This window comes from Rhodococcus sp. IEGM 27 (genome assembly GCF_033142305.1).
GTDB lineage: Bacteria > Actinomycetota > Actinomycetes > Mycobacteriales > Mycobacteriaceae > Rhodococcus_F > Rhodococcus_F oxybenzonivorans.
Genome location: NZ_JAWLSG010000008.1, coordinates 1 through 57,341 on the forward strand (window position 1 = coordinate 1; position 57,341 = coordinate 57,341).

General features: G+C 66.1%; 55 protein-coding genes and 1 pseudogene (1 of these 56 running past the window's edge). 35 read left to right on the top strand and 21 right to left on the bottom strand.

The window, feature by feature from the left end; genetic code table 11:
* The 3 genes from R4P95_RS24610 to R4P95_RS24620 form a co-directional block, all read left to right on the top strand.
* Positions 1 to 282, top strand: a 282-nt coding sequence (locus tag R4P95_RS24610) for a carboxyl transferase domain-containing protein (RefSeq protein ID WP_317746872.1), incomplete at its 5' end; no start/stop codon positions are given.
* A complete protein-coding gene (locus R4P95_RS24615; protein ID WP_213577267.1) occupies positions 279 to 635 on the top strand; it encodes an acyl-CoA carboxylase subunit epsilon in 357 nt (118 codons plus the stop codon). The genes R4P95_RS24610 and R4P95_RS24615, both read left to right, overlap by 4 nt.
* A gap of 34 nt (positions 636 to 669) precedes the next feature.
* Complete coding sequence (locus R4P95_RS24620; RefSeq protein WP_213577266.1) at positions 670 to 1,314, top strand: Maf family protein; 645 nt, start codon at positions 670 to 672, stop codon at positions 1,312 to 1,314.
* Here R4P95_RS24620 and R4P95_RS24625 read toward each other — a convergent pair.
* On the bottom strand, positions 1,234 to 3,018 hold the full coding sequence (locus R4P95_RS24625; protein WP_317746873.1) for an MFS transporter: 1,785 nt from the start codon (positions 3,016 to 3,018) through the stop codon (positions 1,234 to 1,236). The genes R4P95_RS24620 and R4P95_RS24625 overlap by 81 nt on opposite strands.
* A 319-nt stretch (positions 3,019 to 3,337) precedes the next feature.
* On the opposite strand from R4P95_RS24625, the gene R4P95_RS24630 reads away from it, so the two are divergent.
* From R4P95_RS24630 to R4P95_RS24675, 10 genes are all read left to right on the top strand, one after another.
* Positions 3,338 to 4,786, top strand: coding sequence for a condensation domain-containing protein (locus tag R4P95_RS24630; protein ID WP_249354531.1), 1,449 nt, complete (start codon positions 3,338 to 3,340; stop codon positions 4,784 to 4,786).
* Positions 4,786 to 6,228 (top strand): condensation domain-containing protein, encoded by a 1,443-nt coding sequence (locus R4P95_RS24635; RefSeq protein ID WP_213577263.1) that lies wholly within the window; start codon positions 4,786 to 4,788, stop codon positions 6,226 to 6,228. Before R4P95_RS24630 ends, R4P95_RS24635 begins: the two co-directional genes overlap by 1 nt.
* 36 nt (positions 6,229 to 6,264) lie before the next feature.
* The gene (locus R4P95_RS24640; RefSeq protein ID WP_213577262.1) at positions 6,265 to 6,723 is read left to right on the top strand and encodes a hypothetical protein; all 459 of its coding nucleotides are present in this window, start codon (positions 6,265 to 6,267) and stop codon (positions 6,721 to 6,723) included.
* Positions 6,724 to 6,780: 57 nt separating this feature from the next.
* On the top strand, positions 6,781 to 7,680 hold the full coding sequence (locus R4P95_RS24645; protein WP_213577261.1) for a sulfurtransferase: 900 nt from the start codon (positions 6,781 to 6,783) through the stop codon (positions 7,678 to 7,680).
* The gene (locus R4P95_RS24650) at positions 7,677 to 8,093 is read left to right on the top strand and encodes a SufE family protein (protein WP_109331326.1); all 417 of its coding nucleotides are present in this window, start codon (positions 7,677 to 7,679) and stop codon (positions 8,091 to 8,093) included. Before R4P95_RS24645 ends, R4P95_RS24650 begins: the two co-directional genes overlap by 4 nt.
* Positions 8,094 to 8,114: 21 nt before the next feature.
* Complete coding sequence (locus tag R4P95_RS24655) at positions 8,115 to 9,491, top strand: condensation domain-containing protein (RefSeq protein ID WP_213577260.1); 1,377 nt, start codon at positions 8,115 to 8,117, stop codon at positions 9,489 to 9,491.
* Between the two features lie 131 nt (positions 9,492 to 9,622).
* On the top strand, positions 9,623 to 11,413 hold the full coding sequence (locus R4P95_RS24660) for an acetyl/propionyl/methylcrotonyl-CoA carboxylase subunit alpha (protein WP_317746874.1): 1,791 nt from the start codon (positions 9,623 to 9,625) through the stop codon (positions 11,411 to 11,413).
* Positions 11,414 to 11,429: 16 nt separating this feature from the next.
* On the top strand, positions 11,430 to 11,825 hold the full coding sequence (locus tag R4P95_RS24665; protein WP_213577258.1) for a DUF1707 domain-containing protein: 396 nt from the start codon (positions 11,430 to 11,432) through the stop codon (positions 11,823 to 11,825).
* A gap of 1 nt (position 11,826) precedes the next feature.
* Entirely contained in the window at positions 11,827 to 12,165 is a 339-nt protein-coding gene (locus tag R4P95_RS24670; RefSeq protein ID WP_213577257.1) for a hypothetical protein, read from the top strand.
* A 2-nt stretch (positions 12,166 to 12,167) separates the two neighbouring features.
* Positions 12,168 to 12,500, top strand: coding sequence for a VanZ family protein (locus R4P95_RS24675; RefSeq protein WP_317746953.1), 333 nt, complete (start codon positions 12,168 to 12,170; stop codon positions 12,498 to 12,500).
* Here the strand turns inward: R4P95_RS24675 and R4P95_RS24680 are convergent.
* The 3 genes from R4P95_RS24680 to R4P95_RS24690 form a co-directional block, all read right to left on the bottom strand.
* Positions 12,464 to 13,252 (bottom strand): tyrosine-protein phosphatase, encoded by a 789-nt coding sequence (locus R4P95_RS24680; RefSeq protein WP_213577256.1) that lies wholly within the window; start codon positions 13,250 to 13,252, stop codon positions 12,464 to 12,466. The two genes, R4P95_RS24675 and R4P95_RS24680, sit on opposite strands and share 37 nt — an antisense overlap.
* Positions 13,249 to 14,592 (bottom strand): L-lysine 6-transaminase, encoded by a 1,344-nt coding sequence (lat, locus tag R4P95_RS24685; protein ID WP_317746875.1) that lies wholly within the window; start codon positions 14,590 to 14,592, stop codon positions 13,249 to 13,251. The genes R4P95_RS24680 and lat overlap by 4 nt, the downstream gene beginning before the upstream one ends.
* Positions 14,593 to 14,657: 65 nt before the next feature.
* A complete protein-coding gene (locus R4P95_RS24690; protein WP_109331368.1) occupies positions 14,658 to 15,122 on the bottom strand; it encodes an Lrp/AsnC family transcriptional regulator in 465 nt (154 codons plus the stop codon).
* A 30-nt stretch (positions 15,123 to 15,152) separates the two neighbouring features.
* On the opposite strand from R4P95_RS24690, the gene R4P95_RS24695 reads away from it, so the two are divergent.
* The 4 genes from R4P95_RS24695 to R4P95_RS24710 all read left to right on the top strand — a co-directional run bounded on the left by R4P95_RS24695 (position 15,153) and on the right by R4P95_RS24710 (position 19,160).
* Entirely contained in the window at positions 15,153 to 16,379 is a 1,227-nt protein-coding gene (locus R4P95_RS24695) for a 2-oxoadipate dioxygenase/decarboxylase family protein (protein WP_317746876.1), read from the top strand.
* Positions 16,376 to 17,893, top strand: a complete 1,518-nt coding sequence (locus R4P95_RS24700; protein ID WP_213577253.1) for an aldehyde dehydrogenase family protein — start codon at positions 16,376 to 16,378, stop codon at positions 17,891 to 17,893. Before R4P95_RS24695 ends, R4P95_RS24700 begins: the two co-directional genes overlap by 4 nt.
* Before the next feature lie 30 nt (positions 17,894 to 17,923).
* Positions 17,924 to 18,928: an acyl-CoA dehydrogenase family protein gene (locus tag R4P95_RS24705; RefSeq protein WP_317746877.1), complete on the top strand. Its 1,005-nt coding sequence runs from the start codon at positions 17,924 to 17,926 to the stop codon at positions 18,926 to 18,928.
* Positions 18,929 to 19,016: 88 nt separating this feature from the next.
* Positions 19,017 to 19,160 (top strand): hypothetical protein, encoded by a 144-nt coding sequence (locus R4P95_RS24710; protein ID WP_213577251.1) that lies wholly within the window; start codon positions 19,017 to 19,019, stop codon positions 19,158 to 19,160.
* 27 nt (positions 19,161 to 19,187) lie between these two features.
* Here the strand turns inward: R4P95_RS24710 and R4P95_RS24715 are convergent, their stop codons facing one another.
* A complete protein-coding gene (locus R4P95_RS24715) occupies positions 19,188 to 20,645 on the bottom strand; it encodes an HNH endonuclease signature motif containing protein (protein WP_317746878.1) in 1,458 nt (485 codons plus the stop codon).
* A 112-nt stretch (positions 20,646 to 20,757) separates the two neighbouring features.
* On the opposite strand from R4P95_RS24715, the gene R4P95_RS24720 reads away from it, so the two are divergent.
* A complete protein-coding gene (locus R4P95_RS24720) occupies positions 20,758 to 25,266 on the top strand; it encodes an ATP-dependent helicase (protein ID WP_317746879.1) in 4,509 nt (1,502 codons plus the stop codon).
* 1 nt (position 25,267) lies between these two features.
* Complete coding sequence (locus R4P95_RS24725) at positions 25,268 to 26,017, top strand: DNA-formamidopyrimidine glycosylase family protein (RefSeq protein ID WP_317746880.1); 750 nt, start codon at positions 25,268 to 25,270, stop codon at positions 26,015 to 26,017.
* On the opposite strand, the gene R4P95_RS24730 is transcribed toward R4P95_RS24725, so the two are convergent.
* Together R4P95_RS24730 and R4P95_RS24735 are read right to left on the bottom strand one after the other, a co-directional pair.
* A complete protein-coding gene (locus tag R4P95_RS24730) occupies positions 26,014 to 26,745 on the bottom strand; it encodes a DUF1353 domain-containing protein (protein ID WP_317746881.1) in 732 nt (243 codons plus the stop codon). The genes R4P95_RS24725 and R4P95_RS24730 overlap by 4 nt on opposite strands.
* Positions 26,746 to 26,752: 7 nt before the next feature.
* Complete coding sequence (locus tag R4P95_RS24735) at positions 26,753 to 27,331, bottom strand: TetR/AcrR family transcriptional regulator (protein WP_317746882.1); 579 nt, start codon at positions 27,329 to 27,331, stop codon at positions 26,753 to 26,755.
* 53 nt (positions 27,332 to 27,384) lie between these two features.
* Here R4P95_RS24735 and R4P95_RS24740 point away from each other — a divergent pair, with 53 nt between their 5' ends.
* Positions 27,385 to 28,344, top strand: coding sequence for an oxygenase MpaB family protein (locus tag R4P95_RS24740; protein ID WP_317746883.1), 960 nt, complete (start codon positions 27,385 to 27,387; stop codon positions 28,342 to 28,344).
* A gap of 41 nt (positions 28,345 to 28,385) precedes the next feature.
* Positions 28,386 to 28,922, top strand: a complete 537-nt coding sequence (locus tag R4P95_RS24745; protein ID WP_317746884.1) for a hypothetical protein — start codon at positions 28,386 to 28,388, stop codon at positions 28,920 to 28,922.
* Here R4P95_RS24745 and glpD read toward each other — a convergent pair.
* Positions 28,900 to 30,642, bottom strand: coding sequence for a glycerol-3-phosphate dehydrogenase (glpD, locus tag R4P95_RS24750; RefSeq protein ID WP_213577244.1), 1,743 nt, complete (start codon positions 30,640 to 30,642; stop codon positions 28,900 to 28,902). The two genes, R4P95_RS24745 and glpD, sit on opposite strands and share 23 nt — an antisense overlap.
* 50 nt (positions 30,643 to 30,692) lie before the next feature.
* On the opposite strand from glpD, the gene glpK reads away from it, so the two are divergent.
* Entirely contained in the window at positions 30,693 to 32,186 is a 1,494-nt protein-coding gene (gene glpK, locus R4P95_RS24755; protein WP_317746885.1) for a glycerol kinase GlpK, read from the top strand.
* Here the strand turns inward: glpK and R4P95_RS24760 are convergent.
* From R4P95_RS24760 to R4P95_RS24770, 3 genes are all read right to left on the bottom strand, one after another.
* Complete coding sequence (locus tag R4P95_RS24760) at positions 32,171 to 33,355, bottom strand: PLP-dependent aminotransferase family protein (protein WP_317746886.1); 1,185 nt, start codon at positions 33,353 to 33,355, stop codon at positions 32,171 to 32,173. The genes glpK and R4P95_RS24760 overlap by 16 nt on opposite strands.
* Positions 33,356 to 33,522: 167 nt before the next feature.
* Positions 33,523 to 34,926 (bottom strand): NAD(P)H-quinone dehydrogenase, encoded by a 1,404-nt coding sequence (locus R4P95_RS24765; RefSeq protein ID WP_317746887.1) that lies wholly within the window; start codon positions 34,924 to 34,926, stop codon positions 33,523 to 33,525.
* Between the two features lie 157 nt (positions 34,927 to 35,083).
* Entirely contained in the window at positions 35,084 to 35,980 is an 897-nt protein-coding gene (locus R4P95_RS24770) for an SDR family oxidoreductase (protein ID WP_317746888.1), read from the bottom strand.
* 180 nt (positions 35,981 to 36,160) lie between these two features.
* On the opposite strand from R4P95_RS24770, the gene R4P95_RS24775 reads away from it, so the two are divergent.
* Positions 36,161 to 36,622, top strand: a complete 462-nt coding sequence (locus tag R4P95_RS24775) for a gamma-glutamylcyclotransferase (RefSeq protein WP_213577239.1) — start codon at positions 36,161 to 36,163, stop codon at positions 36,620 to 36,622.
* 15 nt (positions 36,623 to 36,637) lie between these two features.
* Here R4P95_RS24775 and R4P95_RS24780 read toward each other — a convergent pair whose 3' ends face one another.
* Genes R4P95_RS24780 through R4P95_RS24790 form a run of 3 tightly spaced genes read right to left on the bottom strand, consistent with a single transcriptional unit; the run spans position 36,638 to position 39,657 of the window.
* Complete coding sequence (locus R4P95_RS24780) at positions 36,638 to 37,789, bottom strand: M20 family metallopeptidase (protein ID WP_159925785.1); 1,152 nt, start codon at positions 37,787 to 37,789, stop codon at positions 36,638 to 36,640.
* Entirely contained in the window at positions 37,786 to 38,946 is a 1,161-nt protein-coding gene (locus tag R4P95_RS24785; RefSeq protein WP_208961227.1) for a M20 family metallopeptidase, read from the bottom strand. Before R4P95_RS24785 ends, R4P95_RS24780 begins: the two co-directional genes overlap by 4 nt.
* A gap of 12 nt (positions 38,947 to 38,958) precedes the next feature.
* On the bottom strand, positions 38,959 to 39,657 hold the full coding sequence (locus R4P95_RS24790) for an enoyl-CoA hydratase/isomerase family protein (RefSeq protein WP_213577238.1): 699 nt from the start codon (positions 39,655 to 39,657) through the stop codon (positions 38,959 to 38,961).
* A 20-nt stretch (positions 39,658 to 39,677) separates the two neighbouring features.
* Between R4P95_RS24790 and R4P95_RS24795 the strand changes: the two genes are divergently transcribed.
* Together R4P95_RS24795 and R4P95_RS24800 are read left to right on the top strand one after the other, a co-directional pair.
* Positions 39,678 to 40,460, top strand: coding sequence for a purine-nucleoside phosphorylase (locus R4P95_RS24795; RefSeq protein ID WP_213577237.1), 783 nt, complete (start codon positions 39,678 to 39,680; stop codon positions 40,458 to 40,460).
* The gene (locus R4P95_RS24800) at positions 40,457 to 42,046 is read left to right on the top strand and encodes a phospho-sugar mutase (RefSeq protein WP_213577236.1); all 1,590 of its coding nucleotides are present in this window, start codon (positions 40,457 to 40,459) and stop codon (positions 42,044 to 42,046) included. The genes R4P95_RS24795 and R4P95_RS24800 overlap by 4 nt, the downstream gene beginning before the upstream one ends.
* Position 42,047: 1 nt before the next feature.
* On the opposite strand, the gene upp is transcribed toward R4P95_RS24800, so the two are convergent.
* Entirely contained in the window at positions 42,048 to 42,671 is a 624-nt protein-coding gene (upp, locus tag R4P95_RS24805) for a uracil phosphoribosyltransferase (protein WP_213577235.1), read from the bottom strand.
* 190 nt (positions 42,672 to 42,861) lie between these two features.
* Here upp and R4P95_RS24810 point away from each other — a divergent pair, with 190 nt between their 5' ends.
* The 5 genes from R4P95_RS24810 to R4P95_RS24830 are packed head-to-tail and all read left to right on the top strand — an operon-like array spanning position 42,862 to position 46,320.
* A complete protein-coding gene (locus tag R4P95_RS24810; protein ID WP_317746889.1) occupies positions 42,862 to 43,185 on the top strand; it encodes a type VII secretion target in 324 nt (107 codons plus the stop codon).
* A gap of 2 nt (positions 43,186 to 43,187) precedes the next feature.
* Positions 43,188 to 44,375, top strand: coding sequence for a C40 family peptidase (locus R4P95_RS24815; protein ID WP_213577233.1), 1,188 nt, complete (start codon positions 43,188 to 43,190; stop codon positions 44,373 to 44,375).
* A gap of 8 nt (positions 44,376 to 44,383) precedes the next feature.
* Positions 44,384 to 44,728 (top strand): hypothetical protein, encoded by a 345-nt coding sequence (locus R4P95_RS24820; protein WP_109335214.1) that lies wholly within the window; start codon positions 44,384 to 44,386, stop codon positions 44,726 to 44,728.
* The gene (locus tag R4P95_RS24825) at positions 44,725 to 45,030 is read left to right on the top strand and encodes a YbaB/EbfC family nucleoid-associated protein (RefSeq protein ID WP_317746890.1); all 306 of its coding nucleotides are present in this window, start codon (positions 44,725 to 44,727) and stop codon (positions 45,028 to 45,030) included. Before R4P95_RS24820 ends, R4P95_RS24825 begins: the two co-directional genes overlap by 4 nt.
* 48 nt (positions 45,031 to 45,078) lie before the next feature.
* Positions 45,079 to 46,320 carry a primosomal protein gene (locus R4P95_RS24830; RefSeq protein WP_213577230.1) on the top strand — a complete coding sequence of 414 codons (1,242 nt, stop codon included), beginning with the start codon at positions 45,079 to 45,081 and terminating at the stop codon, positions 46,318 to 46,320.
* 12 nt (positions 46,321 to 46,332) lie between these two features.
* Here R4P95_RS24830 and R4P95_RS24835 read toward each other — a convergent pair whose 3' ends face one another.
* From R4P95_RS24835 to R4P95_RS24845, 3 genes are read right to left on the bottom strand one after another with little or no spacing between them, the layout of a single operon-like run.
* On the bottom strand, positions 46,333 to 47,418 hold the full coding sequence (locus tag R4P95_RS24835; RefSeq protein WP_213577229.1) for an adenosine deaminase: 1,086 nt from the start codon (positions 47,416 to 47,418) through the stop codon (positions 46,333 to 46,335).
* Between the two features lie 9 nt (positions 47,419 to 47,427).
* A complete protein-coding gene (locus tag R4P95_RS24840; protein ID WP_317746891.1) occupies positions 47,428 to 48,723 on the bottom strand; it encodes a thymidine phosphorylase in 1,296 nt (431 codons plus the stop codon).
* Positions 48,716 to 49,120 carry a cytidine deaminase gene (locus R4P95_RS24845; protein ID WP_159925763.1) on the bottom strand — a complete coding sequence of 135 codons (405 nt, stop codon included), beginning with the start codon at positions 49,118 to 49,120 and terminating at the stop codon, positions 48,716 to 48,718. Before R4P95_RS24845 ends, R4P95_RS24840 begins: the two co-directional genes overlap by 8 nt.
* A gap of 253 nt (positions 49,121 to 49,373) precedes the next feature.
* On the opposite strand from R4P95_RS24845, the gene sdhC reads away from it, so the two are divergent.
* Genes sdhC through R4P95_RS24865 form a run of 4 tightly spaced genes read left to right on the top strand, consistent with a single transcriptional unit; the run spans position 49,374 to position 52,769 of the window.
* The gene (gene sdhC / locus R4P95_RS24850; RefSeq protein ID WP_109335215.1) at positions 49,374 to 49,778 is read left to right on the top strand and encodes a succinate dehydrogenase, cytochrome b556 subunit; all 405 of its coding nucleotides are present in this window, start codon (positions 49,374 to 49,376) and stop codon (positions 49,776 to 49,778) included.
* 1 nt (position 49,779) lies between these two features.
* Positions 49,780 to 50,223 (top strand): succinate dehydrogenase hydrophobic membrane anchor subunit, encoded by a 444-nt coding sequence (locus R4P95_RS24855; protein ID WP_005239887.1) that lies wholly within the window; start codon positions 49,780 to 49,782, stop codon positions 50,221 to 50,223.
* A gap of 15 nt (positions 50,224 to 50,238) precedes the next feature.
* A complete protein-coding gene (gene sdhA / locus R4P95_RS24860; RefSeq protein ID WP_159925761.1) occupies positions 50,239 to 51,990 on the top strand; it encodes a succinate dehydrogenase flavoprotein subunit in 1,752 nt (583 codons plus the stop codon).
* Complete coding sequence (locus tag R4P95_RS24865) at positions 51,990 to 52,769, top strand: succinate dehydrogenase iron-sulfur subunit (protein WP_109331418.1); 780 nt, start codon at positions 51,990 to 51,992, stop codon at positions 52,767 to 52,769. Before sdhA ends, R4P95_RS24865 begins: the two co-directional genes overlap by 1 nt.
* 129 nt (positions 52,770 to 52,898) lie before the next feature.
* Here the strand turns inward: R4P95_RS24865 and R4P95_RS33660 are convergent.
* A pseudogene (locus R4P95_RS33660) lies at positions 52,899 to 54,294 on the bottom strand (FAD-binding oxidoreductase).
* The gene (locus tag R4P95_RS24880) at positions 54,278 to 55,747 is read right to left on the bottom strand and encodes an APC family permease (protein WP_317746894.1); all 1,470 of its coding nucleotides are present in this window, start codon (positions 55,745 to 55,747) and stop codon (positions 54,278 to 54,280) included. The pseudogene R4P95_RS33660 and the gene R4P95_RS24880 overlap by 17 nt, the downstream one beginning before the upstream one ends.
* A 286-nt stretch (positions 55,748 to 56,033) precedes the next feature.
* Here R4P95_RS24880 and R4P95_RS24885 point away from each other — a divergent pair, with 286 nt between their 5' ends.
* Positions 56,034 to 57,314 (top strand): D-alanyl-D-alanine carboxypeptidase family protein, encoded by a 1,281-nt coding sequence (locus R4P95_RS24885; protein ID WP_213577225.1) that lies wholly within the window; start codon positions 56,034 to 56,036, stop codon positions 57,312 to 57,314.
* 9 nt (positions 57,315 to 57,323) lie between these two features.
* On the opposite strand, the gene yhjD is transcribed toward R4P95_RS24885, so the two are convergent.
* A protein-coding gene (gene yhjD, locus R4P95_RS24890) for an inner membrane protein YhjD (RefSeq protein WP_213577224.1) crosses the window boundary here: on the bottom strand, positions 57,324 to 57,341 show its final stretch. It continues 1,005 nt past the right edge of the window; only the last 18 of its 1,023 coding nucleotides appear in the window; its start codon lies beyond the right edge, outside the window; its stop codon occupies positions 57,324 to 57,326.

A 57,341-nucleotide genomic window follows, 5' to 3' on the forward strand; every position in this document is an offset into this window, starting at 1 on the left:
CAGATCGCCGTCATGGGCGCCTCCGGCGCCGTCGGGTTCGTCTACCGCAAACGCCTCCTCGAGGCCGCCAAGAACGGTGACGACGTCGACGCGCTGCGCCTGCAACTGCAACGCGAATACGAAGACACCCTCGTCAACCCCTACGTCGCCGCCGAACGCGGCTACGTCGACGCCGTCATCCCGCCCTCCCACACCCGCGGACAGATCGTGGCCGCCCTGCGCCTCCTCGAACGCAAAATGGTCACCCTCCCGCCCAAGAAGCATGGGAACATCCCCCTATGACCGCTTTCACTGAAGAGCGCACGGAGAACGGTTCGGACACGACGGCCGAGAGGTCGTCGGTCAACGGTTCCGCCGCCGAGGCAGCCCTCGCGGACGCGGACACCACGCTGTTGCCGGGTGCGGAACCGGGTGCCACCGCCTCCGAACCCTTCGTGACGGTGATCAAGGGCTCGCCCACCGATGAGGAGATCGCGGCCCTGGTCATCGTGTTGACGGCCGCCGCGAACACCGGCAGCGGAGACCCCGATTCGCATCTGCCACCGGAGTCCTGGGGTGCTCCGACGCGTATGCACCGCAGTGTGGCGCCCTTCTCGCCGTACGCGTTCCCGAACGTGTCGGCATCCCGGCGTTGACGGTGACGCTGCCGGTGGTCGTGAGGCGCCAACTGTGACGGCGTTCGTACTTGCCTCGGCCTCCCCGGCGCGGCTCGCTGTGCTGCGCAGCGCCGGGGTCGAGCCGATCGTCCGGGTGTCCGGCGTCGACGAGGACGCGCTCATCGCGGCACTCGGTGCCGAGGCGCCCCCGGAGCACGTCGTCACCGAACTGGCCCGCGCCAAGGCGAAGGATGTGCTGCCCGGCCTGACGAGCGAGTGCCTCTCCGACTTCGTGGTGGTCGGATGCGACTCCATGTTGCTGCTCGACGGCGAGTTGCAGGGCAAACCCGGGTCGGTAGAAGTTGCGCGCTCTCGCTGGGCGTCCATGGCCGGCCGTAGCGCGACCCTGCTTACCGGGCACAGTGTTCTGCGGGTGATGAACGGCTCGGTGATCGGCGACGCCCACGAGTCGAGCGCCACGGTGGTTCACTTCGCGAGCCCTGAGGACTCCGACCTCGAGGCGTACCTCGCCACGGGAGAGCCCCTGCAGGTTGCGGGCGCGTTCACACTCGACAGTCTCGGTGGGTGGTTCGTCGAGCGCATCGACGGTGATCCGTCGAGCGTGATCGGGATCGGTCTACCCCTCGTGCGCACTCTGCTCGGCCGGGTGGGCGTCGGTATCGCCGAGTTGTGGGCGACGTCGGGCCGTACCGCCTGACTCTGCTTCGCCCTGCCGGTTCCGCCGCGGAAGGGTGAGCGACGCCACGCCGATTGCCGCGGCCACCGCCGAGATGATCCACAGGATGCGCCGCTCCGCCTGCAGGAAGGCCTCACCCGCCGCCGCACGCGTGGATTCTCGGGCGGCGACCAGCGCGGAATCTGCGATCTGCTGCCCCGAAGCACCCAAGGCCGTAGCGTTTCCCTGCCCGAGCGACCGGCAGTCGTCAGGCACCTTCATCGGCGAGGTGGACCCGAGCTGGTCCGTGGCACACCGCACGAAGGTCTCCTCGGCCCGCGGAACGAGGGCCGCCGGCACACCGACCCGTACCAATTCCGCGGTCAATGAGGGCCTTTCCGCCTGGACAGCCTGCGACGACTGCGTAGCCACCAGGTTGAAGAACACCACCCCGATCACGGCGAGGCCGAGGGAACTGCCTACCTGCTGGACCGTGGGAAGCAACCCGGACACCGAGCCCGCATTGTCCGGTCGCACAGTGGCGAGGATCGCCGTCTGCAGGGGGGCGACGAACAACCCGAGCCCGGCACCTCCCAGGAACAATGGACCTGCCAAGGCCCCCCACCGTGGATCGGTGCCCTCGTGCTGTAACTGCGCGGCCAGCACGACGAGCGAGCCCGCGAACAAAAGCATCCCCAGCGGAAGTACGAGGTTGCCGATTCGCCGGTAGACCACCGAAGACGCCAGCGCGGCGAGACCCGTGCCCAGCGCCCACGGCACCGTCATCACCCCCGCCCGCAACGGGGAAAATCCGAAGCCGAACTGGAGCGTGAGCGAGATGGTGAAAATCAGCGACGTAAGTGTCCCGAAGAATACGAAGGCGATGGCGGCGCCGATCGAAAACGCACGATCGGCGAACAGTTCCACTCGCAGCACCGGGTCGCCACCCCGGCGCCCGAGACGCCACTCGTACACGACGAAGGTGATGAGCACCGGCACCGAGCAGGCCAGCATCACCACGATCGAGGTCGGCCAGTCCCGCTCGCGTCCCTCCGCCAGCGGGAAGATGAGCAGGAAGAGGCCCAACGCCGACAGGACGGCGCCGCCCACGTCGAGGCGCCGGACACCGTCAGCCTTGGCGTCGACGAGATAGAAGTACCCGAGCACCAGCGCGGCGATGCCGAGCGGGATGTTGACGAAGAAGATGAGGCGCCACCCCCAACCGAGCAGATCCCACTGGATGAGAAGGCCCCCGACGAGGGGACCTGAGATCGTCGCAAGCCCGATGGTCGCTCCGTAGATACCGAAGACCCGCGGGTGGGCACGTTGGGGAAACAGGCCCGAGATGATGGCGAAGGTCTGGGCAGACATCGATCCGGCAGCCAGGCCCTGCACGGCCCGCGACAGGACCAATTCCATCGGCGTCTGTGCCAGCCCGCAGAGCAGGGATGCGAGAACGAACACGGCCAGAGCGGTGAGGAAGATCCGGCGCCTGCCGAGCAGATCACCCAACCGAGCGGCCGTGATCAGCGAACATGCGAACGAGAGGGTATACACGCTCACCATCAGCAACTGGGCAGACACCGAAGCGCCCAGGTCGACCGCGATGCTCGGCAGCGCGACGTTGACGATCGTGGCGTCGAGGAGTTGCATGAACACGGCGGCGAGACTGGTGGTGAGACCCAGCCACGGGGCCCATCGACCGAGCTCTCCGCGGTCGGGGACTTCATGCTGTGTCACAGGCATCCGCACAGGCTAGTAGCCCGAAGTGCGCCGTGGGTTGTGAGGTAGGTCAAAGATTCGGGACGCTACATCAGGAAGTTGCAGCGTAGGGGGCGTTTGATCGACACTTGACTGGGCTGGAACCGACCTGTAATCAATCTCCGTACTCCGTTACCTCTCGCGGTAAGGCACTCAGTGCCGCATCCTGTTGCGAGACGCGCGTGCACGACCGAACTCGCACACCTCGACATTCGACTACCTCAGGAGCCGCTCGATGGACTTGAACTTGATCACCCACTGGAGACCACAGCCTGGGAGGGTCGTCGAGTGGAAAGTCACGGACGTGAGTGCACGAGCGGCTGCGCAGGCTCCGATCGACCCTGCCCCGCCGACCACCATGCAGGAACGACATCTGAGGCGGGCACGACTCGCCGTGCAGAACGGGGAGACGCAATCCCCCTGGATCGGTATCGCGTTCGATTTTCCCGGCAGACTCGACAGGGCCGCCATGACGCGAACCCTCGAGCGGTACGTTCTGCGGCACGACACCCTTCACAGCTGGTTCTCGTTCGCCGACCCAGCAGCAGATCCCACGGATACGACGAATCCCGTTCGGCGACACGTCGTTCCGGCTGAGTCCATCAACCTCGCCCCAGCCGAGGGCGCCGTTCTGGACAGGCCTGAGCACGTACGCGACCACGTCGCGACACGCTTCGCGAACGACACCAGTGCACTCGCCTGGCCGGCCTTCGTATTCGGTGCAGTGGAACACTATGCGACTGACGCACCCGACGCCGAGGAGAGCTTTACGCTCTTCCACGCGATCGACCATGCGCACACCGACATGCAGTCGATGATCCTGATGTTCGCCGAGACGAGAATGATCTACCAGGCCGAACTCGACGGCGTGGAGCCGGAATTGCCGGACCCCGGCAGCTACGTGGACTACAGTCGGCGCGAGCGTGAGAAGGCCGCGACGTTGACGATGGCGTCTCCGGAGGTGCACAGCTGGATCGGTCACCTCACCCGTAATGGAGGAAGCTTCCCGAGCTTCCCCCTCGACCTCGGAGCGTCCGACGCGCCGAAGCCGGCAATCGGCAGCCGGTTCGAGCTGGCCGACGCACGGGACTGCGAACTGTTCGGGGTCGCATGCAAGGCCAATGGTGCCAACTTCATCGGTGGTGTATTCGCGGCACTGGCCATCACCGAGCACGAGCTCGTCGGACGCGACCGTTACATGGCGCTCTCCCCGGTCACCACCCGCAACGATCCGCAGTTCTATTGGTCACAGGGGTGGTTCATCAATCTTGTTCCGGTCGGATTCGAATTGGACGGCGCCACCACGTTTTCCGCGCTCGCGCAGCGCGCGCAAGAGGCATATCGCTCAGGGAAGACTCTCGGCGAAGTCTCGGTGCAACAGGTGATCGACACGGTGCTGGCCGCCTCGGGCCCCGGCACCCTGTCACAGCACACAACACTCACGCCTCCCCCGATCGTGTCGTACATCGACGGACGCAGATTGCCCGACACCGAGAACTTCTCGTCCACCCGCGCCACCGGCATCGTGGGAGGGAAAGCAACCCAGATCGCCTCCATCTGGATCAACCGGGTCCTCGAAGGAACGTGGATGGCCATTTCCCATCCCGATACCCCGGAAGCGCATCGCTCCGTCGCCGCCTATACAGGACGCCTGTCGACCATCATGAGAACCGTCGCCCGCGAAGGTGATTACCCGATCTCGTCCTTCACTCCGGCGGCCTCGGGAACTCGCCCGCAGGAGGGGGTGCGCTAGTGCACGTCACGTCCATCGACAAGTACATGCTCGAACCCGGCATTGTGACCGAATGGTCCGTGGACCCGGGGGTGGTGTCGCAGTCGGCGGTGCCGCCGTCCTACAACCAGCAATTCCACCTCGACACGGCGCGCACCCACGGTAACGGCCGGAGTGTATGGATGGCAGCGGCTTTCGACCTTCCGGGCCGGCTCGACAAAGATGCCCTGGAACTCGCGCTCGTTCACTTCATCCGGCGTCACGACACCCTGCAGACCGGGTTCGATGTCACCTCCGACGTGTTGATGCGGGTCGATCTCGACCCTGCCCTCGCCTCGGTGGTCGCCTCCGATCCGGTGCTCACGTCGTCACCGGACGAGCTTCGTGACCACCTGCGCCGCCGCTTCACCGAGGCCTGCGACCCGTTGACGTTTCCCGCGTATCTCTTTGCCACCATCGAGCGGGACGACCACTACACCGTTGTCAGTGCCTTCGATCACACTCTGGTCGACGGCTATTCGCTGGTCATTGCGCTGGGTGAACTCAGACAGATCTATCAGAAACTGTTGTCGCACAGCGTGCCCCACGACATCACCGCGGCGGAGTTGACCGAGGGACTCGGCGATCCCGGCAGCTTCCTGCGGTATTGCGAACTCGAGGCCGAGACGCCGGTCACCGAGCTGGGTGACCCCCGGGTTCGTGAATGGGCACGGTTCTACGAGCGGTGCGGCGGCACCGCGCCGAGTTTCCCGTTGGACCTGGGTGTCGAAGCCGGCAAACCCGCACCGCAGGGCGCCGACGTCCGCCCACTACTGGGCACCGCCGACGCCGAACGCTTCGAGGAGATCTGCTTCGACTCCGGCGGAAGTCTGTTCACCGGCACGCTTACCGCGATGGGGTTGGCTGTCCAGTCGATCAACGGCACATCCCGGATGCCGCTGCAGTTTCCGCTGCACATTCGCCAGGACCCACAGTGGGCAAACGCACTCGGATGGCTCACGACGAGTGCCCCCCTGACCGTGGAGGTTACCCCCGACGGCGACTTCCAGTCCTCGCTGGCGCACACGCATGCGTCCTTCCGCACCGCCCTGACCTTGAAGGGCGTCACGATGGCCCAGGTCCGCGAATCGCTCGGCGACGCGTACCGGCGAACCCGGACGGACGTGTTCATGGTGTCCTACATCGACTACCGCCGACTCCCGGGCACCGACGATCACGACGAGTTGAACGCCCACCACATCAGCAACGTGACGGTGGCCGACGACGCACAATTCTGGATCTCACGAACAGGGAGGGGCCTTGCGCTGCGCTCCCGATTCCCCGAAACCCCGACGGCAAGGCGTGCGATCACCGACTTTCTCGAACGGCTGCGCGAGATCATGCTGAACATTTGCGAGAACGGTGTCGCACCCATCGCCGAACTGACCACCCAGCTGCACCTCGAGGGCACTCCCGTCATCTGACGCCTGCCCAGCTCGGTCGGACGGATCGACAATGCGTTGCCGCATGGTCAGCGCGATGTCGACCGCCCGCATCCGTGCACGGCCTGCGACCTCGCCGCCGAACAGGTCGTCGACACTGGCGGTCCACAGCTCGACCCATCGGTCGAAGTGCCGGTCGGTGAACCCGTGCTGACCGTGCAGCGCGCGGTGGACGGCGAGGACGCCGCCGCGGTAGCTGCCGGACCCCAGAAGGACCGACTCCCAGAAGTCGCACATCACGGGGAGATGGTCGTCGAGTCCGACGGTCGCGAGTGTGTCGAACGCCGGTCGGAGGATCGGATCCGTGAACGCCCGTGCGTAGAAGTGCCGCAGCAGCAACTCCAGGTCGGCGCGGGTCGAGATGTCGGGCATGAAACCTCCGTTCATGGGCGAATCTCCGCACGCCGAACGCGCTGCGGCGAACCCCCGGACGGTTACTGTGAACGCCGTTCGGACGAACTCGAGCCGTCGGCCTAGAATTGGCTTTCGTCCCACCGAGTCTGCCCCGTCGTCCAATCCCGCAGGAGCCCGCCCGTGCCCGTAGCGCCAGATCCCACGCCCTCCTTCGCCGAGTACGCCCACCCCGAACGGCTGGTGTCGACGGAGTGGCTCAACGCACATCTGGGAGCGCCCGGCCTCAAGGTGGTGGAGTCCGATGAAGACGTCCTTCTCTACGACGTCGGTCACATCCCCGGCGCCGTGAAGGTCGACTGGCACCTCGACCTCAACGATCCGGTCACCCGCGACTACATCGATGGCGAGAAGTTCGCGGAACTGATGAGCCGGAAGGGCATCAGCCGCGACGACACCGTCGTGATCTACGGCGACAAGAGCAACTGGTGGGCCGCATACGCGCTCTGGGTGTTCACCCTCTTCGGGCACGAGGACGTCCGCCTCCTCGACGGTGGCCGCGACGCGTGGATCGCCGAGAACCGCGACACCGCGTTCGACGTACCTGACATCACTCCCACCGACTATCCGGTGGTGGAACGCAACGACGCCCCGATCCGGGCGTTCAAGGACGACGTGCTCGCCCACCTCGGCAAGGGCCCGCTCATCGACGTGCGTTCTCCTCAGGAATACACCGGCGAGCGCACACACATGCCCGATTACCCGGAGGAGGGCGCACTGCGCGGCGGTCACATCCCGAGTGCGCAGAGCATTCCGTGGGCCAAGGCCGCGGCGCCGGACAGCCGTTTCCGCTCGCGCACGGAATTGAACGAGATCTACAGCGGCGTGTCCGCCGCCGACGACATCGTCGCGTATTGCCGAATCGGTGAACGCTCGAGTCACACCTGGTTCGTGCTCACCCACCTGCTCGGCTACCCGCAGGTCCGCAACTACGACGGATCGTGGACCGAATGGGGCAATACCGTGCGCGTTCCCATCGTCAGGGGTGAGGAGCCGGGCGAGGTCCCCGGCTCGCCGTCATGACACTGATGCCCGATTCCCTTGCCGAGATCGTCGACGACTTCGCTGCCGTCGACGGTTCCGACAAGCTGCAGCTGCTGCTCGAGTTCAGCCGTGAACTGCAACCTCTGCCTGCCGAACTCGAGCAGGACGCCATGGAGCCCGTTCCGGAGTGCCAGTCGCCGCTGTTCCTGTCGGTGGACAGTTCCGATCCCGAGCACGTGCGACTGCATTTCAGCGCGCCCCCGGAGGCACCGACGACGCGCGGTTTCGCGTCGATCCTCCAGCAGGGTCTCGACGGCCACAGCACGGCCACGATCCTCGGCGTACCCGACGACTTCTACTCCGCCCTCGGGCTGGCGGACGCCGTCAGCCCGCTCCGGTTGCGCGGCATGTCCGCGATGCTCGCGCGAATCAAGCGGCATCTGCGCGGCTAGGCCGGAATTCAACGACAGCCTATGGAATTCACAGAACTCGCCGATTACCCCATACCCGTGGGAGCACTCACCGAGTGGTTGCCCTGTGCGCGCTCGGCGTGGATCGACGATCCACGCCCGGCGTCGTACATCCACGAGGCGCACCTGCGCCGCTGCGCCGCTGCCGACGGGCGTGAGTCCTGGCTCGGGACCGCTTTCGAGATCGAGGGCCGCCTCGATGTCGCCGCTTTTCAGTCGGCACTCGAGAAGTGGACCGACCGACACGAGGTGCTGCGCTCACACACCTCGTTCGATCCCGCCCACGACACCATCCGCCGGCGCACAGTACCGGCCGGCGGATTACACATCGGCGTCATCAGCCACGGTTACGACGCTGCGGGCGGTGACAACTTCGCCCACCTCCAGCAACTGTTCGACGAGTACGCGTCTCCGCACAGCTGGCCGTCCTATGTGTTCGCGACGCTCGAGCCGGTGGAGCGCGATCGGTTCACCGTGTTCTTCGCTGCCGACCACTCGATCATCGACGGGTTCTCGATTGTGCTGGTCGCGCACGAGCTGAGGGCGCTGTACGAAGAAATTCTGTCGGGTCGCGCCGCCAACCTGTTTCCGGTCGGTAGTTACGTCGATTTCGGGCGGGACGAGCGGGAGTCACCCACCGACGCCGACGTGCAGCGCGAGGCACTCGACGTGTGGCGGGGTGCTCTCGCCGATCGAGGACTGCCGGAGTTCCCTCTCGAGATCGGGCCGCGCACACACGATGCGCAGCAGAACCTGTCGGCGTGGATTCTCGACGCCGATCAGGCAGCGGCCTTCTCTACGGCTTGCAGAGACGCCGATGTGGGGTTCTTCTCCGGGCTCCTGGCGTGCTTGGGCCTGGCAGGCGCGGAAGTCGCCGGGCAGCAACGTTTCCGCACCATCACGCCGGTCCACACCCGGCATGCGCCCCAGTGGGCGTCGGCGCTCGGATGGTTCGTCGGGCTCAGCCCGGTCGATTTCGAGCTTCCCTCCCACGAGTTCGGGGAGGTGGCCCGCGCCGCGGAAGCGAGCACGGCCCGGACCAAGCCGATCGCCGTCGTCCCGTTCGACCGGATCGAGCGAGAACTCCACCTCCCCATCAGGCCTCGCTTCGTCGTCTCCTACATGGACGTCCGTTTCGTCCCGGATGCGGGCCAGTGGGTCGACCGCAATGCCCGGGCGCTGCGAAGCCGGCAATACACCCACGATGTCTATGCATGGATCAATCGCACACCTCGGGGAGTCAATCTGGCGGTCCGATATCCGGGCAACGACATCGCTGCGGCGAGCGTCCACACCTGGGTGGCGAGCCTTCGGCGGCAACTAGAACAGGTTGCAGTAACCTACCCGTCGGTAGGGCGCGAAGTGTCGCTGAAGCCCTGACCAAAATCTCGATCCGGTGACGACCGCGTTCGGTTCAGTGCTTAGACTCCGAAGTGATGCCCGTATCCCACCGCTGGTGCGACTTCACGGAACCACCGCGGCGACCGACCACATGAACCACAGGAGGCTCAGTGCCCAGTCATGCCAGCGCGCACATCACGAAGGTGCTCGTCGCGAACCGCGGTGAGATTGCAGTGCGGGTGATCCGGGCCGCCGCCGATGCCGGGTACACCAGTGTCGCGGTCTACGCCGAACCCGACGCCGATGCCCCGTTCGTGCGCCTGGCCGACGAAGCGTTCGCGTTGGGTGGGCAGACCTCCGCCGAATCGTATCTGGTGTTCGACAAAATCCTCGACGCCGCCGCCAAGTCCGGCGCCGACGCGATCCACCCCGGCTACGGCTTCCTCTCCGAGAACGCCGACTTCGCCCAGGCCGTGATCGACGCCGGCCTGATCTGGATCGGCCCCTCCCCGCAATCGATCCGCGACCTCGGCGACAAGGTCACCGCCCGCCACATAGCCGAAAAGGCGAAGGCCCCGATGGCCGCCGGCACCAAGGACCCGGTCCGCAACGCCGACGAGGTCGTCGCGTTCGCGAAGGAATACGGGGTTCCGGTCGCGATCAAGGCCGCGTTCGGCGGCGGCGGCCGCGGCATGAAGGTCGCGCACACCATCGAGGAAATCCCCGAACTGTTCGACTCCGCCACCCGCGAGGCCGTCGCCGCGTTCGGCCGCGGGGAATGCTTCGTCGAACAATATCTGGACAAGGCCCGCCACGTCGAAGCCCAGGTCATCGCCGACCAGCACGGCAACGTCATCGTCGCCGGCACCCGCGACTGCTCCCTGCAGCGCCGCTTCCAGAAACTCGTCGAGGAGGCCCCCGCCCCGTTCCTCACCGACGACCAACGCAACCGGATCCACACCTCCGCCAAGGCCATCTGCAAAGAGGCCGGCTACTACGGCGCCGGCACCGTCGAATACCTGGTCCAGGGCGACACCGTCTCCTTCCTCGAGGTCAACACCCGCCTGCAGGTCGAACACCCGGTCACCGAGGAAACCGCCGGCATCGACCTGGTGCTGCAACAGTTCAAGATCGCCAACGGCGAGAAGCTCGACATCCTCGAGGACCCCACCCCCCGCGGGCACGCCTTCGAGTTCCGGATCAACGGTGAGGACGCCGGCCGCGGATTCCTGCCCGCCCCCGGCCCGGTCACCAAGTTCGTCCCACCGACCGGCCCCGGCGTGCGGATGGACTCCGGTGTGGAAACCGGATCGGTGATCGGCGGCCAGTTCGACTCGATGCTCGCCAAACTCATCGTCACCGGCGCCACCCGCGACGAGGCCCTCGCCCGCGCCCGCCGCGCCCTCGCCGAATTCCAGGTCGAGGGACTGGCCACGGTCATCCCGTTCCACCGGGCCATCGTCTCCGATCCCGCCTTCATCGGCGACGGCACCGGCTTCGACGTCTACACCAAGTGGATCGAAACCGAGTGGAACAACCAGATCGAACCGTTCACCGGCGGCCAGCCGGTCGACGAGGACGACTCCCTGCCCCGGCAGAACGTGGTCGTCGAGGTCGGCGGCCGCCGCGTCGAGGTGTCCCTGCCCGGCCAGTTCAGCCTCGGCGCCCCCACCACCACCGGTAACGGTGCCGTCCGGAAGAAGCCCAAGGCCCGCACCCGCGGCGGCGCCGGCGGCGGCGCCGCGTCCGGTGACGCCGTCACCGCCCCGATGCAGGGCACCGTCGTCAAGGTCGCCGTCGAGGAAGGCCAGGAAGTCGCCGAGGGCGACCTCATCGCCGTCCTCGAGGCCATGAAGATGGAAAACCCGGTCAACGCCCACAAGGCCGGCATCGTCACCGGCCTGACCGTCGAACCCGGTGCCGCCATCACCCAGGGCACCGTCCTCGCCGAGCTCAAATAGGTCCGAGATCACTCGCATGTCCGACCTCCCCGACATTCGTATCGGCACGGCCGACCGTGAGCAGGCCCTCGACCTGCTGAGCGAGCATTTCGCGGCCGGCCGCCTGACGGTCGTCGAGTTCGACGAGCGCAGTGCCACCGTGGCCGGGGCGACCACCCGCGGCGAGCTCGATCGGGTGTTCGCAGACCTCCCGATTCCCGCCGTCGCCGCCCCGGCCACAGCGCGCCCCACGTCGACGAAACCCGACGGTGACCACAACTGGCGTCGCATCGTGATGTCGGTGATCCCATTAGTGGCGCTCGTGCTGTTCTTCGTCGTCCCGGTCGACAACAGTTGGTTGTTCTTTCTGATGATTCCGGCCGCCGGAGCAATCCTTTTCGGGACGCGGAACGACCGCGAGCGAGATCGCTGACATGGAACCGATCGAAGTCAATGCCGGCGGCTGGTATCTGCGGGCACTCCGCGCGGATGAACGGGTGGACGACCGGCCGGCCCTCGCCGACGGCGGTATCGACGACGCCGACTACATCGCCCGACGGACCGCGCAGTGGTCGAGCGACGAGCACTATTCGTGGGCGATCTGTCAACCCAACACAGGTGAGATGCTGGCCGAGGTCGGACTGACTCGATCGGGTGATACCGCGGTGCTCACCGGATGGGCTCGGACCGGGCACGACGCCGCCCTTGCCAGTGGCGCCGATGCCGTACAACGCTTCGCGGAGGGCGCGTTGGGGTTGACGGTCCAGCGGTGACGATGCGGTCCGTACCCGTAGTCGCGCTCACCGGGTTGGCGCTGATCATGCTGCTGTCGCCGGCGTCGGCAACGCCAACGGGTCCCGAACACGCCGACAAGGTGGTGCACGCCCTGCTGTTTGCGGCGCTCGCAGGCGCCTCCCGCTACGCACTGCTACCGGTTCGGGTCACGGTGCTGTGGCTTACAGCCTTCGCTGTGGTCACAGAGATCCTGCAGGGCATTCTGCCGATCGGGAGACACGGATCCGTGTGGGATCTGCTTGCGGACACGCTAGGTGTAGTAATGGGCCTCGCCGTTCACTCCGCAGTCATGCGCTCCCGCAGCAACGCCTGACGCTCCGCGTCGAGGCCCAGGCCGTCGGAGAAATAACCCTCGATTGTTCCGAATGACGTCCGCATCGTGGCGAGAGACACCTCCAGGTATTGCCGGCGTACACCGAGCACCGGCTCGAGCAGCGAGGGGTCTCCACCTGCATCGGTGAACTTCTCGAAGACCCCGGCGAAGGACGGCAGTAGCAGTTCATTGGTCAGCAGGTAGTCGTCGAACACGTCCTCTTCACTGACACCGAGCAACAGCAGCAGGGCTGCGGTAGCCCATCCCGTCCGGTCTTTGCCGGTGGTGCAGTGCACGAGAGCGGGTGTGCTGTCATCCGCCGCAAGGTCCCGGAAGAGCTCCCGGTACGACGACACCGCGCTCGGCATCGATACGAAATCACGGTAGCTACCCTCGAAGTATTCGATCGCCCGGCCGCCGCCGAGTTCACGTTCGGCAATCATCGGGTCGGCGATCACCTGGAGCATCTGCGCGGGGATCGATCGGATCCCCTTGTCGGCGAGAACGTCCAGGGCAACTGCTCGGGCCCCGTCCGGCAGCTTGTCGGGTGCAACTTCGCGTTCGTCGGCGGTACGGAGGTCGTAGACGGTCCGAATTCCGAGGTCCGCGAGTAGCGGCATGTCTGTGTCCGCTACCCGACTGAGATCGGTCGAGCGATACAACACGCCAGTGCGCACCTTGGCCCCACTCTTTGTCCGATATCCGCCGACGTCTCTGAGGTTGGGCACGGAGGTGAGCGCAATGGGGGTCATCCGTCGACGGTACCGCCCACCACTCGGCCCAGCGCATCGACGGCGGCGTCGAGTTCTGCGGTAGTGACGTTCAACGGAGGACGGAACCGTATCCCGCACTTACCAGTCGGGAGAACAAGTACCCGTTCGCGCTCTCGCAGTGCCGTGACCACTTGGTCCCGCCGCGATGTCGTCGGCAGGCTGATCGCGCACATCAGGCCGCGACCACGAGGCTCTCTGATCTCTGGCACTGCCGCGGCCAGCTGGCGGAGCCGCTCGAGAAGGTGCGCCCCCGTCAACCGGGCGCGGTCCACCAGGCGATCGTCCTCGATGACCTCGAGGATCCGGCGCGACCGCACCATGTCGGTGAGGTTGCCACCCCAGGTGGAGTTGATGCGGGAACTCACTGCGAACACGTGGTCCGGGATCTCGTCCACCCGGCCGCCGGCCATGATTCCGCACACCTGGGTCTTCTTGCCGAATGCCACGACGTCGGGGCGAACACCCAGTTGCTGATACGCCCAGTTGGTTCCGGTCAGTCCACACCCGGTCTGCACTTCATCGAGAACGAAGAGGGCGTCGTTCTCGCGGCACAACTGCTCCATCGCCTGGAAGAAGTCCGGCCGGAAATGGTGGTCGCCTCCTTCGCCTTGGATGGGTTCGGCAATGAAACATGCAATGTCGCAGGGATTGTCGGCAAACGCGCGCCGCGCTTGTTCCAGGGCACGGCGCTCGGCCACCTCGACGTCGCGTCCCTCGGACAGGTAGGGAGCGTCGATCCGCGGCCACTGAAATTTGGGGTATCGCGCTACTTTCCCCGGTTCGGTGTTCGTCAGCGACATCGTGTATCCGCTTCGGCCGTGGAAGGCCTCGGTCAGATGCAATACCTTCGTTCCGAGCGCGGGGTCGATGCCGCGGCGTTCGTTGCATCGGCTCTTCCAATCGAAGGCGACCTTCAACGCATTTTCGACCGCGAGGGCACCGCCGTCGACGAAGAACAGATGCGGCAGTGCGGGATCCCCGAGTACGCGGAAGAAGGTGTCGACGAAACGCGCCATCGGCACCGTGTAAATGTCCGAGTTGCTCGGCTTGTTGATCGCCGCTTCCACCAGCTCCTCACGGAAGTCGTCGCTCTCCGCCAGCGCCGGATGATTCATGCCGAGTGCGGACGAACCGAAGAACCCGAACATGTCGAGGTAGTCGGTTCCGTCCCGCTCGTCCACGAGGTGCGTTCCTCGAGACTGCTCGAGATCGAGCACCAGGTCGAAACCATCGACCAGAATGCGCGCACGCAGTACGTCCTGGACCTGGTCGGCGGACAACTCGCCCCCGCCGCCGGGAAATCGAATCGCTGTGCTCATATCGAGAGATTACGTCATATTTCCTGCCATACGCGTGTCAACCGAGAAAACATACGGCGAGTCCGCTAGCTGTCGTAAAATGTCTGGAGGATGATCGTGCTGCGGGTGTGTACGTTGGCGGTAGCGCGGATCTCCTGAAGGAGATGTTCGAGCTCCCGGGGGGACGCCACCCGCACCAGCAGAACGTAGCTTTCGTCGCCCGCCACCGAATGACACGCCTCGATGGCAGGCAAGTGGCGCAGACGGGCAGGCGCATCGTCCGGTTGGGACGGATCGAGAGGGGTGATGGCGACGAACGCCGACAAACCGTGGCCCAGCGCTTCGGGGTCGATCTTCGCGGTGTACCCGCGGATGATCTTTCGGGCTTCGAGCCTGCGGACCCGGGACTGGACCGCAGAAATCGACAATCCCGCCTTCTCGGCGAGAGTCGCCAGGGTCGCACGGCCGTCGGCAACCAACTCCTGCATCAGAACCCGATCGATGTCGTCGAGAGGAGTATGGGGTGTGTCGCTGCGAAAAGATTCCACCACCAGCGCAGGCTAGCCCAGCGGAGGTGCGTCATGGTTGAAACGTGGGAGCTCCGAGCCCGGTTCGCCCGCGCACTGTCGGTGTTGTACTGCCGTGAGGTACCGATTTACACCACGCTCCGACAGGTGACCGGGGAGGTCAACGCCGATTTCGCCGAACGCGAGCCCGCGGAGGCGGAGCGATGGGGCAGCCTCGACCGAGTCACCGCGGAGCTGCACGGCGCGATCCGCTTGGGTAGTGCCGCAGAACTGCGTCAGGCCGCGATACTGTTTGCCGGATTCGGGATGCACCCCGTCGGCTTCTACGACCTGCGCGATGCCGCCACCCCTGTACCCGTCGTCGGGACCGCCTTCCGTCCGATCGACTCGTTCGAACTGGACCACAACCCGTTCGGCATTTTCACCTCGGTGCTCACGACTGCGGATCGCCGGTTCTTCGACGCCGATCTGCACGCACGCCTCGAAAGGTTTCTCGCCGGGCGGTCGCTCTTCCCGACGGAGCTGTTGCATCTCGCCGCGCTCGCCGCCGAAGAGGGAGGTTTGACTGCTCCCTCGGCCGAGCGGTTCGTGTCACTCGCGACCACGGTGTTGGCGCGGGCGAAACTACCGGTCGACAAGGGGTGGTACTCCGAGCTCGAAGCGGTGTCGCCGGTCGCCGCGGAAGTCGGCGCAAGCGCCGGCACCCGCATCCACGCCCTCAGGCCGCGCGTGCTGGACATCGACGAGTTGAGCCGCCGCATGAGGGCGCTGGGCTTCGCGATGGTCGACGGCATTCAGGGACCTCCCGAGTGGGATGGGCCCGCCGTTCTCCTCCGTCAGACCTCGTTCCGCGCGCCGTCGGAGCCCCACCAGTTCATCGCGAGCGACGGAACAGTCGTGGGAGAAGGGTTCGCGGGGGCCGAGGCTCGTCGCCTCGCCCTGACGCCTCCCGGACGCGAGCTCTACGACCGGTTGGCTGCCGCGGACGCCGACGCGGCCGAGTGGGAGCGCCGGTTCCCGCGCACCGAAGCCGAACTCGACAGTCGAGGGATGGCGTACTTCACGTATCGACGCGAGTATGGCCGGCACATCGCCGAACCGATCGTGTACGAAGACTTCCTCCCTGCGCCGACGAATGGCGCATGTACCCGCGCCGAGGTCGACTGCGGCGCCCGGTACCACCTACCCTGGCTCGCCGAGACACTCGGCCGGGCCGTGCACGACCCGTACGCGCTCTATCAGGAGCAGCAGGACAGATCCCGAGAGAGGACAGCATCGTGAACCTTCCCGCCCCCGAGGAGTTGCGTCGACGCGCCGAGGAAGCACTGATCAGGTGCGGTGCCGACATCGGTGCTCCCAGCGGTGCACTCGTGGCCCGAAGCCCCATCACCGGAACCGACTTGCGGACGGTCGATACGAGTAGCACCGACGACGTCGACGCGGCGATCTCCGCGGCCCACGAGGCGTTTCTCACGTGGCGCTCGGTTCCGGCGCCCCAGCGCGGTGCCGTCGTGCGGCGGCTCGGACAGCTACTGACAGAACACAAACGCGACCTGGCGGAACTTGTCACCCTCGAAGCCGGAAAGATCCCCTCCGAGGCGCGGGGCGAGGTGCAGGAGATGATCGACATCTGCGAGTTCGCCGTCGGTCTCTCCCGGCAGCTGTACGGCAGGACGATGGCATCGGAACGTCCGGGGCACCGGTTGATGGAGACCTGGCATCCGCTGGGTGTCGTCGGCGTGATCTCCGCCTTCAACTTTCCTGTCGCGGTGTGGTCCTGGAACACGGCGATAGCGTTGGTGTGCGGGGACACCGTGGTATGGAAGCCCTCGGAGAAGACTCCGCTGACGGCGATCGCCTGCGACGCCCTGCTAACGCAGGCCGCACTCGAAGTGGGAGCGCCCACGGGCCTTCACGCACTGGTGCAGGGATCAGTGGACGTCGGCGAGCAACTCGTGGACGACGCCCGGGTCGCCTTGGTCAGCGCCACCGGATCTGTGCGGATGGGCCGCGCCGTCGGACCGCGGGTTGCCGCGCGTTTCGGCAAGAGCCTGCTCGAATTGGGCGGCAACAACGGCGCAGTCGTGGCCCCGTCAGCCGATCTCGACCTCGCTGTGCGCGGCATCGTCTTCTCGGCTGCAGGGACTGCAGGTCAGCGTTGCACATCGCTCCGCCGGTTGATCGTGCACTCCTCCATCGCGGACGAGCTGCTGAACCGGATCTCCGCGGCCTATCGAACATTGACGGTCGGAAACCCCTTCGACGACGGAGTACTCGTCGGCCCCCTCGTGGACTCGCAGGCGTTCGACGCCATGCAAACGGCCCTCGACAAGGCTCGCGCCGACGGCGGAACCGTAATCTGCGGCGGCGAACGTCGCGGGACGGACAGCTCCGCCTACTACGTCTCACCCGCATTGGTACGCATGCCGGCACAAACATCGGTGGTGCGGGAAGAAACGTTCGCGCCCATCCTCTACGCCCTCACCTACGACACATTCGACCAGGCCATCGCGATGCACAACGAAGTCCCGCAGGGGCTTTCGTCGTCCATCTTCACCACCGACCAGCGTGAGGCCGAACGGTTCCTCGCCGCGGACGGTTCGGACTGTGGCATCGCCAACGTCAACATCGGCACGTCGGGCGCGGAGATCGGCGGGGCATTCGGCGGAGAGAAGGACACCGGCGGCGGACGGGAATCCGGATCCGATGCCTGGAAGGCCTACATGCGTCGCGCCACGAACACCGTCAACTACTCCGACCAATTGCCGCTCGCGCAGGGTGTCGAGTTCACCTGATCGCGCCGGTGGAGCGGTTACGCTCGGGACGTGAGCAACTGGGCCGAAATGGCGCGAGAGATCGCCGAGAACGTCCTGTTCCCGGTGGCGGACAGCGTCGATGCCGATGGTGAGATCCCCGACAGCCATTTCGAGACGTTGGCCGCCGACGGCTTCTACGGTCTCGCAGCGCCTGACGACGAGAGCGTGACACCGTCCGTCCTGGTCGATGTACTGGAAACCTTGTGCGGCGGGTGCCTCGCGACCGCCTTCACGTGGATGCAGCATCACGGAGTGGTCGCCGGTCTCGCGGCCTCACCCAACACCACCCTGCAGGGACGGTACCTCGACGGGCTCGTCGACGGCACGGTGCGAGCCGGAGTCGCGCTGGCCGGAGCCATTCCGGTACCACCCACGCTGTGGGCGCGCCGGGTCGAGGACGGGTACGTGCTGGACGGCGTCGCACCGTTCGTCACCGGTTGGGGCATCGTCGATCTGCTTCAGGTTTCGGCCCGCGACGAGTTCGACGACACCATCGTGCACGTCATCATTCCCGCCCAACCGCTTCGCGGGCTCAGCGCAGCAGACCTACCGCTGATCGCCGCCCGCGGCTCCAACACCGTTCGCCTCACCTTCGACGGCCTCGCAGTGCCAGGCGAACTGGTAAGCGCCGTCGTCTCGCCCGACGAATTCGCGAAGAGCCAACTGTTCGGCTCCTGGATCAACGGGTGCATGGCCATGGGCATCACCCGCCGCGCGATCAGCGAACTCGAAACTCTGGGGGTCGATTCGGACCCATTCGAGGAGCAAGCTGCCCGAGCACGACTCGACCTCAACGCGGCATTGGAGGGCAGGGCCGACATCGCCGACGCGCGGGCACGGGCATCCGAACTCGCCGTGCGGACCGCGTCGGCGCTCGTCACCGCCAAGGGCAGCTCCGCTCTGATCGCGGGCAATACCGCCGAGCGGTTGGTGCGCGAAGCTACCTTCACTCTGGTCGCCGCCGGACGTCCTGCAATCAAAGCCGCACTGCTGGATCGCCTGAGCCGCGACTGACCGTCCCACTCCGACGTGTCGGTACGTTCGTCTACGGTCTGACGATTGCCCTGCGAAGCCAGGGTCCCTCCGACCGAAGCGAGTCAACGTGTTCAGGATCGTCCGCGCAGTAGCAGTGGTGTTGCTCGCGTGCGTCATCGGTGCGTATGCCGCGGCGGCCGCACTGCCGCCCGACACGGTCGAAGTGCCGTGGCCGTTCACGCCGGCGTCCGCAGATTCCGACGTCGTCTGACCAAGGTTGGCAGCGAACACAACTTCGCTACGGCACAGCATCACCCCCTTCTCGTGGTGCACGCATTCCACGCCGTGCGTGGTCGATCAACTCGCCGGGATGATGGCGATGATTGATGCGAGGCCTTCGGTCGGGGTCGACGTGCGGCGGCGGAATCCATTCGGTCCTCCCGGGATATCGACCCTCAGCAGTCCTGGTGGCCCACCCGGCGGCGCTGTCGTCGACCCGAGCATGGCAGGCATCACAAGCGAGAGTGAGGCCGTCGATGTCGGTGGTACCGCCTTTCTGCCAGTCCGTGACGTGGTGGACCGCGCACATACTGGCCGGCACCGCGCATCCTGGGCGGGTGCATCCGCCGTCGGCGGCGATCAACGCAAGCCGCTGATCCGCACTGGCCAGACGTCGGCGGCGTCCCAGATGCAGGGGACGACCGTCATGGTCGAACAACACCAAGACCGGGTGGGCCTGCTCGGCCAACGCCAACGCATCCCCGATCGGTAGAAGGCCCCCACTGGCTGTGGTGGCAACCCCTCCGATCGCCCCCTCGAGTTGCTCGAGCGTCATGGTGATGATCGTGGTGGCAGGCAGACCCCGGTGCCGGCCCAGTATTCCTGATTCCAGCACGGCTCGAAACATGGCACTGAACGCGTCGTGGTTGCGTTGCGCCGTGGTGCGCGTGTCCCGGGCGGCCGCGGCGGCGAGAACGTCCGAATCCACAGTGGGGTGCTCGGCATCGCCGGTGGGCGAGGATGGATCGGCCGGATTGTTCATGCCCGGTCGCGCCCACTTGGCAAGAATCGGATCGAGCAGTGCCCGCGCCGTGGGGTCGAGTTCACCGGAGATTCGCGACATCAGTTCTGCGTCCTGCCGGCCGAGGGTGAGTGCCCGGCGGCGGGTGCGGTCGATGTCGTCGCCGAGATTCCCGTCCGGATTCAGATACGCGAGAAGTCGGTGCCCCGCCTGCTCGACGTCCTCGGGCGTCCCGTCACGGGCCACTCGCGCGAGAGTCGATTCCGCTGCCTTGGTGTCGTCGGCGTCGACCGCGTGCGGAATCTTGCGCAGAATTCTCGACACGGCTCGGGCATGATCGGCGCCTATGTCGCCGTTCCGTTGCGCGGCCGCGGTATCGGGCAGAGCGGCCGGGAGAGATTCTCCGGTCGAGGCGTGCCACACCCCGAGTTGCCGGGCCGCGCTGACCCGGGCTGATGCGTCGGCCGCGGATACCCGCAGGACGTCGACCAGGAATCTGTGGGGCGAACGGTAGCCGAAGGATGCGGGCAGGGACCGTTCCACGCTCTCCACAACCAGCCGGTGCGACACCGCACCGGCGCGGCGAAGGGCGCGTTCCAGGTTCCTGATCGCGTCGACCACCTCGGCGTCCGACAATCCCACCACGTCGGCGCCCAGCAACCCGTCCACCGCAGCGGTGAGCAGCGACAGCTGCCCCGCCACCCGGCTCTCCGCCGACCCCCCAGTCGAACTCATGTGCGAAACCTATCTCAGCGCTCCGACACACTTCCCCAAGCGCACTCTCGCCCTCTCGGCCGTTCCGAGCAGACGTGCGGTGTCTGTCGGACCTCCGGTGCACTATGGAACCGTGACCGAAGTCCTCGGCAAGTTCTCTGCCGCCACCAGGGAGTGGTTCGACGGCGCCTTCCCCGCGCCGACGAACGCGCAGCTCGGCGCCTGGGAGTCGATCGCCAGCCGCGCCAACACGCTGGTGGTCGCACCCACGGGGTCGGGCAAGACCCTCTCGGCCTTCCTGTGGTCCCTCGACCAGCTCGCGGCGACGGGCGAGAAGGACCGATCCACCAAGGTTCTGTACATCTCACCGCTGAAGGCACTCGGCGTGGACGTCGAACGCAATTTGCGCGCGCCACTGGTCGGCATTACCCAAACAGCGAAACGGCTCGGCCTGACACCGCCCGAGATCTCGGTCGGTGTCCGCTCGGGCGACACCCCGCCCGCCGACCGCCGCGCGCTGATCAAGAATCCGCCGGACATCCTCATCACCACCCCCGAGTCGCTGTTTCTCATGCTCACCTCGTCGGCGCGGGAAACGCTGACCCGGGTCGATACCGTGATCGTCGACGAAGTGCACGCTGTCGCAGGAACGAAGCGTGGGGCGCACCTGGCACTGTCGCTCGAGCGACTCGACCGGCTCCTCGACACGCCCGCGCAGCGCATCGGACTGTCGGCGACGGTGCGCCCGCACGAAGAAGTGGCACGCTTCCTCTCCGGTTCGGCGCCGATTCGGATCGTCGCTCCACCGTCACCGAAGACGTTCGACCTGACCGTTCAGGTTCCCGTCGAGGACATGACGGAGCTGGGTCTCGCCGAGCCCGCCGAGGGCTCGGCATCGTCGACTCCGCAGGCCGGGTCGATCTGGCCACACGTCGAGGAACAGATCGTGGATCTCGTCCTCGCACACCGATCGTCCATCGTGTTCGCCAACTCGCGGCGGCTCGCAGAGCGACTTACCGCACGACTCAACGAGATCTATGCAGAGCGTAGTGGTGCCGACGTCGACAGAAACCCGAAGCCCGCCTCGCAGATCGGCACCCCTTCCGAGGTCAACTTCGGCGCCGACCCTCTGCTCGCGAGGGCTCACCACGGTTCGGTCAGCAAGGATCAACGAGCCCTCATCGAGGACGACCTCAAATCCGGACGGCTCCGCTGTGTCGTCGCGACGAGCAGCCTCGAACTCGGAATCGATATGGGTGCAGTGGATCTCGTGGTCCAGGTGGAGGCTCCGCCCTCGGTGGCGAGCGGCCTGCAACGTGTGGGCCGCGCCGGACACCAGGTCGGGGAGATCTCCCGCGGTGTCGTGTTCCCCAAGCACCGCACCGACCTGATTCACTGCGCCGTCACCGTCGAACGCATGGTGACCGGCAAAATCGAAGCCCTCGCGGTGCCGGCCAACCCACTCGACATCCTCGCTCAACACACCGTTGCGGCCACCGCACTCGAACCGCTCGACGTCGACGACTGGTTCGAGACGGTCCGCCGCAGTGGATCCTTCGCCTCCTTGCCGCGCTCCGCTTACGAGTCCACGCTCGACCTGCTGGCAGGGCTGTATCCTTCCGACGAGTTCGCGGAATTGCGCCCCCGGCTCGTCTGGGATCGCGAAGCCAACACACTGATGGGTCGTCCCGGCGCGCAACGTCTCGCGGTCACCTCGGGGGGCGCCATTCCCGATCGCGGACTGTTCACCGTCTACATGGTGGGCGAGAAAGCTTCTCGGGTCGGCGAACTCGACGAGGAGATGGTGTACGAGTCTCGGGTCGGGGACGTCTTCGCGCTCGGTGCCACCAGCTGGCGGATCGAGGACATCACCTTCGATCGGGTGCTGGTCAGCCCGGCGTACGGTCAGCCCGGCCGTCTCCCCTTCTGGCACGGCGACGGCCTCGGCCGACCGGCGGAACTCGGTGAGGCGCTCGGACAGTTCCTCCGGGAGATTTCACTCGGCCACGAGACGGAGGTGAAGGAACGGTGCCTCACCGGAGGTCTGGACGGCAATGCCACGAACAATCTTGTTCAGCTGGTCAATGAACAGAAGACCGCCACGGGTCAGGTTCCCACGGATCGCACCCTCGTGGTCGAACGATTTCGCGACGAGCTCGGCGACTGGCGTCTGATCCTGCACTCCCCCTATGGACAGCGCGTGCACGCACCGTGGGCTCTGGCTGTCAGTGCCCGGCTCAGCGAGCGCCATGGTCTCGACTCCAACGCGACTGCATCGGACGACGGCATCATCGTCCGCCTTCCCGACACGGAGGACACACCGCCCGGGGCAGACCTCTTCGCCTTCGATACCGACGAGATCGAGGACATCGTCACCGAACAGGTGGGCGGGTCTGCGTTGTTTGCCTCGCGGTTCCGTGAATGTGCCGCTCGCGCTCTGCTGTTGCCGCGCCGCAATCCTGGAAAACGGGCGCCGCTGTGGCAGCAGCGTCAACGTTCGGCGCAGCTCCTCGACGTCGCCCGCAAGCACCCGACGTTTCCGATTCTGCTCGAGACCGTGCGCGAATGCCTGCAGGATGTGTACGACCTTCCGGCACTGAAGGATCTGTTCCGCCGGATGGCGCGGCGGCAGATCCGCATCGTCGAGGTCGAGACACAGTCACCGTCACCCTTCGCCGGCGCGTTGCTGTTCAACTATGTCGGTGAATTCATGTACGAGGGCGACAGCCCGCTGGCCGAACGCCGGGCCGCCGCCCTGTCCCTCGATTCTGCCCTACTCGCAGAACTGCTCGGCCGTGTCGAGCTGCGCGAACTTCTCGACGCCGATGTCATCACGCAAGCGGAGCTGGAATTGCAACGCCTGCTCCCGGACCGCAAGGCGAAAGACCTCGAAGGCGCGGCCGACCTGCTCCGCATTCTCGGCCCACTCACCACGGAGGAGGTCACCGCACGCTCGACGCAGGATCCCACACCGTGGCTGGACGAGCTGGTTCGCGCCAAGCGTGCCCTCGCCGTCTCCTTCGCCGGCGCCCACTGGTGGACGGCGATCGAGGACGCCGCGCGCCTGCGAGACGGACTGGGTGTTCCGTTGCCCATCGGTACGCCGGCCGCATTCATCGAACCCGTCGACGACCCACTCGGTGACCTGCTCAGCCGATACGCGCGCACCCACGGACCATTCTCGCTCGGTGATGCAGCCGGGCGCTTCGGCATCGGGTCCGCTGTTGCCCGCGACGTTCTGCAACGACTCGCCTCGGAAAAGCGGGTCATGGAAGGGGAATTCCGCCCCGGTGCCTCCGGTAGTGAGTGGTGCGACTCGGAGGTTCTCCGTCGCCTCCGCAGGCGTTCACTGGCTGCAGCCCGCCAGGAAGTGGAGCCCGTCAGCACTGCCACCCTGGGCCGCTTCCTCCCGAGTTGGCAACATGTCGGCGGAACTCTGCGCGGAATCGACGGAGTCGCCACGGTTGTGGAACAGCTTGCCGGCGTGCCGGTTCCCGCGTCGGCGCTCGAGTCGCTGATTCTGCCGTCCCGCGTCGCCGACTACTCCCCCGCCATGCTCGACGAACTGACCTCCACCGGAGAGGTGTTGTGGTCGGGCGCAGGAAACATTTCGGGAAAGGACGGGTGGGTGTGTCTCCACCCGGCCGACACCGCCCCCCTGACGCTGACGACCCCCGCCGAGTCGGATCTGTCCGACCTGCAACGTCGGATCCTGGACACGCTGTCCGGCGGCGGTGCGTACTTCTTCCGTCAGCTCGCCGACACGCTGGGGATGTCCGAGGACGGTGCTTTGGCCACTGCTCTGTGGGATCTCGTGTGGCTCGGGCACATCGGCAACGACACCCTCGCCCCGTTGCGTGCTCTCCTTTCGGACACGTCGAGAACCACCACCAGCCACCGTTCGCCACGGCGCCCACCGCGCGCCCGTGCATACCGCAGCCTCGCAACCCCGGTTCGCACGGCGCCGCCCACCGTCGGCGGCCGGTGGTCGATTCTTCCGGGCGCCGAGACGGATGCCACCCTGCGTGCCAGCGCTACCGCCGAACTTCTCCTCGAACGCTACGGCGTGGTGACACGCGGATCCGTGACGACCGAGAACGTTCCGGGTGGATTTGCTCTGATATACAAGGTGCTCGGCACCTTCGAGGACAACGGGCGATGCCGCCGGGGGCACTTCGTCGAGTCGCTCGGCGGCGCACAATTCTCCACTCCCCACGTCGTGGACCGGTTGCGAAGTTACGGTGATTCGCTGGAAGGCCGGCACACGTCGCTGCCCGCCGTGACACTCGCCGCCAGCGACCCCGCCAACCCGTACGGTGCGGCGCTGCCATGGCCGAAGCGCGGCGACGACGCGCCAGGTCATCGCCCCGGGCGCAAGGCAGGCGGCCTCGTGGTCCTGGTCGAGGGCGAGTTGATCCTGTTCGTAGAACGCGGCGGGCGAACAGTTCTGACGTTCACCGACGATCCCGGTGTACTACGCACCGCGGCGTCTGCTCTCGCCGGAGTGGTCAAACGTGGGGGAATCGACCGAATCGTCGTGGAGAAGGTCGACGGCGAGACCATCCATGGCAGCGATTTCGCGCCGATTCTCACCGAGGCGGGGTTCGCGCCGACGCCCCGCGGCTTCCGGTTGCGAGCCTGACATGCCCGAAGGCGATACCGTCTGGCGCACGGCCAACTCGCTGCGTGACGCACTCGTGGGTCAGGTACTGACCACGTGTGATGTGCGGGTTCCGCGGTACGCCACCGTCGATCTGTCCGGGTTGAAGGTCGACGAAGTCGTCAGCCGTGGCAAACATCTCCTCATCCGGGTCGGTGGGTACTCCATCCACACCCATCTGAAGATGGAAGGTGCGTGGCATATCTACCGGGCGGGCGCACGGTGGCGTCGCCCAGCCCATCAAGCCCGTATTGTGCTGGCCACCGAAGAACATGTCGCTGTGGGCTTCTCCCTCGGCATCACCGAAGTACTCGACCGGAGTGCGGAAGCCGCCGCGGTTGGTCACCTCGGGCCCGACCTTCTCGGGCCGGACTGGGATGCAGACACGGCCGTCCGCAATCTCCAGGCGGCCGGTGATCAACCCATCGGTGTTGCCCTTGTCGATCAGCGCAACCTCGCGGGTCTCGGCAATGTCTACCGGAACGAGGTGTGCTTCCTCCGTGGCGTCGATCCCTACACTCCCGCGCGCGAGGTGACAAACCTGCCGGCCATGGTCGCGCTTGCCCATCGCATGATCCACGCAGACAAGAACAATCCGATCCGGCACCGTCCGTGGGTGTACGGCCGCGCGGGCAAGCGTTGCCGCCGGTGCCGAACGGTGATCCGAAGCCGGGAACTCGGGCAGCAGGACATCTTTTTCTGCACCTACTGCCAGCCACCGTTCGACCGCTAGCGCAACACCGTGGTCGGCGGTCCGAGCGGTGGAGGCTTGCGCGTCACTCGGCGGCCGAACAGCCAGGCGGTGACGTCCGGAATCCACAGCACTGCCGCGGTCGCCAACGTCAGTAGGTAGGTCGGTGCGACCACCGGAAGGAGTATGCATCCGAGCAGTGCCACGGGAAAGTCCCTGCGCCACAGGAGTGAGAGGACACACGGAAGCGCGAGAAGGCCGACCGCTGTCGGATAGTGGGAGGTGGCGATCGCCCACGGCACTCCCACCACCCAGCACAGCATTCCGAGGATGTGGTGGGCGATCAGCAGGAACCTCGTGTACGTGGTGAAAGTCCAGAACCGCCCGACCTCTACCCCGATCCAGAAGATCCGACTGCGAAACGGTCCGACGCCCTCGTCGAGCAGCGCAGTCCGGAACAACTCGTCGGCCCGGCGGCGTAGCGCCATGCCAGATTTTCCGTGAGCTTCCGCACGGCGACACAGATCGTCGTGCATGATCGCGGGAAGCAGCTGGCGGCCGTACGGAGCGAGCAGTCCCCGAAGCGGCGCGGGCACGGAGGCGAGGTCGGTCCGGAGTACGCACGGCTCCGGCGCGCAACCGGGCACGGTCACCACCGTCTCACCGTGGACGTACACGAAGTGGTCGGTGAGCTGAAAGTATTTGTGGTCGAGCGCCCGAAGGGACGGCTGTGGACGAGCCGGGTCGTCCGCTGATACCTGAAACGGCATGCTCACCTCATTCGTGACCGGACCGGTTGGCCTCCATCACCAGAGTGACGCAATGGGCGACGAATTGCTCGCGCGACGCGGCAACGGTTCCGTCGAGATATCCGATGAACAACGTCGTGAGCGCGCCGACGACGCCGATCGCGACGAGCTGCTTCTCCACGTCGTCATCCACGGCCGAGAGTTGGTCGTGGACGAGCGCTACGAACCCGGGCATGAGGTCCATTCCGCGCCGGCTCAGCGCGGGCTCGGACAGCGGCGCGAGCAGCAGCACCCGACCCCTCTCGGGGTTGTCGACCATCAGCTCGACGAACGCTTCGACGGCGGCCTCGGCTCGCGCCCGCGCAGTGTGGGTCGACGCCACCGCGCCCAGAAGCGCCGCCTGCGCCTCGTCGCCGACCGTGGCATAGACGGATCGGACGAACTCGTCGCGGTCGGCAAACGACTCGTAGAAGTAGCGCTCGGTCAACGAGGCCGCACGGCAGACGGCCCGGACGTTGACTGCAGGCCCTGCAGGGGCGCCCAGGAGCATGATTCCTGCCCGCAAGAGCGCCGTTCGCCGGGCCTCGCGACGGTCTTCCAGCGTCACGCTTCCAGTTCCCACTGTTGACTACGCACGTTGTCAGATCCTAGTCTGACAACGTGCGTAGTCAATCGAAGTCGAACAGCGCGTCCGTGCAGGACACCGCGCCCACACCGCTTGGACCCGACTCCCTGACCTGGAGGTACTTCGGTGACTGGCGCGGGATGTTGCAAGGCGTCTGGGCGGGCTCGATGCAGAACATGCATCCGGGCCTCGGCGCTGGGGTCGAAGAGCATTCCGAGTTCTTCGACGAGCGGTGGGAACGTTTGTATCGCTCGCTCTACCCGATCGGCGGCGTGGTGTTCGACGGTGACCGCGCCCAGCACACTGCCGAGCAGATCCGGGGATACCACAACACCATCAAGGGCGTCGACAAGCACGGGCGGAAGTATCACGCGCTCGATCCCGACACGTTCTATTGGGCGCACGCCACCTTCTTCATGGGCACGATCCTCACGGGCGACAATTTCATGGGCGGCCTCACCGACGAGCAGAAGCGGCAACTGTTCACCGAACACATCCAGTGGTACCGCCTGTACGGAATGAGCATGCGTCCGGTCCCGGAGACCTGGGAAGCGTTCCAGGAGTACTGGGACCACATGTGCCACAACGTCCTCGAAGACAACAAAGCCACCCGTGACGTGCTCGATCTGTCCGGCCTGGGCGTCCCACCGTTTCTGAGATGGCTACCCGACCGAGTATGGGCCCTCGCGCGCATCCCAGTCGCCAAGGGCTTCGTCTGGCTGACAGTGGGAATGTACGACGAAGCGGTACGAGAGCGGCTCGGGTTCCGCTGGACGGCGCGCGACGAACGCCTGCACACCCTGGTAGGCCGGACGGTGAATGCCCTGTTCCGCCTCGTCCCGTGGCGCTACCGTTACCATCCTCGCGCCCGCGCCGGGTGGGACCGTGAGACCGGGCGCACCCGCCGGGACGCCCCGCTGGTGCATACGCCGCCGCGGAACCTGCCGCCCCTCGGGCGTCGCGACGACCCGAAGCACTACAGCCCGCGGGTGTGATTCCCAGGGAGAGCACAGGCAAATCGTGACATGCTCGAAGGATGGAGTGGGACCTTCCGAGGCTCTTGAATCGTCCGCCACTGATGAGCGAAAAAACGCTGTCGCCCGACCATGCGGCAAGCCGCATCAGCGCGTATATCTACGGCAACATTCTCGTGCTCGCCGCGCTCATTCCCGTTACCAAATCCCAGGAGACCCTGGGCATTGCCATCGTGGTGGGCGCCGCTCTGTCCACGTTCCTCGCCCACGCTTTTGCCGAGTCCGTGGGCCAGACACTCCGGCTCGGCAGATCGCTGTCCAGAACCGAAAGAGTTCGGGAACTGCGGGACGGTCTCCCCATCCTGACCTCCGCGGTGGTGCCCACCGTGATCCTCGGCACGGCTTATCTGGGTTGGCTCGAGCCGCGAACGGCGCAACTGACCGCGGAGATCGTGATGATCGTCCGCATCGGCTCGATCAGCTACGTAATCAGCCGGCTGCGGCGCGAAAAGGTCACCCACACGACGCACTGGGCGGCGATCGGCCTGGCGTTCGTTGCCGCAGTGATCGTGGTGGTCAAGGTACTTCTGACACACTGACGGGCGGTTCGAGCAATTCGACGCGAGATTCGGGTGCCGCCGCCCGCAACGCGTCCGCGGAGAGGTCGTCCGGCTGCGCTTGGGACTGCACCTCCGCCTCCACACGCGCACGGTAGGTCTTCAGTTCGCGGTCGATCATGTCGGAGTCCCACCCGAGGACAGGAGCCACCAGCTGTGCGACCTGCTCGGCGCAGTTCACACCACGATGCGAGTATTCGATCCCGATACGCGTCCTTCTGGTCAGAATGTCGTCGAGGTGCAGCGCGCCCTCTGCCGCAGCGGCATAGACGGCCTCGACCTGAAGGTAGGCCGGTGCGTCGGTAATGGGCTGCAGCAGTTCGGGTCTACCCTCCGCCAGATCGAGCACTTCACCGATCAGCGAACCGTACCGATCGAGGAGATGCTTGACGCGGTAGGGGTGAAGGCCGTACAGCTGACCCAGGTGCACGGTCTGGTTCACCAGCGCGTAGTAGCCGTCCGCACCTGCCAGCGGCACCTTCTCGGTTATCGAGGGCGCGACCCTGGCCGGAATGTCATCGGCAGCCAGATTTACCGCGTCCTCGGCCATCACCCGGTAGGTGGTGTATTTGCCGCCGGCGATCGCGACCAATCCGGGCGCGACGCGCGCGACGGCATGCTCGCGCGACAGCTTGGAGGTCTCGTCGCTTTCCCCCGCGAGGAGGGGGCGCAGACCTGCGTAGACACCGTCGATGTCCTCGTGCGTGAGGGCCGTCACCAGGACCTTGTTGACATGGCCCAGAATGTAGTCGATGTCGGCTTTGGTAGCTGCCGGATGGGCGAGGTCGAGATTCCAGTCCGTGTCGGTGGTTCCGATGATCCAGTGGCTGCCCCACGGGATCACGAACAGCACCGACTTCTCGGTCCGCAGGATGATGGCGGCATCGCTCACAATGCGATCCCGCGGTACCACGATGTGCACACCCTTGGAGGCGCGGACACGGAATCGGCCGCGCTGGCGGGACAACGCCTGGATCTCGTCCGTCCAGACACCGGTCGCATTGATGACGACGTGCGCCTGCACCTCCGCGGTTCGCCCGTCTTCACAGTCACGGATCCGAACGCCGGACACGCGATCCGCTTCCCGCAGGAATCCCACGACCTGAGTGGACGTGCGCACCACCGCTCCGTAGTGGGCAGCGGTTCGGGCGACGGTCATGGTGTGGCGAGCGTCGTCCACGACGGTGTCGTAGTACTGGATGCCGCCGGTCAGCGAATTCCGCTTGAGTCCCGGCGCCATCCGCAAGGCACCTGCCCGGGTGAGGTGTTTCTGCGCAGGCACCGATTTGGCCCCGCCCATCCGGTCGTAGAGGAAGATCCCCGCCGCCATGTAGGGGCGTTCCCATACCCGATGGGTGATGGGAAACAGGAACTTGAGCGGCTTGACGAGATGGGGCGCCAGCGTCGTCAGCGACAATTCACGTTCCCGCAGGGCCTCCCGCACCAGCCCGAACTCGAGCTGCTCGAGATAGCGCAACCCGCCGTGGAACATCTTCGACGAGCGGCTCGACGTTCCGGACGCGTAGTCCCGCGCCTCGACCAGGGCAACCTTGAGTCCGCGGGTGGCTGCGTCGAGGGCCGCACCGGCACCGACGACACCGCCGCCGATCACGACGACGTCGAACTGTTCGGTCTGCAGCTTCTCCCACGCAGCGTCGCGCTGCCCGGGACCGAGGAACTGCACACCTGGCGAACTACTCAACTCGGGCTCCTGTGAGATGACGACGGATTCATGCCCAGGCTAGTAGCTTCATGCGTGTGATTCAGTACATCGCTGCGATAGACCAGGGCACCACCTCGAGCCGCTGCATGATCTTCGATCACGACGGAGCGGTGGTCAGCGTCGCTCAGAAGGAGCATCAGCAGATCCTTCCCCGTGCCGGTTGGGTGGAGCACGACCCGAAAGAGCTGTGGATCAATACGCGCGAAGTGGTGGCATCCGCCCTTGCGAAGGCGGATCTCACCAAACGCGACATCGCGGCCATCGGTATCACCAATCAGCGCGAGACTGCGGTGGTGTGGGACCGGAACACCGGAGAACCGGTGTACAACGCCATCGTCTGGCAGGACACCCGGACCGACGAGCTGTGCACCCGGCTCGGCGGCGACGAGGGACCCGGGCGTTATCAGAAGCGTACGGGCCTGCCGCTGTCGACATATTTCGCAGGACCCAAGGTGCGATGGATCCTCGACAACGTCGACGGCGCCCGTGCGCGAGCAGATGCCGGCGAACTGTGTTTCGGCACCATCGACAGCTGGATTCTGTGGCATATCACGGAAGGCACGCACGTGACGGATGTCACCAACGCCTCCCGTACGTTGCTGATGAATTTGGAGACACTCGACTGGGATCCGGACATCTGCGCCGACTTCGAGATTCCCCTGTCGATGCTTCCCGAAATACGCAGTTCCTCCGAGATCTACGGCGTGGGCCGTCCCCACGGCACCCTTCCCGGAGTACCGGTCGCAGGGATCCTCGGCGATCAGCAGGCCGCGACATTCGGGCAGGCCTGCCTGTCCGAGGGAGAAGCGAAGAACACGTACGGGACGGGGAACTTCTTGCTCCTCAATACGGGGACCACCCCCGTGCACAGTAAGCACGGCCTCTTGACCACGCTGTGCTACAAGATCGGTGACGCTCCTGCCGTGTACGCGCTCGAGGGGTCGGTGGCGGTCACCGGTTCACTGATCCAATGGCTGCGGGACAACCTGGGGATCATCTCGTCGGCCGAAGACATCGAGCCGCTGGCGAATTCGGTCGACGACAACGGAGGTGCCTATGTCGTCCCGGCGTTCTCCGGGTTGTTCGCACCTCGGTGGCGACCGGACGCGCGCGGTGTGATCGCAGGCCTCACCCGTTTCGTGAACAAGGGTCACCTCGCCAGGGCGGCTCTCGAAGCCACCGCCTATCAGACCCGGGAAGTGATCGAGGCCATGCGTGCCGACTCCGGGGTCGAGCTCGCCTCACTCAAGGTGGACGGCGGCATGGTCGTCAACGAAACACTGATGCAGTTTCAGGCCGACATCCTCGGAGTTCCGGTCATCCGCCCCGTCGTCAGCGAGACCACCGCGCTGGGCGCCGCCTACGCCGCGGGACTGGCCGTCGGCTTCTGGTCCGGTGAACAAGATATTCGCGACAACTGGGCCATGGACAAGCGGTGGGAACCCGGGATGGACGAAGCGGAGTCCACCAGGCTGTTCGCCGAGTGGAACAAGGCCGTCGAGCGCACCTACGACTGGGCGTGAGCGAGGTAGGCGCTGCCGAGTCTCTCGCAAGCGTCTGCCAGAACATCCTCCGGGCAGGTGGCGAAGCACAGTCGTAGTGCGGCGCCGAGATCTGCCCCGACACCGAACGCCGACCCGGGTACGAACGCCACACCGTGCTCGACCGCGGCCGGCAGCAGATCCGCGGTGTCGATGGTGTCGTCGGTGAACTCGACCCAGCAGAACATCCCGCCCTGCACGTCGGACAGCGTCGCAGCATTACCGAAAGTGGTCGTCATCGCGGCGGTCAAGGCTCGGGCCCGGGCACCGTAGCGGGTACGGAGCGTGTCGAGGTGAAGTGCCAGCCACGCCTCGTCCGACAGCATCCCCGCCGTGATCTGGTGAGTGAGCGAGGAGCCGCACAGGTCCGCGCCCTGTTTGAGAAGTTCCACCGCCTCGCACACAGCGCGATCACCGTGCAACCAGCCGACCCGCAACGCCGGAGCCAGAATCTTCGAGGCACTGGACAAGCGGATCACCCGGTCCGAGAATGTAGCGACCGGAGGGGGCGGCGTAGCGTCGAAAAACAACTCGCCGTACGGGTCGTCCTCGATGACCCAGAAACCGTACCGGTCGGCCAGCGCCGCCAAGTGCTCCCGCCGATCGGCGGCGAGAACGACGCCACGCGGATTGTGGAAGTTACTCACCGTGTGAACGACAGTGGGGCGCACGCCCGCTTCGAGAAGGTCCTGCAGTGCGGTCGTGTCCATGCCGTCGCGATCGAGCGGCACCGCACGGATGTCCGCCTGAGCCGCCCGAAATACCTGCAGCGCACCGGTATACGCGGGCTCTTCGACAACCACGATATCGGCCGGGTCGAGTAGAACCTGGGCGAGGAGGCTCAACGCCTGCTGCGATCCGTGGGTGACGACCACCTGGCCCGGGTCCAACGGCCGTCCGATCCGGGCGCCCTCACAGGCAGCGAGCACGTCACGCAAGCGGCGCAGGCCCGTGGTTTCGCCGTACTGGACCGAGGCGGGATCGGCGAGCGCACACTCCGCTTCCTTCCGAATTCGTTCTCGCGGAATGAATTCGGGATCGGGGAGACCGCCGGCCAGGCTGACGACGTCCGGGCGGGCGGTCAGGGTGAGGAGGTCACGGATGGCGGAACTGCGCAGGCCGTCCATCCGGCGGGAAAATGTGTGCGGCATATCGACTCCCAGGGGCACGTCGAGACAGAGGTCAGGAGAAGAACACCCTGTCCGTCCTGGGTCTGCGGGGCGGTAGAGCGCCGAGGCACGGCCGATGATTGTGGACCGTGCCTCGACTATCCCACCACTGCTGTCAGTATGTGAAATGCATTTCCCAAATAGCGGGATCAGTCAAGATCGTCGTGGCGCATCAGCTGGCGGGCGGCCTCGGTGATCGAGCCGGTCAGCGACGGGTACACCGAGAACGTCGCTGCCAAGTCGTTGACGGTCAGGTTGTTCTGGACGGCGATCGCGATGGGCAGGATCAGCTCCGACCCATTGGGCGCCACCACGACGCCACCGATCACCACACCGGTCGCAGGTCGGCAGAAGATCTTCACGAAGCCGCGCCGCAGGCCGGACATTTTTGCCCGAGGATTGGTGTTGAGCGGGAGCATGACGGTGCGGGCCGGCACTTCGCCGTTGTCGATCGCGGCCTGACTGACGCCTACCGTGGCGATTTCGGGCCGGGTGAACACCGCCGAGGCCACCGTCTTCAGCTTGATGGGACTCACGCCCTCGCCCAGAGCGTGGTACATCGCGATGCGACCCTGCATGGCGGCAACCGAGGCCAACGGGAGCAGCCCCGTGCAGTCACCCGCTGCGTAGATGCCCGAGACCGGCGTCCGCGACACTCGGTCGACTCGCAGATATCCACCCTTGTCCAATTCGATGCCGACCTTCTCGAGTCCGAGGTTCTCGGTGTTGGGAACCGAGCCGACCGTCATCAAGGCGTGACTGCCTTCCACGGTTCGTCCGTCGGCGAGGACGACGACCACACCGTCTTCGGTGCGCTTGACCGCGTCGGCCCGCGCGTGCTTGACGAGGGTGACACCACGTTCGGCCAGGACGTCCTCGAGTACGAGTGCGGCGTCGGCGTCCTCACCGGGGAGCACCCGGTCCCGGCTCGACACCAGCGTTACCTTGACACCCATTTCGGTGTAGGCGGACACGAACTCCGCGCCGGTCACACCGGAACCGACGACGACGAGGTGGGTGGGCAATTCGTCGAGGTCGTAGAGGTCACGCCAGGTGAGGATGCGCTCACCGTCCGGCTCGGCCCCGGCGATCACCCGAGGACTGGCACCGGTGGCGATGAGGACGACGTCGGCATCGAGCGTCTTCTGCTCGCCGTTCGCGAGGGTGGCGCGGACCTGATGTGATGCCATGCCGAGGCGCGGGTCCGTGAGCTCCGCAGTCCCCGAGAGCAGCTCCACACCAACCGTCTGGAGCCTGGTTCGGATGTCGGCGGACTGAGCCTGAGCGAGACTCTTCACCCGGGCGTGGATCTGAGGCAGGGCAATGGTGGCTTGCGCCGGATCTAGAGCGATACCCAAATCGGTGGCGCGTCGCATGTCCGTGCGTACACCCGTCGAGGCGATGAATGTCTTGGAGGGCACACAGTCGTACAGAACGCACGCCCCGCCCACCCCGTCCGAATCGATCAAGGAGACGGCGGCGCCGTGCTGAGCGGCCACCAACGCTGCCTCGTATCCGGCAGGCCCGCCACCAATGATCACGATTCGGGTCATCTGTCCTCCAAATAGACGTGCCGACCAGGGTCTCCGGTCTGCAACTCGAGCATCACAGCGCGTCGTGTCGTGCACTGCCAGGGAACAGATTACTAGCCGCAGATCGGGACCGTCGCCGCGTAGACCTCGGGCGGCGGCTCGGCGCGGGATCGAGCGGTCAGGTCAATGGAGTGCCGCCGGTGACGCCGATGATCTCACCGGTGATGTAGCTCGATTCCTGGGAAGCCAGGAAGACGTACGCGGGCGCCAGTTCCGCCGGTTGCCCGGGGCGACCCAACGGCACGTCGCCTCCGAACGCCTCGAACTTCTCGGTCGGCATGGTCGCCGGAATCAACGGCGTCCAAATCGGCCCCGGGGCAACGGCGTTGACCCGAATGCCCTTCTTCGCGACATCGGCGGCGAGCCCCTTGGTGAAATCGATGATGCCGGCCTTGGTGGTGGCGTAGTCCAACAACTCCGGGGAGGGGTTCGCGCCCTGGATCGAGGACGTGTTGATGATGGTCGATCCCGGCTCCATCACCGCGACCGCAGCCTTGCACAACCAGAACATCGCGTAGAGGTTGGTCTTCAGAACACGGTCGAACTGTTCGGTACTGATCTCGGCGATTCCGCCCATCTGCACCATTTGATAGGCAGCGTTGTTCACCAGAATGTCCAGCCCACCGAGTTCGGACACGGCGGTGTCGACGAGCGCTCGGCAGTGATCCTCCGACCTGATGTCACCGGGCACCGGCACCGCCTTGCGGCCGGCGTCCTCGATGAGCCGAACCGTGTTCCGGGCGTCCGGCTCTTCCGCTTCCAGGTAGCTGATCAGCACGTCGGCACCCTCGCGCGCGAACGCAATTGCGACCGCTCGCCCGATACCCGAATCACCTCCGGTGATGAGAGCCTTCCGCCCTTCCAGCCGCCCGCTCCCCCGGTAGGTCTTCTCACCGTGGTCGGGTGCCGACACCATGTCCGAGGTGAGCCCCGGATGTTCGATCTCGCCCTGCCCTTCGCGGTCCGGCATCGGGTACGCGGTGGTGGGATCCTGTTTCGTGTACTGGTCTGCCATTGCTCTCACCCTTTCGCTACGCCGACCGGTCCCCTCCGATGTACCCAGTTTCACGGATCGAAATCGAGTGAACGACAGGTGAGCTGCGCCTCGCGCGTCTCCCGCGCGGTCGTGCAACTCCTCGCGGTTCATGCCTACGCCTTTGCATCCCTGAGCAACCCGGTATGTAGTCTGACCTGCGTGAGTTACTACGCCGCCTATGGGTCCAACATGCATCCGGAGCAGATGCTGCAGCGCTGCCCTCACTCGCCGATGGCGGGAACGGGCTGGTTGCGCGGTTGGCGGCTCACGTTCAGCGGCGGAGACATCGGCTGGGAAGGCGCGCTCGCCACGGTGGTCGAGGACCCCGATTCCAAGGTCTTCGTGGTGCTGTACGACGTACCGGAGGAGGACGAGGTGAGCCTCGACCGCTGGGAGGGCTCCGAACTCGGAATTCACCGCAAGATCCGGGTACGGGTCGACACCGACGGAGAACCGGTGCTGGCCTGGCTGTATGTGCTCGACGCCTACGAGGGTGGGCTGCCGTCTGCGCGGTACCTCGGTGTCATGGCCGACGCCGCCGAAATCGCCGGGGCACCCGCCGACTACGTGCGCGACCTACGTACCCGCAACAGCCGCAATGTCGGCCCGGGCACCGAATAGGGCGTCCCGGAGCTGTCAGCCCAGCACGAGGCTGGACAACACCCGCACGCCGACACCGAGCGCCCGCTCGTCCAGATCGAATGTGGGTTGATGGATGTCGAGCTGTTCACCGACGCCAGACCACACGCCCAGCCTGGCCATGGCACCCGGAACTTCCTCGAGGTACCAGGAAAAGTCCTCGCCACCACCGGACTGCGGGGTGTCGGCGAGGGCGTCCGCACCCACGGTGCGGATAGCATTCTCGAACATTCGGGTCGACACCTCGTCGTTGACGACGGGCGGCACGCCCCTGCGGTAGTTGAGTTGGTATCGCACTCCCGTGGGCGCCAGCAGTCCGTGCACGATGTCGCGAACGAGCGGCTCGAGCATTTCCCACGTCTCGTGGTCACCGGTCCGCACCGTGCCGGTCATCATGCCGGTCTGCGGAATGGCGTTGGGGGCTCGGCCCGCGCTGACCGCTCCCCACACCATGACGGTGCCTGTACGTGGATCGATTCGCCGGCTCAGCATGCCCGGCAGGCCGGTGACCACGGTGCCGAGCGCGAAGACCAGATCGGTGGTGAGGTGCGGCCGCGACGTGTGACCGCCGGGTGAGTCGAGCACAACCTCGATCGTGTCGGCGGCAGAGGTGATGGCGCCGAGCCGAATTCCGACGCGCCCGGCCGCGAGACGGGGATCGCAGTGCAGCGCGAAGATGCGGGAGACGCCTTCGAGTCGCCCTGCCGCGACCACCTCCAGTGCGCCGCCGGGCATCACCTCTTCGGCGGGCTGGAATATCAGGCGGACACCGACCGGTAGTTCCGGAATCTCGCTGAGGGCCAAGCCTGTCCCGAGCAGGATCGTGGTGTGGGCGTCGTGGCCGCACGCGTGGGACACACCCGGCACTGTCGACGAGTACGTCGCCCCGGTGAGTTCCTGCAGCGGAAGCGCGTCCATGTCGGCGCGCAACGCGATCCGGGGTCCGGTGTCCGGGCCGAGATCACAGGTGAGTCCGGTACCTCCCGGCAGCAGTTCCGGTGAAAGACCCGCGGCAGCAAGCCGGGTCGCCACGAACTCCGTCGTGGCGTACTCGTGCCGCGCCAACTCCGGGTTGGCATGGATGTGCCGACGCCAATGCGAGAGGTCATCGGTGTGAGCACTGATCCATTTGTCGACGGCCGCATTCACCGGCGATCAACTCCTTCCAACAGCCGCACCCGCTGTGTGTCGTCCGTTGCAGCGCGAACTGCCGTCCGAGCCAACGCAATTGCCCCGTCTACCACGGCGCGATCCGCCGACTCGGTGATACATGCCGCCGCGAAGCCGGGCTGATGCGTGACAGCACCGCCCGAGTCCAGTCCGATGATCGGATGGATTCCCGGTAGAACGTTCGTGACGTTCCCCATGTCGGTACTGCCCAGCGGACGTGTGCCTTCCCACTCGAGTGGCACCGGTGTCCGTCCCATGTCGAGAATCTCTTCCCGGTAGGTCGCGACGAGCCACGGGTCGGGGGTGAGCTCCGTGTACGTCGGGGACACCGTGCGGATCTCATGGGTACATCCGGTTGCGAGTGCACCTGCAGCGAAACACGCCTCCGCTCGCGCGGTCAGTTCGGACAGCGCCCACGCCGTCTCGGCGCGCAGGTAATAGAGCATCTCGGCCCGCGCCGGCACGATGTTGGGCGCGGTGCCACCATCCGACACGATGCCGTGAATCTGCTGGCCCGGCGAAAGATGCTGGCGCAGCAGACCGATACCGACCTGCGCCACGGTCGCGGCGTCGGCCGCATTGCGGCCGAACTCGGGCGCGGCCGACGCGTGCGCCTCCCGCCCGGTGAAGGTGATCGCGATGTCCGCGAGCGCCAGTGACGTGGCGCCCGTGATGTCGACCGGCCCAGGGTGCACCATCAGGGCGGCTGCCACACCGTCGAAGATGCCCTGCTCGAGCATGGTGATCTTTCCGCCACCACTTTCCTCGGCAGGTGTCCCGATCACTCGCACCGTGATGCCCAGGCGCTCGGCGACCGTCGCGAGGGCAACTCCGGCACCGACCGCCGATGCCGCGATGATGTTGTGCCCGCACGCGTGGCCGATCTCGGGAAGCGCGTCGTATTCGGCGCAGATGCCGAGCACCAGATCACCGCTGCCGAAGGTCGCGTCGAACGCGGTGGGCAGGCCCGCCACTCCCTGCCGCACCTCGAAACCGCTCCGTTTCAGCAGTTCGGTGACCTTTGCAACACTCCGAAACTCCTCGAACGCCAGTTCCGGTTCCGCGTGGATCGAATGGGACAGCGCAACCAGATCGGTCTCGATGGACCTGACCGCCGCCTCGACATCCGCATTCACGTGCTCATTCTCTCACCCGAAGCTGAAGTTGCTCTTGTCCGTCACCGTGGCGAGAGCGGTGAGGGCTTCCTGATGGATTCCGCGCTTGATGCCGGACAGGTTGTCACCGCGTGTCGCGGTGAGCGCGGATGCCCGGGTTACGGCCGCCGTGAGCACGGAGTTCCCGTCCGCAACCTCCTCCACGATGCCCGTGGCGAGCGCATCTGCGCCGCCATAGCGACGGCCCGTCGTCATGGCGTCCACGGCGGTCTGTTTCGGCAAGCGGGTGGTGAGCAGCGCCGACATACCCACGGTGAACGGCATGTTCAGCGTCACTTCCGGCAGGCAGTAGAACCCGCGGTCGGCGCGCATCACCCGGAAATCGTGGGATGTCGCGAGCATGGCGCCCGCGCCGAACGCGTGCCCCTGGACGGCCGCGACCGTGGCCATCGGAAAAGTCAGCAGCCGGGTGTAGAGAGTGTGGACGCGGTCGAGGTACTCCGGGAGCTTGTCGGTGTTGGAGAAAATCCAGGTGGTGTCCAGTCCATTGGTGAAGAACTTGCCCGTTGCGGTCGTGACCAGCGCGGCGGGGCCTTCGTGCGACTCGATCTCGTCGAGCGTGGCGTGGGTGGCATCGATCCAGTCCGGAGAGAAGCGGTTCTCGTTGTCCACCTCCCCCTCGTTCCCGAGGTACAGGATGAATACGTCACCGTCGCGATCGATATAGGGCATGAGTGGAAGACTATCGCCTCATGGGAACGCCAGACGCCGCGGCTGCCGCGCTCGCCGAGTACACCGACTGTGCCGAACACCCGATTGCCGTCGTCCTCGGATCGGGGTGGAACGCCGCCGCCGACCGGTTCGGGGAACCGTTCGCCACCGTGCCGATGGCCGAACTACCAGGCTTCACGCCGCCGTCGGCGCTCGGGCACGCAGGGACGATCCGATCCGTCGACGTGGGCGGGCGGCGGGTACTTCTTCTCCTCGGACGTACGCACGCCTACGAAGGTCATCCGCTGGACTCCGTCGTGCATCCCGTGCGGACTGCCGTCGCCGCGGGCGCGCGCACCGTCATCCTCACCAACGCCGCCGGCGGAATCCGCAGCGAGTACGCGGTCGGGCAGCCCGTCCTCGTCAGCGACCACCTCAATCTCACCGGACGTTCGCCCCTCGTCGGCGCGGAGTTCGTCGATCTCGTCGACGCCTACGACCCCGAATTGCGGGCGCTCGCCCGCGACATCGACCCGAGCCTTGCCGAAGGGGTTTACGCCGGACTGCCCGGACCGCATTACGAGACCCCGGCCGAAATTCGGATGCTGCGCACGCTCGGCGCCGATTTGGTCGGTATGTCCACCGTGCACGAGACGATCGCGGCGCGTGCCCTCGGTGCCCGGGTCCTCGGAATTTCACTGGTCACCAATCTTGCTGCCGGGATTACCGGTGAACACCTCGATCACGAAGACGTGCTCGCCGCGGGCCGCGCGTCCGCGGACCGCATGGGAGGGCTTCTGCGCAAACTGGTGGAGCGCCTGTGAGCGACGTCGTCACCCGGTGGATCGCCGAGGACCCCGACCCACAGTCGCGCGCCGAACTCGCCTCGCTGTCCGCCGACGAACTCGCTCACCGGTTCTCCGCGCCACTGAGCTTCGGCACCGCCGGCCTGCGCGGGCCGGTCCGGGCGGGGCCCAACGGCATGAACGTCGCGGTAGTGGTCCGCACCACTGCCGGCCTCAGCGCCTGGTTGAAGGACCGGTGCCTGGGCGGTTCCACCGTGGTGGTCGGCCGTGATGCGCGGCACGGGTCCGAGAAGTTCGCCCTGGCCGCGGCGGAGGTTCTGGCCGGTGCCGGTTTCTCCGTGGTCCTGCTGCCGCGTCCGCTCCCCACGCCGATCGTCGCGTTCGCGGTACGCCGGCTCCGCGCGGCGGCCGGAGTGCAGATCACCGCGTCGCACAACCCGGCAACCGACAACGGCTACAAGGTGTACCTCGACGGCGGCGCACAGTTGATCTCGCCGTCGGACCGGGAGGTCGAGGCCGCCATTGCCGCGGTGGGGCCGGCACACCTCGTCCCGCGCAGCCCGGTAATCCCAGCGTCCGACGAACTCGTGCAGTCGTATCTTGCGCGGGTCGCCTCCCTTCCGAGGGGAACGTCGCGCACGGTGCGCATCGCACTCACCGCGATGCACGGCGTCGGCGGCGAGACGGCGGTGGCGGCCCTAGGGGCTGCCGGGTTCACCGATATCCACACCGTCGCTTCCCAATTCCACCCTGACCCCGACTTCCCGACTGTCGAGTTCCCGAATCCGGAGGAACCCGGAGCGTCGGACGAGCTTCTCGCACTCGCCGACCGGGTCGACGCCCACCTCGCACTCGCCCTCGATCCCGATGCGGATCGTCTCGCCGTGGGTGTGCCGGGACCGGACGGCTGGCGCATGTTGCGTGGCGACGAGACCGGGGTCCTGCTCGCCGACCACGTCCTCGCGTGCGCACCGCCCGACCCGCTCGTCGCCACGACTATCGTGTCCTCGGACCTGCTCGAGAAGCTGGCGTCGGCGCGCGGTGCGCGAAGTGCGCGGACGCTCACTGGTTTCAAATGGCTCGTCCGCGCAGGACACGGGCTCGTGTACGCCTACGAGGAAGCGATCGGACATTGCGTCGACCCGGACGTGGTGCGCGACAAGGACGGAATCTCCGCCGCCGTCGTCGCCGCCGACCTCGCCGCTACCCTGCGCAGCGAGGGCTCGACCCTGCTGGACCGCCTGGACGATTACGCGCTCGAATTCGGTCTGCACGCCGGCGACCAGGTGTCCCGTCGCGTCGCGGACATCAGCGAGATCGGGGCCATGATGCAGCGCCTGCGGGCGAACCTGCCGACCGAGTTGGCCGGCGAGCCGGTGCGGGCAACCGACCTGGCGGAGCTGCGCGGCTCATCCCGCACCGACGCCCTCGTCCTCACCGGTTCCTCCGTCCGGGTGGTGGTCCGGCCCTCCGGAACGGAACCGAAGCTCAAGTGCTACCTGGAGGTCGTGGTCGGAGCACCGGACCGGGAGGGGCTCGGCGCTGCCCGCGCCACGGCACGCGAGCGGCTGGCCGTTCTGCGCGACTTCGCCCACGCTCTCTGAGTCAGCGGGGGCCGAACTGACGGTCACCGGCGTCCCCCAGTCCCGGCACGATGAAGGCGTCCTCGTTCAACCCCTCGTCGACGGCAGCGGTGACGAGCCTGACCGGATGTCCCGACTCCTGCAGCGCCGCAACACCTTCGGGTGCCGCCACGACACAGACTGCGGTGACGTCGGTGGCCCCACGGGCAACGAGTAGATCGATGGTGTAAATCATCGACCCACCCGTCGCCAACATGGGGTCGAGAACGAAGACCGGCATCCCCGAGAGATCCTCCGGCAGCGACTCCAGGTACGGAACCGGCCGGTGCGTCTCCTCGTCGCGGGCCATCCCCACGAACCCGACACGGGCCTGCGGGATCAAGGAGCTGGCCTGCTCGACCATGCCCAGTCCGGCACGCAGCACGGGAACCAGGAGAGGTGGCTGCGCGAGCCGCACCCCGTCCGCGACCGCGACCGGAGTTACCACGTCGAACGTTGCGACGGGAGCCTCACGCATCGCCTCGTACACCAACATGTGCGTGAGCCTTCTCAACGCGCCGCGGAAGGTGGCATTGTCGCTGCGCGCGTCGCGCATGGTTGTCAGGAGGACCGCTGCGAGCGGATGGTCGACCACGTGCGTGTTCATGCTCGAAGAATAAGGGGACCGGGCGGGGATTCCCTCCGGATCGACTTCGCCGGGCCACACGGGTCCGCCGACATGTGTATTCGGATTACCCGTGCAGCACGTCTCGGGTGTCAATGGGGGGTGGAACCGTATCGATGTCGACGGCGTCCAATAAGGTGACCGGTATCAAATCCGACTGGGGGGATTGACGATGAACGACTTGAGGGCGGATACCGCGAGTATCGCCACGTTCGCGGCCACGGCCGCGACCATGGGGGCAGAGATGCAGGCGGCCGGGCTCGCTGCTGCGGCGGCGGGCCCGCTGCTGCTCGGACCGGTGTTCGGCGTGATCGGCGGAGACTTCGTCGCCGCCTTCGCCACGGCGCACGCCGCGCACCTGGCGTCGATCGAGAAGCTCGCGGGTGTTCTCGGCGCGATCAGCACGACCGCGCTGGCCAACGCCGCCAACTACGACAGCACCGACATGGCCACGACGGCTGCGCTCGCCGCCGATGCTGTCGTACTGGGGGCCTGATCATGATCCCCATCGATATACTCGCCCGCCCAATGCTCGATCTCCTCGGTGCCTTCGGCAGCGGTGTCCTCCCCGCGGGCGGTCCGGCTGACGCTCTCCGTGCATCCTCGGTCGCCATCGACGCCGTGCACGACACCGGGCGAACCGGGATCAGCGCCGTCTACGGCGACTGGGAAGGACGAGGCGGTACGGGCGCGATCGTGAAGACCGAAGAGGCGCAACGATCCACGGTCGCCGTCGCCGATCGCGGCAACGACATGGCTGCCGTCGTGGCCGAGGCGTCCGAGATCGTGCGGGCCGGAATGGCGCAATTGCAGGAGATCCTGCAGTCGTTCCTCTCCCTCGCGATCGCGGCCGGACCGGCGCTCGCCACCCCTCCGGGACAAGCCATGATCATCGCTGCCGCGATCGACCATCTCGGGAGAGCGACCACCGTCGTCGCCGCGGTGCGGACCCAACTGAGTGAGCAGACCGCGCGAATGGTGGAGCTCACCCCTGCCGAGGACACACCGACCGCGCCCGCCGCCACTGCTCCCGCGAGCACGTCCGCCGCGAGCACCGTGCCCGCGTCCGCAACGCCGGTGTCCCCCGCGGGCGCCGACCCGATGAGTCGCGCGGCGTCCGGATTCGCGAGTTCGTCGAGCGCGCCGTCGATGTCCGGATTGATGAGTCCGGTCTCGAACATCGCCTCTTCGGGTGGCCGGGGCGCGAGTGGGAGCCGATCGGATTCCCTCATGGGCAATTCCGGAGTTACCGGCCGCGGCGCCGCCACTTCCGACGCCACGCACAGCGGTGAGGGCGTCGAGGTTGTTCTCCCGGACGGCAGCACTGCCCTGGCACCAAACAAGGAAGCCGCCGACGCCGTCCGCAATGCGCTGTCACAACAAGGTGTCCCGTATGTCTGGGGTGGCACCGCTCCCGGCGAGGGCCTCGACTGCAGCGGTCTGACGCAATGGGCGTATGGCGAAGCCGGAGTAGGGATTCCACGTCTTGCACAGGAGCAGAACGTGGGTACCGCGGTCGACCCAGGCGATTTGATGCCGGGCGATCTGGCCGTGTGGGACGGACACGTGGCAATGGTGATCGGCAACGGCCAACTCGTGGAGGCCGGTGACCCCGTGCAGGTGGGCCCCATCCGAACCAGTAACAGCGGCATGGGCTTCTACGGCTTCTACCGACCTACCGAATGACAGGAATCATGTTTCCTCCCACCCCACCCCCGGCCGGAGTCACGGCAGCAGTGAGCAATCGATCGGGCACCGTGTCGGTGCGCACCACCGAGCACGGTCTCCCCCTCGAACTTCGCATCGATCCGCGAGAACTGCGCTACGGCGGCCAGCGCCTCGCCGACGAGATTCTGACGCTGTGCCGTCGTTCCGCCATGGAAGCCGGCGCACGGCGCCGCGACGAACTGGCCCGTGACGGAATGCCTGCCGACGTGCTCGACAAGCTCGGTCTGCCCACCCGCGCCGACGTGGCAGCGGCCCAGGCCGCCGAGGACGAGGAAGAACCCGCCCCGACGAGCTGGATGCGACCACTGTGAGCGAACACGAAATGGACACCATCGTCGGCCGTGCCACCGAACAGGTCGCTCTCCTCGAGGAAGCACTCGAGGGACTGCGGTCGATCAAGGCCCGCGCCTCGAGTGAGTCCGATCACGTCACCGCCGAGGTGGACGGCAACGGAACCCTGACCGGCCTGTGGATGAACGATTCCATCTCCGGCCTCGACCCTGCGGCCCTGGCCACGCTGATTGCCGGCACCACCCAGGAGGCCGCGCGCCTGGCCGCCGAACAGCGCAGCCAGGTCATGACGACGTTGCACGACGAGTTCGGGAAGGTCTAGCCATGGGCCGGGTATATCTTTGGCCGCCGGGTCGATAGGCTTCCCGCCATGGCTGGAGACATCGTCCCGATCGAACTAGGTCTCACCGACGGCGACCTCGTCACACTGTGGGCCCCACGGTGGCGTGAGGGCGACGACGAGTGGGAAGCATTCCTGGGTCACGAAGAAGACCTGTACGGGTTCGAATCAGTGGCGGAGTTGGCTGCGTTCATCCGCACGAATACCGACAACGATCTCGTCGAGCATCCTGCGTGGAGCGTCGTATCCGGGCTGTCCGCTGCCGAACTCGAACCGGACGAGAACTTCTGCTTCGATCTGATCGGGGTGCCGGAACTCGCTGCGAGCGACCCCGACGCCATCGTTGTCAGCGAACTCGAAGACACGCTCAACATGGTGCGCAACATCGGCGAAGTCTGCGAGCTCGACGCCGTCGTCAAATTCTTCAGCGCCAATCCGATCCTCGGCGCGCTCCCCGCAGGTGTGAGTGCATTCGAGGGTCGCGAAGGCGAAGAGCTCTGGAGCCAGATCGGAACGGCCATAGCGAAAGGCTGGGACGACGTCCTCGACGCCATCGACGGCATCGTGTCCACCCCCGACGTCGACGCCGATGCGGTGGCCGTTGCGGAAGCAGAGTTGCTGGCCGCCGACGAGAACACCGTGGACGTGGACGACGCCGCGGAGGCCGAAGAAGAGGAGGAGTTCGTTCCCCTCGATCTGGAAGAAGAAGACGACGACGAGGACGACTCGTTCTGGGGCTCGGTGGGCGTCGATCCCATCAAGATCATCACCTCGGGCGGCACCTACTTCACCCTTCGGTGCTATCTCGACGATGACGCTCTCTTCCTGGGACGCGAAGGCATGATCTTCGTGTTCACCTCGGAGCGTGCCCTCGCGCGTTACCTTGCCGACAACCACGACCACGCCCTTGCCCAGGTCAGCACCTACGAAGAGATTCAGGTGGCGGCCGTGGACGGCTCACTCGAGGTGGAGGTCACGGACGAGAACGTGTACGTCCTTCCCGGTTTGGCCGACGACCTGGCCGCCGGACCGAAAGCCGTGGACGCGGACCAACTCGACCTCGCCGTCGAATTGTTCACCGATGCAGCGGACTTCGCCGACGACGACTCGGTGGAAACCGCGCTCGCCACGTCCGACCCGCTCGGCTGGTACGTGTCGTTCATTCTCGACCCCGACCCGACCCGTCTGGCGCCCAGCGCGCCGTACGACGCCGAGGCCGACGCATGGCGAACCCTCGAGCGCGAATTCGAGGCTCGCCTGCGCGCGATGTAGGCACGCAAACGCTCAGCCCACGAGGACGGCGAATCCCGGCTTGATCACTTCGTCGATCAGCTGGAGTCGCTGATCGAACGGGATGAACGCCGACTTCATGGCATTGATCGTGTAGCGCTCGAGGTCCGTCCAGCCGTAACCGAACGTTTCGACCAGTCGAAGCATTTCGCGGCTCATCGTGGTATCGCTCATCAACCGGTTGTCGGTGTTGACCGTCACCCTGAACCGCAACTGTGCGAGCAGGCCGAACGGATGATTCTCGAGGGCATCGACCGCTCCGGTCTGAATGTTCGAACTCGGACACAGCTCCAACGGAATCCGCTTGTCGCGCACATAGTTCGCGAGCGATCCCAGAACGGGGACACCGTCGTCGCCGATCGTGATGTCATCGGTGATCCGAACCCCGTGCCCCAGCCTGTCCGTGCCGCAGAAGGCGATGGCCTCGTGGATCGACGGCAGGCCGAATGCCTCGCCGGCGTGGATGGTGAAGTGCGCATTGTTGTTGCGCATGTATTCGAACGCGTCGAGGTGACGGCTCGGCGGGTTACCGGCCTCGGCTCCGGCGATATCGAAACCGACCACACCGCGGTCGCGGAACCGCACTGCGAGTTCTGCGATTTCCCGGCTTCGCGCCGCGTGCCGCATCGCGGTGAGCAGAACCCCCACGCGCACTCGCTGACCGCGCGTCTCCGCGGCCGACTCCCCCGCCCGGAAGCCGAGCAGTACCTGCTCCACCACCTGATCGAGCGTCAGCCCCTCCTCGAGGTGCTGCTCGGGAGCGAAGCGGACCTCGGCGTATACCACGCCGTCGTCCGCCAGATCCTCCGCGCATTCCCGGGCCACCCGCTCCAGCCCTGTCGGTGTCTGCATCACCGCAACCGTATGAGCGAACGTCTCCAGGTAACGCTCGAGCGAGCCGCTGTCCGCAGCCTCGCGGAACCAGGTGGCGAGTGCCGGCGCGGTATCGGCGGGCAATCCGTCGTACCCGCAGTCGCGGGCCAGTTCGAGAACTGTCTCGGGCCGGAGACCTCCGTCGAGATGGTCGTGTAGCAACACCTTCGGCGCTCGGCGCAGGGCCGACAGATCCAGTGCGGTCATGCGTCGACGTTAGCCTGAGGGCTCCTCGATTCGCTCGATGACGAGCGGAGCCGTCACGCTCGGCGCGTCGGCGACGATGGTCCATGCATTGGCGAGTGACACCTTCGCCGCCCTGAACCGCTCCGGCGTGTCCGTGTGCAGCGTGGCGAGCGGAGTGCCGACCGAGACGGTCTGCCCCGGCTTCGCGTGCATCTCGATGCCTGCCGCCGCCTGCACCGCCTCACCTTGGCGCGCTCGACCCGCGCCCAGCCGCCACGCAGCGAGACCGACCGCCATGGCGTCGAGACCACACACCACACCCTCGGTCTCCGAGAGAATCACCTCGGTGTGGCGGGCTTTCGGGAGCGGGGCGTCGGGGTCGCCGCCCTGCGCCCCGATCATGGCCCGCCAGCGGTCCATGGCGGACCCGTCCCGAAGCTTGTCCGCGGGGTCGACTCCGTCGATTCCCGCTGCTTTCAGCATCTCTCGGGCCAGCTCGAGGGTGAGCTCGACCACATCGGCGGGGCCGCCGCCCGCCAGCACCTCCACCGCCTCCCGTACCTCGAGGGCGTTGCCGGCGGTGAGCCCGAGGGGTGCGTCCATCGCCGTGAGCAACGCCAGTGTCCGCACCCCGGCGTCGTTCCCCAGATCCACCATCGTCTGCGCGAGCTCGCGCGCATCGTCGAGCTTCTTCATGAACGCGCCCGACCCCACTTTCACATCGAGCACCAGCGCTTCGGTGCCTTCCGCGATCTTCTTGCTCATGATCGAGCTGGCGATCAGAGGAATCGATTCGACGGTCCCGGTCACGTCGCGCAGCGCATACAGCCGCCGGTCGGCGGGGGCGAGGTCGGCACCGGCCGCGCACACCACGGCGCCGATAGCCGGGTCGGACAGGATTTCGGCCATCTCGGAGGTGTCGAGGTCGGCGCGCCAGCCGGGGATCGCCTCCAGCTTGTCGAGTGTCCCCCCGGTGTGGCCGAGGCCGCGGCCGGACAGCTGCGGTACGGCGGCCCCGCACGCGGCGACGAGGGGCGACAACGGCAGGGTGATCTTGTCGCCCACTCCCCCTGTCGAGTGCTTGTCCACCGTGGGGCGTCCCAGGTGCGTGAAGTCGAGCCGGCGACCCGAAGAGATCATCGCGGTGGTCCATCGGCTCACCTCCTCGCGGGTCATGCCACGGAAGTAGATCGCCATCGCCAGCGCCGACATCTGCTCGTCGGCGACGACTCCGTGGGTGAATGCCTCCACGACCCAGTCGATCTCTGCACCGGTCAGCTCTCGGCCGTCTCGTTTGGCGGCGATGATCGAGGCGGCATCATGCACGGCGGATCCTTTCGGTCTCGTCCGGACCGAAGGCGTCCGGCAGCAACTGGTCCAACGGCCGGATTCCGGCTCGGTGATCGACGAGCAATCGAGGGCCTCCGTGCTCGAGGAGTAGCTGACGACAACGTCCACACGGCATCAGTATCTCCCCGGCCGCGTCACAGCAGGTGAAGGCCAGCAGCCTGCCTCCCCCGCCCGCAAATAAGTTACCGACCAGTACACACTCGGCGCAGAGCCCTAACCCGTATGAGACATTTTCCACATTGCATCCGACGACAATTCGCCCATCGTCCACCAGCGCAGCCGCACCCACGGCAAATCCCGAGTAGGGCGCATAGGCCCTACTCATCACCCGTTGCGCGTTGGCGCGCAACAGATTCCAATCGATCTCGCTCATGGTTGACCATCCAATCATGCCCACTGAATGGATGCAGAGAATCCCCCTGAAGCCGTCATTTCGATTTGGGGAGGCAAACCTAACTTCGTTTCCGCAGGCTGTACGAATCCGGAGTCGAGTTAGTTCCCGAGATTCTGTTGGGTTTACAGTTCAGAGAAGTCGGTTCAGGATCTCGTCGGGTCCAGCTGAGGTACCCCCGAAAAGCTACGCAGGCTCGACGCGTCCACCAATGACGTTGGAGGCACAGCACTCGATGAGTAGCACGACTGAAGCCGCTCCGGCCAAGGAGCGCACACGGTCGCTTTACCGGGGCGACCCCGGAATGTGGTCCTGGGTTTTGCACCGGATCACAGGCGTAATGACGTTTTTCTTCCTTTTCGTCCACGTGCTGGATACCGCGCTGGTGCGCGTGAATCCCGACACGTACGACAGTGTCATCGAGACCTACAAGAACCCGATCGTCGGGCTCATGGAACTCGCGCTCGTCGCCGCGGTGCTGTACCACGCACTGAACGGTGTCCGGGTGATGCTGGTGGACTTCTGGTCCAAGGGACCGCAATACCAGCGCCTCATGCTCTGGGTCATTCTCGCGATCTGGTTCCTGGTGATGATCCCGGGCGCCGGCCGCATCTTCTACAACATGTTTGCGGGGCACTGACATGACGACAGAAGCCAAGAGTCTCGGCAAGACCTACGACCGTCCCGCCAGCCTGGACAACCCGCGCTCACCACGCCGGACGTCGAAGAACAACTTCGAGCTGTACGCCTGGCTGTTCATGCGGTTCTCCGGTCTCGCGCTGATCTTCCTCGTCCTCGGCCACCTGTTCATCATGCTGATGCTCGACGACGGTGTGCACCGCATCAACTTCGCGTTCGTCGCAGGCCGCTGGTCCAGCCCGTTCTGGCAGTTCTGGGACCTCACCATGCTCTGGCTTGCCCAGCTGCACGGCGGCAACGGACTCCGGACCGTCATTGCGGACTACTCCCGCAAGGACTCCACGCGCTTCTGGCTGACCACGATCCTCGTTCTCTCGATGATCCTGATCATGGGCCTGGGCACGTACGTCATCTTCACCTTCGACCCCAATATCTCGGCGAGCTAGGGGAGCACAGACTTCATGCAGGAACACCGTTATGACGTGGTCATCGTCGGTGCCGGCGGCGCCGGCATGCGCGCAGCGATCGAGGCCGGGCCGCGCGCCCGCACCGCGGTTCTGACCAAGCTCTACCCCACCCGCAGCCACACGGGCGCTGCCCAGGGCGGCATGTGCGCGGCACTGGCGAACGTCGAGGAAGACAACTGGGAGTGGCACACCTTCGACACCGTCAAGGGCGGCGACTACCTCGCCGACCAGGACGCCGTCGAGATCATGGCGAAGGAAGCCATCGACGCGGTGCTCGACCTCGAGAAGATGGGACTGCCGTTCAACCGCACTCCCGAGGGCAAGATCGACCAGCGTCGTTTCGGTGGCCACACCCGCGATCACGGTAAGGCGCCTGTGCGCCGTGCGTGTTACGCCGCCGACCGCACCGGCCACATGATCCTGCAGACGCTGTACCAGAACTGCGTCAAGCACGACGTCGAGTTCTTCAACGAGTTCTACGCGCTCGACATCGCCATCACCGAGACGGAGAACGGCCCGGTTGCCACCGGCGTCATCGCCTACGAGCTGGCCACCGGCGAGATCCATGTGTTCCACGCGAAGTCGATCGTGTTCGCCACGGGCGGCTCGGGACGCATGTACAAGACGACGTCCAACGCCCACACCCTCACCGGTGACGGCATGGGCATCATCTTCCGCAAGGGCCTGCCGCTGGAGGACATGGAGTTCCACCAGTTCCATCCCACAGGCCTGGCCGGGCTCGGCATCCTCATCTCCGAGGCGGTGCGTGGTGAAGGTGGCATCCTCCGTAACGCGGACGGTGAGCGCTTCATGGAGCGGTACGCCCCCACCATCAAGGACCTCGCTCCGCGTGACATCGTCGCCCGCTCGATGGTGCTCGAGGTACTCGAGGGCCGCGGCGCCGGACCGAACAAGGATTACGTCTACATCGACGTGACCCACATTCCCGAGGAAGTCCTCGACGAGAAGCTCCCGGACATCATGGAGTTCTCCCGCACCTACCTCGGTGTCGACCCGGTCAAGGAACCGGTGCCGGTGTACCCGACGTGCCACTACGTCATGGGCGGTATCCCCACCAAGATCAACGGTGAGGTCCTGCGAAACAACGAGGACATCGTCGCCGGCCTGTACGCCGCCGGTGAATGCGCCTGCGTCTCCGTGCACGGCGCCAACCGCCTCGGCACCAACTCGCTGCTCGACATCAACGTCTTCGGACGCCGCGCCGGCATCGCCGCCGCGGAGCACGCGAACACCACCGAGTTCGTGCCCCTCCCCGATGCCCCGCAGAAGATGGTCGAGGACTGGATGGAACTCATCCTCTCCGATCACGGCCACGAGCGTGTCGCGGACATCCGCAGCGAACTGCAGCAGTCCATGGACAACAACGCGTCGGTGTTCCGGACCGAAGAGCGCCTCACTCAGGCCCTCAAGGACGTACGCGCCCTCAAGGAGCGCTACAACCACATCACGGTGCAGGACAAGGGCAAGCGCTACAACAGCGACCTGCTCGAGGCCGTCGAGCTCGGCTTCCTGCTCGAAATGGCAGAGGTCACCGTCGTCGGTGCGCTCAACCGCAAGGAGTCCCGCGGCGGCCACGCTCGCGAAGACTTCCCCGACCGCAACGACGCCGAGTACATGAAGCACACGATGGCATACAAGGAGGGCGACGGCCTGCTCTCCGACATCCGTCTCGACTACAAGCCGGTAGTTCAGACCCGTTACGAGCCGATGGAGCGTAAGTACTGATGAGCGCACCTGCAGTCGACAAGAGCGAAGACAAGTCGGATCTCCCTGCCATCCCCGAGGGCGCCGTCATGGTCACCCTCAAGATCGCGCGGATGAACCCGGAGTCGGGCGAGGGTCAGCACTGGGACAGCTTCCAGGTGCCGGCGCTGCCCACCGACCGCATGCTGAACCTGCTCCTCTACGTGAAGGGCTACCTCGACGGCACCCTCACGTTCCGGCGCAGCTGCGCCCACGGCGTGTGCGGCTCGGACGCGATGCGGATCAACGGCGTCAACCGTCTGGCCTGCAAGCTCCTCATGAAGGACATGCTGCCCAAGGACGGCAAGCCGGTCACGATCACCGTCGAGCCCATCAGGGGTCTGCCGGTGGAGAAGGACCTCGTCGTCGACATGGAACCCTTCTTCGACGCATTCCGCGCCGTGAAGCCGTTCCTCATCACCACCGGCAACGAGCCCACCCGCGAGCGCATCCAGTCGCAGCACGATCGCGCGCGTTTCGACGACACCACCAAATGCATCCTGTGCGCCTGCTGTACGACGTCGTGCCCCGTGTACTGGAGCGACGGCAGCTACTTCGGTCCCGCTGCCATCGTCAACGCGCACCGCTTCATCTTCGACAGCCGTGACGAGGGCGCCTCGGAGCGCCTCGACATCCTGAACGACAAGGACGGTGTCTGGCGCTGCCGGACCACCTTCAACTGCACCGACGCATGCCCGCGTGGCATCCAGGTCACGAAGGCGATCCAGGAAGTCAAACGCGCATTGCTGTTCGCGCGCTGAACGAAATTTCCCCGCACACCAGCAGTTCCCGAGCGCCTGCGGTAACCGGACACGGTTACCGCAGGCGCTCTGGGCTGTGGCCCCTCCCCTCCCGCCGCAATCTGATGCGCGGCAGGCTCGGCGGGGAAATCACCTCGCCGTCGACGACCTCGGTCCAGCCGGTGACACGGGCACGCTCTGCTCGAAATTGAAGACGTTGTCCGGATCGTAGGCGGTCTTCACCTGGCGTAGCCGCTCGCAGTGCGAGCCGTAGTACTCGCGCTCCCAGTCCGATGCGGCAGCGTTGGGTACGTTGACGTAGGCGCCGTCACCGTAGGGGCGCAGTGCGCGCCAGAAGTCGGCCGCCCAACTCAGTGCCTTCGAGTTCAGGGCGCGGTCGTTCCAGGCCGCGCCCGGCTCGCAGTAGAACAGCGCGTCGCGGTGCGGGAACGCCGATCCACCGGGTGGCGCGTGCCGTACGGCTCCGCCGAAGCTCGAGCAGAAGAAGTTGCTCGGCGGGCTGGGCGTGTTGCTCATATAGCGGACGATCAGATCGATTGCCTCGTCGGGGAATGGACGACTGACGAACTGAGAGTGGAACTTCCAGAACGGTACGTCGTCCGGACCCCTGTCGACGTCGCCGTAGATGGTCGGCCAGGCGCCCTCCGTCACGGTGACGTCGGGCGTGCCGATCGCGAGCAGCGACGTAGCTCGTCCTCGAGCCCTGCCCGTGAGCCACCGTGCAGCAGAGCAGACAGCTCGACCGCCGTGGAATCCACTTCCAGCGCACTGGTCAGCCGCTCGTCGGCGATCGGCGCCTCGCGCTGCCATGTGCGCAGCAGGTCGCCCAGGTGGTCGTGACCGGTCCACCTTGCGACCAGGTAAGTGACGGTCGAGAGCTCGTGCAGCTTCAACGTGTACGAGGTCGCAATCCCGAAGTTGCCTCCACCGCCGCCGCGGCACGCCCACAGCAGGTCCGGGTTGTCGTGCTCGGTGGCCTGGACGACCGTCGCCGAACGGGAGCCGTCGGCCACCACGATCTCGGCGGCGAGGAGGTTGTCGCATGCCATGCCCAAGCTGCGGGTCAGTAGCCCGAAGCCACCGCCGAGGACCACGCCGCCCAGACCGACCCCACCCTCCGAGCCGGTCGGAACGACGAATCCGCGTTGTCCCAGCGCCGCGACCGTCTCCTGCTGCGTCAGCCCCGTCCCGACCGTCGCCGTGCGCGCAGTGTCGTCGATGACGACGCTCTTCATCCGACTGACGTCGATGACCAGGCCCCCGTCGAGCGACGACCAACCCTCGAGACTGTGGCGTCCGCTGCGCACCCGCAGGGCAATGCCTTCCGTACGTGCCCATCGGACCGCGTTGACCACGTCCTGTGTACTGCAGCAGAACACGATCGCCTCGGGATAGTGCGAATACACACGGTTCCAGCCGACCCGCGCCGCTTCGTAGCCGTCGTCACCCGCACGCACGACCTCGCCCGTCAGATCTGCCGTGGTGAGAGTCATCTGTTCACTTTCAGGTCAGTGCGAGAAGACATCGGCGTCTCCCGGCTCGGTTTCCAGTACCTCGCGTGTGAACACCAGTAGGTAGAGGAAGTACACCCCTCCCGCGAGGAGCACACCGAGCGCAATCAGGAGTGCCGTCACAGCACTCGAGGGCGACATGATCACGAACAGCACCACCGCCGACCACACGAGGGCGCCGTACGCGATCGGCATCTCGAAGCGCCCGAGGTCGAACGCGCCCTCCTTACGATCCAAACGCTTGCGCACCGCAAGGTAGAGGACAATTATCGCGCCGTAGAGGACCGCTGAAATGACCGTTCCCACCGTGAGCAGCTCGAGCAGCGCCCCACCCGGCAACGCAGCCATCAGGACTACCCCCACGACGACGATCAAGATGGTCGCCGGAATAGGTGTCTGCGTGCGCGGGTTGACCCGGCGCATCAGTCGGTAAGCAGGGAAACGTGCGTCGCGCGACATGGCGAACACCATCCGCGAGCAGGTGGCCAGGGTCACCATCCCGGCGCCGAAGAAGGCGAACGCGATCGCGACCAGCAGCGTCCTCTCCATCACCGGACCCAACTGATCGCGCAGAATCGCCGCCACCGGTGTGTCACTGGCACTGACCCGGGCGACGTCGTCGATCGCAATGGTGAGTGCTACCAGGAACACCAGTCCCAGGACGCCTGCCGCCACCACCGACCCCACGATCGCCCGCGGAACACTGCGAAACGGGTCTTTCGCCTCCTCGGCCATGTTCGCCGCGGAGTCGAACCCGACGAGCGTGGCAAGCCCCATGATCATCGCAGCCATCAACCCACCGCCGACGGCGAAATAATTGGGGGCGCCCTCGGCGATGCCGCGTGAGGTGAGGTTGCCGATCGAGCCCTTGCCCGAGAACGCCACAGCGACGAAAAGCCCGATCGCCAGCACCACGACGATCACCAGCTCCAGCCCCACCGCGCCCGACGTGATCAAGCCGACGAGACGCGTGGAGAACACGACGAAGACCGCCTGAATGAGCACCACGACGAGCGTGATCACCCGTGCGGTGCCTTCGTCGGGCTGCATGCCGAACAGGGGCATGAGTGCGCTGCTTGCCATGGCATTGTCCACCGTCACCACACCGATGGCGAGATAACAAAAGGTCAGCCACCCGAACAACCAGCCGACTTTCGGGTTCGCCAGCCGCGACGCCCATTGGTAGGAGGAGCCACTGAGTGGTATTCGGGCCGCGAATTGGGCGATCACCAAGGCGATCAGGGTCTGACCTAGTGCGACGACGACCCAGAGCCAGATGCCCACCGGACCGGCGTCTCGGAGGACGTCGTTGTACGTGCCGAAGATCCCGACCGCCACCGAGATGAACGCGAACGACACCGCGAACACCTGGAAGGAGCCCAGGGTGCGCTTCAGCTCCGGCTTATAGCCGCAATCGCGACATTCTCGGTCTGCGGTCTGCGCGCCCACCACATCTTCTGCCGTCATCTCGGCCGCCTCACATCAGAATCGGGAATTGCCGGAAGTGCGGATCGCTTGGGAACGACGATGTCGCGACGCTCGTTCCCACCATCAGAGCGAGACTGGTCTGTTTCATACTCCCCCTACTGGATACGTATGTCAGCGTTGGTTCGGCTCCCTAAATACCTCGCTCACTTTCAGGGTGAGGCCCGCCGGACTCGCCCCGACGTCACGAATGGATGTCACTCGGCCAGTGCTTTTCTCGCGCTCGGTACCCATGGCATACGCTCCTTCTTCGATGAGGTGGCGTCGAGTGGGTATCGCAGTCGTGTCCGGGGTTCTCTTCGCCGGACTCTCGGTGACGTCTGCGGGCGCCATTCCTCCCGTCGTTCCGCCGCCGCCCACGTCGACGCCGTTCACCACTCCCAACACCGACAACTGTCCGAACCGGTCGTCTCCCGCTCCCGCCGTCGACTCTTCGGAGGTTCCTCGGCCGGGTGATCCGACACCGAGCGCGATGGCCGTGCCCGACCGCCCTGTCGGGGGTGCGAAGCTCGGTGCCTGCGGGGTGGTTCTTCCCGACGACGCACCGCCACCTCCCGCGGACATCTCCGCGTCGGGATGGGTAGTCGCGGACATCGACAGCGGTGCCGTACTCGCTGCCAAGGACCCGCACGGCCGATACCGCCCGGCCAGCACTATCAAGATGCTGCTGGCGCTCGTGGCTCTCGATGAGCTCGACCTCGACAAGACTGTGACGGCCACCGCCGAAGACGCCGAGGTGGAGGGCAGCGCCGTCGGGATCGGCAAGAACGGCCGATACACGAATCGACAACTGATGCAGGGCCTGGTGATGGCGTCGGGTAACGATGCGGCTCATCTGCTGGCACGGCAGTTGGGCGGCGACGAGATCGCGGTCGAGAAGATGAACCGCCTCGCCGACACTCTCGGCGCCCACGACACCCGTACAGCGACGCCGTCCGGGCTGGACGGGCCCGGCATGAGCAGCTCCCCGTTCGACCTGGCCCTGATCTTCCACGCCGCGATGAAGAACCCGACGTTCGCCGAGCTGATCTCCACGGAGACTGTGCAATTCCCCGGATTCCCCAGGGACCCCGCGATTCCCGAGGATCAGGACCGTCCCCCATTCGCGTTGGCCAACGACAACCAACTGCTCTACAACTATCCCGGCGCACTGGGCGGCAAGACCGGATTCACGGACGATGCGCGCCACACCTACGTCGGCGGCGCCGACCACGGTGGCCGTCGATTAGTGGTCACTCTCATGGGCGCCGAAGCTCAACCCATCCGGCCCTGGGAACAGGCCGCCCGGTTGCTGGACTACGGATTCGGGCTCGATTCAGACGCGGAGGTGGGTTCCCTCATTGATCTCGAACCGTCCGAGGACTCCTCGGGCGCGGTACTTGCAGCAACGCCGGATCAGAATTCGGCTGACACGACCAGCTCTGGCGTCGCCTCCAGCTCCGATCGCGCCCACGACACCACGGCTCTGCGCATCGGTGTAGGCGTCGGCGGTTCGGCGATCATCCTCGTGCTGCTGCTGTGGGCGTGGCGCCTCCTGCGCCGTCGTTGACTGCCGCCGTCAGCGTTTACTGCGGAA

Excerpts from the sequence above, each read along its gene's own strand:
- R4P95_RS24615 (WP_213577267.1), top strand. The coding sequence starts at position 279 with ATGACCGCTTTCACTGAAGAGCGCACGGAGAACGGTTCGGACACGACG.
- R4P95_RS24625 (WP_317746873.1), bottom strand. The coding sequence starts at position 3,018 with ATGCCTGTGACACAGCATGAAGTCCCCGACCGCGGAGAGCTCGGTCGA.
- R4P95_RS24650 (WP_109331326.1), top strand. The coding sequence starts at position 7,677 with ATGACACTGATGCCCGATTCCCTTGCCGAGATCGTCGACGACTTCGCT.
- R4P95_RS24655 (WP_213577260.1), top strand. The coding sequence starts at position 8,115 with ATGGAATTCACAGAACTCGCCGATTACCCCATACCCGTGGGAGCACTC.
- R4P95_RS24665 (WP_213577258.1), top strand. The coding sequence starts at position 11,430 with ATGTCCGACCTCCCCGACATTCGTATCGGCACGGCCGACCGTGAGCAG.
- R4P95_RS24670 (WP_213577257.1), top strand. The coding sequence starts at position 11,827 with ATGGAACCGATCGAAGTCAATGCCGGCGGCTGGTATCTGCGGGCACTC.
- R4P95_RS24675 (WP_317746953.1), top strand. The coding sequence starts at position 12,168 with ATGCGGTCCGTACCCGTAGTCGCGCTCACCGGGTTGGCGCTGATCATG.
- R4P95_RS24680 (WP_213577256.1), bottom strand. The coding sequence starts at position 13,252 with ATGACCCCCATTGCGCTCACCTCCGTGCCCAACCTCAGAGACGTCGGC.
- lat (WP_317746875.1), bottom strand. The coding sequence starts at position 14,592 with ATGAGCACAGCGATTCGATTTCCCGGCGGCGGGGGCGAGTTGTCCGCC.
- R4P95_RS24695 (WP_317746876.1), top strand. The coding sequence starts at position 15,153 with ATGGTTGAAACGTGGGAGCTCCGAGCCCGGTTCGCCCGCGCACTGTCG.
- R4P95_RS24715 (WP_317746878.1), bottom strand. The coding sequence starts at position 20,645 with ATGAGTTCGACTGGGGGGTCGGCGGAGAGCCGGGTGGCGGGGCAGCTG.
- R4P95_RS24725 (WP_317746880.1), top strand. The coding sequence starts at position 25,268 with ATGCCCGAAGGCGATACCGTCTGGCGCACGGCCAACTCGCTGCGTGAC.
- R4P95_RS24730 (WP_317746881.1), bottom strand. The coding sequence starts at position 26,745 with ATGCCGTTTCAGGTATCAGCGGACGACCCGGCTCGTCCACAGCCGTCC.
- R4P95_RS24745 (WP_317746884.1), top strand. The coding sequence starts at position 28,386 with ATGGAGTGGGACCTTCCGAGGCTCTTGAATCGTCCGCCACTGATGAGC.
- glpK (WP_317746885.1), top strand. The coding sequence starts at position 30,693 with ATGCGTGTGATTCAGTACATCGCTGCGATAGACCAGGGCACCACCTCG.
- R4P95_RS24760 (WP_317746886.1), bottom strand. The coding sequence starts at position 33,355 with ATGCCGCACACATTTTCCCGCCGGATGGACGGCCTGCGCAGTTCCGCC.
- R4P95_RS24765 (WP_317746887.1), bottom strand. The coding sequence starts at position 34,926 with ATGACCCGAATCGTGATCATTGGTGGCGGGCCTGCCGGATACGAGGCA.
- R4P95_RS24770 (WP_317746888.1), bottom strand. The coding sequence starts at position 35,980 with ATGGCAGACCAGTACACGAAACAGGATCCCACCACCGCGTACCCGATG.
- R4P95_RS24790 (WP_213577238.1), bottom strand. The coding sequence starts at position 39,657 with ATGCCCTATATCGATCGCGACGGTGACGTATTCATCCTGTACCTCGGG.
- R4P95_RS24795 (WP_213577237.1), top strand. The coding sequence starts at position 39,678 with ATGGGAACGCCAGACGCCGCGGCTGCCGCGCTCGCCGAGTACACCGAC.
- upp (WP_213577235.1), bottom strand. The coding sequence starts at position 42,671 with ATGAACACGCACGTGGTCGACCATCCGCTCGCAGCGGTCCTCCTGACA.
- R4P95_RS24810 (WP_317746889.1), top strand. The coding sequence starts at position 42,862 with ATGAACGACTTGAGGGCGGATACCGCGAGTATCGCCACGTTCGCGGCC.
- R4P95_RS24815 (WP_213577233.1), top strand. The coding sequence starts at position 43,188 with ATGATCCCCATCGATATACTCGCCCGCCCAATGCTCGATCTCCTCGGT.
- R4P95_RS24820 (WP_109335214.1), top strand. The coding sequence starts at position 44,384 with ATGTTTCCTCCCACCCCACCCCCGGCCGGAGTCACGGCAGCAGTGAGC.
- R4P95_RS24830 (WP_213577230.1), top strand. The coding sequence starts at position 45,079 with ATGGCTGGAGACATCGTCCCGATCGAACTAGGTCTCACCGACGGCGAC.
- R4P95_RS24835 (WP_213577229.1), bottom strand. The coding sequence starts at position 47,418 with ATGACCGCACTGGATCTGTCGGCCCTGCGCCGAGCGCCGAAGGTGTTG.
- R4P95_RS24845 (WP_159925763.1), bottom strand. The coding sequence starts at position 49,120 with ATGAGCGAGATCGATTGGAATCTGTTGCGCGCCAACGCGCAACGGGTG.
- sdhC (WP_109335215.1), top strand. The coding sequence starts at position 49,374 with ATGAGTAGCACGACTGAAGCCGCTCCGGCCAAGGAGCGCACACGGTCG.
- R4P95_RS24855 (WP_005239887.1), top strand. The coding sequence starts at position 49,780 with ATGACGACAGAAGCCAAGAGTCTCGGCAAGACCTACGACCGTCCCGCC.
- sdhA (WP_159925761.1), top strand. The coding sequence starts at position 50,239 with ATGCAGGAACACCGTTATGACGTGGTCATCGTCGGTGCCGGCGGCGCC.
- R4P95_RS24865 (WP_109331418.1), top strand. The coding sequence starts at position 51,990 with ATGAGCGCACCTGCAGTCGACAAGAGCGAAGACAAGTCGGATCTCCCT.
- R4P95_RS24880 (WP_317746894.1), bottom strand. The coding sequence starts at position 55,747 with ATGACGGCAGAAGATGTGGTGGGCGCGCAGACCGCAGACCGAGAATGT.